Genomic DNA, 56911 nt, shown 5'->3' with positions numbered 1-56911 from the left:
GGCCCACGGCGAAGATCGCGCCGACGGCCGGGCCGAGGGCCGACTGGATCGCGGCGTGCGCTCCCTCGATCGAGTCGGTGCCCTCCTCGCCCGCGAGCGTCGAGGCGGCGAGGAGGAGCATGCCGATGTTCACGACGCCGGCCACCCCCAGGGCGACCACGACGTCGACCCGGGTGCCGCGCAGGAGGCGGCGGATGGCCGCCCCGGTGAATTCCTCGGCAGGGTCGCTGCGGTGCCGGTCCCTCGCCAGCGCCGAATGGACGTAGATGGCATGGGGCATGACTGTGGCGCCGAGCATCGAGGCCGCGAGCAGGACTGAGTCGGGTCCGTCGAACCGCGGCAGAAGGCCGGCTACGACGCCGGAGGGTGCCGGGGGGCTCAGCGCCAGGCCCGTGAGGAAGCCGATGGTGATGACGGCCAGGAGCCCCACGATGGCGAGCTCGAAGCGCTGCTGCGTCCGGAAGTCCTGGATCGCGAGGATCGCCATGGACACAGCGCCGACGATGACGGCGCCCAGCGGCAGCGGCACGTGGAAGAGGAGATGCAGGGCGAGCGCGCCCCCGACGACCTCTGCGAGGTCCGTCGCGAGGGCCACGACTTCTGCCTGTGCCCAGTACAGCCTGCGCGCCGCCGGCCGCAGGCGCCGGCCCAGGATCTCGGGCATGGTACGCCCGGTGACGACTCCCAGCTTGGCGGACTGGTACTGGATGAGCATCGCCATGGCGTTGGCGAAGACCAGCACCCACACGAGCAGGTAGCTGTACCGGGCCCCCGCAGTCAGGTTCGCGGCGACGTTTCCCGGGTCCACGTACGCTACGGACGCGACGAACGCGGGCCCGAGAGTCCCCAGGAGCATGGCCCACCGGGGCGTCGCCCCGGACAGCCGCTCGGTCGCCTTCACCGTCCTGCTCACCTTCAGCCTCTCTGCTGCGGGCTCCAGAGGTGTTAGACATCCCTCGGAAGCTTTTTTCGGTCTGCCTAAACCTTAGGCGGCCCAGACGAGGAGGGCAAGCGGCCGGCCCCTTCCGCCCGCTATGCGGCGGACGGGACGGCGCGCCAGACCTGGGTCAGATAGGGGAGCGCGAGGACCTCGCCGGGGCTGTGCCCGAGGTGCTCGAAGAGGTACCACGCGAGGTTCGACTCGACCTTGGCGCGGTGGCGCGCATCGGCGCGGAGGTAGTAGCTGCGCGACTTGGTCAGGTCCACGATGCCCTCCGGCGTGATGGGGTCCTCCCATCGGATCACAGCAGACTCCCAGCCCGTGAGCTCGGGGCCCGACGGCGGGTGGTAGTCGGGCTTGTGGACATCCCCGGCGTGCATGATGCGGGAGAGCCGATGCACCCACGGCACCGCCGTGTCGAGCTGGTTCCAGACGAGGCCCGCCCGGCCGCCGGGGCGCAGGAGCCGCACGGCCTCCCGCGTGGCAGCCTCGGCGTCGAACCAGTGCCAGGCCTGGGCCGCGACGACGAGGTCCGCGCAGCGGTCGGGGAGCCCGGTCGACTCGGCAGGCGCGACGACGCAGTGCACCCCCGGGTAGCGGCGGCCCAGTTCGGCGAGCATGTCCGCGGAGGGGTCCACCGCGGTGACCTCGAGCCCCTGCCGGGTCAGGAGGCCCGTGAACTTGCCCGTGCCGGCCCCGAGGTCGACGGCGGTCTCCGCGCCCTCGGGGACGAGCCACGCCACCGCCTCCGCCGGGTACCCAGGCCGGACCCTCTCATAGTGCGCCCCGCCGGCCTCGAACGCGCTGGCGAGCTCGCGCCGTCGTGCGTCGTCCAGCTTCGGCCCGCCGCGTGCCATTCCCTGCCTCCCTCGTGGACTGCCGAGCCCACTCTATTCCGGCGTGGGCAGGCGCGCCTCAGGCGGGGTCAGGAGTCCGTGAGACAGGGAGCTGCGCCCGCGGTTCCGGGAGTGTTGGGCGCCCATGCGGGGAAGGGCCGCGAGTCGTGGGCGGGCACCCACCGGCCGGAGTCGACCGCGTAGTCGATCCCGAGCCCGTCCTCGACGAGCCCTCGCACTCCCGCCACAAGGCGCTCGACGTCCTCCAGCCGGGACCCGACCCCGAAGCTCGCGCGCAGCGAGCCCGACGGCAGCCCGAGGCGCTTCAGGAGCGGGTGCGCGCAGAACCGGCCGTCACGCAGCCCCACGCCGTGCTCTGCCGAGAGGCAGGCGGCCACCAGCCCGGCGTCGTGGCCGGCCACCGAGAAGTTCACGACGCCGATCGCCTCCTCGGAGTCCTCGAACAGCCGGTGGACGGTGACGGCGTCGATCTCCGCGAGCCCCTCCAGGAGCGCGGCACGCAGCTGCTGCTCGTGCCGCTGCCACAGGGCCTCGTCAAGGGAGCCGAGGACCTCGGCCGCCCGGGCGAGGGTGGCCGCCCCGAGGACGTTGGGGGAGCCGGCCTCGTGCCGGGCCGGACCGTCCGCCCAGGCCACCGCGTCCAGGCGCACCTCCCGCACGGCGCCGCCGCCCGCAAGGTGGGGAGCGCCGGCGTCGAGCCAGTCGGCGCGGCCCACGAGGACCCCGCTGCCGAACGGCGCGTAGAGCTTGTGGCCCGAGAACGCCAGGTAGTCGATCTCCCCGGACGTCCCTGCGGAGGCCATGTCGATCCGGCGGTGCGGAGCCAGCTGGGCCGCGTCGACGACGATCCGGGCACCGTGCTCGTGCGCGATCGCGGCGAGTTCGGCGATGGGGAGGACCTCGCCCGTGACATTGGAGGCGCCCGTGACCGCGAGGAGGCCCACGCCGCCGTCGGACAGCGAGATCCGGACCCGCTCGAGCGTCTCGGCCACGCTGGGCGCGGCGACGACGCTGCGGTGCGGGCGCGCCTGCCAGGGCAGGAGGTTCGCATGGTGCTCGATGTCCAGGTACAGGACCTCGCTCCCAGCCGGGACGCATCCGGCCAGCAGGTTGAGGGAGTCCGTCGTGTTGCGCGTGAACACCACCGTGTCGTCGGGCCGTGCCCGGACGAACCTGCGGACGATCCCCCGGGCGTTCTCATACAGGCTTGTGCTGATCTGCGACGCATACCCCGCACCCCGATGGACGCTCGCGTAGAACGGCAGGACCTCGGTGAGATGGTCGGCAACGGCAGCGAGCGACGGGGCGGACGCCGCATAGTCGAGATTGGCGTACCGGACCTCGTCCCCGCCCACCAACGGCGCCCGGAGGTCGGCGCCCACGACGGCGAGCAGCGGCTCGAGCGCGTCGGCGTACCGGTGGGGCGCGGCGGCGCTGGTGCCGACGGCTGTGTCGACGGCGGGCAGCAGGGAGGGCAGGACAGGGCTCATCGGCATTCCTCGTGACCGTGAGGGACCCGTGGCGGGTCCGCGCTTGCCGGGTCCGCTCCGGACCGGCCTGGTCGTCACCCGGGGCACCCCGCCGCGGTGGGAGGGTTGCCGGCCAGCAAACCGGGGTTTATCGCTGGCACTCGTGACCTGTCCACGAGACTAGGCCACGGGGTGCGGAGGGCGCATCCATGGCCGTCGAGCGTGTCGCATTGTGACAGCGCGTGTCAGGGCGCCTCCGAGACGGGCTCGCGTAGACGGCCGAGGACCTCCGAGTGGAGGATCCCGTTGGTCGCGAGGGCGTTCCCGCCCCACGGGCCGTCCTCCCCGTCCAGGGACGTGAAGCGCCCGCCCGCCTCCTTCACGATCGGGACCAGGGCCGCCATGTCGTACAGGGCGAGCTCGGGCTCGGTGGCGATGTCGACAGCTCCCTCCGCGACGAGGCAGTACGACCAGAAGTCACCGTACGCTCGCGTCCTCCACACGTCCTCGGTGAGGCCGATGAAGCCGTCGAGGCTCCCGCGCTCCTTCCATCCCGAGAGCGAGGAGTACGAGAGCGAGGCGTCCTCGAGCCGCGCCACATTGGAGACCTTCAGCCGCGTCGCCGAGGCGAGCGAGCGGCCGGTGTAGGCGCCGGCCCCCTTCACGGCCCACCACCGGCGGCCGAGGGCCGGCGCGCTCACCACGCCCATGACGATCTCATCGCCGTCCGCGAGGGCGATGAGGGTGGCCCACACGGGCACGCCGCGGACGAAGTTCTTCGTGCCGTCGATCGGGTCGATGATCCACCGCCGCGCCCCGTGCCCCGTCGTGCCGAACTCCTCGCCGACCACGGCGTCCCGAGGCCTGGAGCGGGCAAGCTGGCCGCGGATGGCCTCCTCCGCCGCCCGGTCCGCGTCCGTCACCGGCGTGAGGTCGGGCTTCGTCTCGACCTTGAGGTCGAGGGCCTTGAACCGCTCCATGGTCTGGGCATCGACCGAGTCCGCCAGCACGTGGGCCAGCCGGAGGTCGTCGTTGTACGTCTCGGGCGCTTGCGTCATGGACCCCACGCTATCGCTTCGCGCCGTGCCGGAGCGGGAGGCTCCGCGTGGAAGACGGGGCCCGCTACGCGCCGAGCTCCTTGGCATCCTGCGCCTCCTCGCGCGAGCCGCTGCCGAGCAGACGGCGCAGCGACGCGAGGCGGGCCGGACCGGCGTCGCCCGCGTTGCCCTCGGCGACCCACGCGTCGAGCCCGCAGCCGACAGCCGCGGCGTCGTGGCGGCAGCCCCGTTCGCACGCCGCGGTGCCGGGCTCGAGGTCGGCGAAGGCGTGCAGGATCCGGTCCGGGTCCACGTGCGCGAGGCCGAACGACCGGATCCCCGGGGTGTCGATGATCCAGCTCCCCGCCGGGGCGTCGGAGAGGCGGAGCGCGAGCGCCGACGACGAGGTGTGCCGCCCGCGCCCGGTCACGGCGTTCACGCCTCCGGTGGCCCGGTCGGCGCCGGTGAGCGCGTTGACCATGGTCGACTTGCCCACACCCGAATGGCCGAGCAGGACCGTCACGTGCCCGTCGAGTTCCGCGCGCAGCTCGGCGACGGCCTCCGCGTCCAGCCGGGCCGAGGAGCCGTCAGCCCCTCGCGCATCGATGCCGGCGCCCGCTGCGGACTCGTCGGCCGGGGCGTCGTCCGCCGGGGCCTCGTCCGTCTCGGCGGTGCGGCTCACGACGACGGTCAGCGGCAGGTGCTCGTAGGTCGCCAGGAGCGGGGCCGGGTCCTTCAGGTCTGCCTTGGTGACGAGCAGGAGCGGCTCGATCCCGGCGTCGTAGGCGGCGACCAGGGCCCGGTCGATGAAGCCGGTGCGGGGCTCGGGATTGGCGGCCGCCACCACGATCACGAGCTGGTCGGCGTTGGCGACCACGACGCGCTCGACCGGGTCCGTGTCGTCCGCGCTGCGGCGCAGGACGGTCTGCCGCTCCTCGACGCGGACGAGCCTGGCGAGGGTGTCCGGACGCCCGCTCACGTCTCCGACGAGCGCGACGAAGTCCCCGGCGACCACCGGGGTGCGCCGCAGCTCGCGCGCGCGGGCCGCGACGACGACCCGTTCCTCGGACGAGTCCTCGGCCACGATCGCCGTGTAGCGCCCGCGGTCCACCGTGACGATCCTGCCACGGACGGCGTCGTCATGGCTCGGCCGCTCCTTGGTGCGCGGCCGGCTGCCGCGCTTGTTGGGGCGGATCCGGACGTCGCTCTCGTCCCACTCGCGCTTGGCCACTCAGGCTCCCTGGCCGAGCATCCTCGCCCACATCTGGGGAAACTCGGGCATCGTCTTGGACGTCGTCGCGATGTCCTCCACCTCGACGCCCCGGACGGCGAGACCCCAGATTGCGCCGGCCGTGGCCATCCTGTGGTCCGCGTAGCTGCGCACGACGCTGCCGTGCAGCGGGGCAGGGCGGATCACCAGCCCGTCCTCGGTCTCCTCGGCGTCGCCGCCGAGCCGCGTGATCTCTGCGACGAGGGCCGCAAGGCGGTCGGTCTCGTGCCCGCGCAGGTGCGCGATGCCGGTGAGGCGCGACGGCGACTCTGCCAGCGCGCACAGCGCCGCCACGGTCGGGGCAAGCTCGCTCGTGTCCGCCAGCTCGGCGCCCGTGATCCGCTCTCCGCCCGTGACGGTGAGCGTCCCGCCGTCGAGCGTCACGGTGGCCCCGAGCTGCGGGAGGATCCGCCGCCAGGCGTCGCCCACCTGCGTCGTGTGCTCGGGCCAGTTGGGGACCCGCACGGTCCCGTGCGTCGCGAGGGCCGCCGCGAGGAAGGGCCCCGCATTGGAGAGGTCCTGCTCGATGCGCACGTCGAAGGCGCGAATGGTCCCGGGCGTGACGTGCCAGTGGTTGGGCACGGAGTCGTCGACCTCCACCCCGACGCCCCGCAGCACCTCGACCGTCATGGAGATGTGGTCGAGGCTCGGCACGGGCTTGCCCACGTGCTCGAGGTGCAGGCCTTGCTCGAACCGGGCGCCCACGAGGAGGAGCGCCGACACGAACTGGCTCGACCCGGATGCGTCGACGACCACATGGCCGCCGGGCACGGATCCCCTGCCGTGCACCGTGAACGGCAGCGACGTCGGCGTGCCAGCGGAGTCCGGATCCGACGAGGAGACGGCGACGCCGAGGGCCGTGAGCGCATCGATGACCGGTCCCATGGGGCGGACCCGGGCGTGGGGGTCGCCGTCGAACGCGACCTCGCCGTGGACGAGCGCGGCGAGCGGCGGGACGAAGCGCATCACTGTCCCGGCGAGGCCGCAGTCGACCTCGGCCCGTCCCAGACTCGGGGCGTCGGCGTCGGCGCCGGTGGGGATCGGGGTGATCTCGAGGTCGGGGCCGTACTCGCCGTCGCCGGGCACCTCGGTCACCGTCGCCCCGAGCGACCGGAGCGCCGCGACCATGAGTGCGGAGTCGCGCGAGTGGAGGGGCGCGCGGAGCCTGCTTGGCCCGTCCGCGAGAGCCGCCAGCACGAGGTATCGGTTCGTGAGGGACTTCGAGCCCGGAACGGTGACTGTCGCGTCTACCGGGCCGACGGCGAACGGGGCGGGCCAGGCAGGAGAGGTCACGCGAGCACGCCCGAGGCGGTCTCCGAGGCCCCCTTGGCGACGTTCCGCACCGTGCGCTCGGCGCGCTTGGCGGCCTTGTGCGCGGCCTTGTCGGCCCGGGCCAGCTGGCGGCGGCCGGCCTTCGCGGTGTCAGCGGCGAGGTGCTGCGCGCGCCACGCGACGGAGGGCCGGCCGTCGGTGTCCACCGCGGCAAGCAGGACCCCGCCTGCGAGCGAGAGGTTCTTCAGCAGCCCGGAGCGGCGCGCCGCGCGGCCCTCGGGAGAGCCGATGTCCGCCGAGCGCCACTCGACGAACGCGGTGAGCGCGCTCGTGAGGGCGAGGACCGACGCCGACAGCCGCGGCGCCTTGCCCAAGGCGAACAGGACGCCCGCGGCGACCTGGCTCCCGCCGATCGCCCGCGCCAGGGTCTTCTCGTCCACGCGCACTGGCAGTGCGTCGGCTGCGCGGCGGAGGACCGGAGACAGCTGTTCCGCCGTGTCGTCCGCGTTCTTCAGCTTGTCCGCGCCAGCGACGATGAATGACGACGCCAGAAGCGGCCGGGCGAGGAATCGGACTGCGGACATGGAGCCTCCTGCAAGAGTCGGTGACGTCGTCAGATGCGTCCCCAGTCTCGCACCTTTGCGGAATATTTTCGCGCGGACGCGGCGTTGTGCCTCACGTCCGTCAGCGAAAGCCGCCGCCCGTCGTCGTCTGGAAGGAGCCACCGTGCTGGTCCTCGACCGCCCCGTGCCTGCCCCGACAGTAGACTGGTCGGCAATGAGCAGTGTCGAGCCCCGCGAGCCGAAGGCCGCCGACGACGGGACAGGCGCCGTGGGCGCCGCGGCCCCGGACGTTGCCGCCGAGTCGGACGATGAGCGCCGCGACCGCTTCGAGCGGGACGCGATGCAGTACGTCGATCAGCTGTACTCCGCTGCCATGCGGATGGCGCGGAACCCCGCGGACGCGGAGGACCTCGTCCAGGAGGCCTATGCGAAGGCCTTCGCAGCGTTCCACCAGTACAAGCCGGGCACGAACCTGAAGGCCTGGCTGTACCGGATCCTGACGAACACGTACATCAACCTCTACAGGAAGCGCCAGCGGGAACCGCAGAAGGCGGCCACCGACACCGTCGAGGACTGGCAGCTCGCCCGCGCCGAGTCGCACACCTCCACCGGACTGCGGTCCGCCGAGGCCGAGGCGCTCGACCACCTCCCAGACTCCGACGTCAAGGAAGCCCTGCAGTCCATCCCCGAGGAGTTCCGCCTTGCGGTGTACTTCGCGGACGTGGAGGGCTTCGCGTACAAGGAGATCTCGGAGATCATGAACACACCCATAGGCACGGTCATGAGCCGGCTCCACCGCGGGCGGAAGATGCTGCGCGACAGGCTCGCCGACTACGCCGCCGAGCGAGGATTCGCGGGCGCCCGCACCGCAGCATCTCAGGAGAAGGAACAATGAGCGATTGCCAAGGGCTGGGGGACTGCGACGAAAGCCGGCTCCAGCGACTGTACGAGTACCTCGACGGCGCCCTTCCCGCGCATGACGTGGCCGAGATCCGCACCCATCTCGAGACGTGCCCGGACTGCCTCGAGGAGCACGACCTCGAGTGCATGATCCGCTCGGCCATGAAGCGCAGCTGCCACGAGCAGGCGCCCGCCGCCCTCAAGACCTCGATCCTGGACAAGATCCACACCCTGCGCGCCCAGTCCTGAATGGCACGGTGAGATCCGCGAAGTACGAGTGGAGCGGGCTGCCGACGCCAGCGGCCGACGGACGCACAGGAGGCCCCGGACAAGTGTCCGGGGCCTCGTGCTGTCCGCGGCTGCGCCTTTAGGTGTTGGGGCGCTTGCCGTGGTTCGCGCCGCCGCGCTTGCGGTCACGGCGCTTGCGTGCACGCTTGCTCATGGCTGGCCTCCTTCTCTCGACGGACTGTGTGGCCCGCGGTGGGCCGGGTGGCCCGCGGTGGGCCGGGTGGCCCAGAAGGCCGTCGTCCAGTCTCCCACATTCGGCACCCCAGCGCCCAACCGGGCTAGGGCCGGAGGGCTGCGCGGATCGCGGCGCGGGTCGATTCGAGGGCGGCGCGCAGGGCCTCGACCGTGATCTCGGTGATCGGGTGGGCGGCCGCGTGGGCGCGCAGCTCGATGCGGAGGTCGTCGCGGAAGGCCTGCACGAGCATCTCGGCCTCGGCGAGGCGTCCCGCGTTCTCCCGCACCTGCTCGGCGCGGCCGGCCGCAGGGGTGCGCCCCGCCGGGCCGTCATCGGTCGGGCGTGCGCCGGCGCCTCCCGAGCCGCCGACGCCCCACGGCGGTCCGCTGCTGCGCTGGGCCGACCTGCGCGCCGTCTCGGCTGTCGCGGCCAGGTCCGCCCTGAGGCCGCGCATGCTCGCCCGCAGCTCCTCCCGCAGCGAGTCGGCGAGGCGCCGCACGGATGCGGAGATGTCCTCTTCGACGTCCGCGAGCTCGCCGCGGCGCTCCTCGAGCTCGGCGCGGCCGGAGTCGGTGATCGAGTACACCGTCCGCCGGCCCTCGGGCGCAGTCGCGACCAGTCCCTCCTCCTCGAGCTTGGAGAGCCGCGGGTAGACGGTCCCGGCGCTGGGCGAGTAGGTGCCGCCGAAGCGCTCGGAGAGTGCCCTGATGATCTCGTAGCCGTGCTTGGGCCCGTCCTCGAGGAGCGCAAGGAGGTACAGGCGCAGGGCACCGTGGGCGAAGACAGGTGGGACCATCTCAGTCCTCCGTTCCGCGGCCCGGCTCCTGGGATGCCGCGGGAGCCTCGGGGGCCGGGTGCGCGGGCGCCGGGGCGTGGACGACGGCAACGTCCCCCGAGACGGTGTTGGCGCGCAGGCGGATGCGCTGCCCTTCGGGACCAAGGCTGGCTGCGATCTTGCCGCCGAGGATCGTGAAGCGCTCGTCGTCCACCACCACGCGGCCCGAGGAGGTGCGCACGCCGAGGTCGAGCCCCACGCCGTGCGGTATGCGGACGGTGAGCGCGCCGCTGACTGTGTTGGCTCCTATGTCCTGCATCGTGCCTGCCGAGTCGAAGGACAGGTCCCCGGAGACGGAGTTGGCGCGCACGTGGTTCAGCTCACCGGAGGCGGTGACCTCGCCCGAGACCGTCTTCGCCGTCAGGAGGCCCTCGTGGCCGCGCGCGATGACCTCGCCCGAGACCGTATTGATGTGCAGCTCGCCCTCGGTGCCGTCGGCGAGGACCGAGCCGGAGACGGTGTTGAGCTTCGTGACCGGGCCGGTTCCCGAGACGAGCCCGTCGCCGGTGACCGTCCCGACCTCGACGGGGACACGGGCGGGCAGCGCGATGCTCACGATCGCGGTGTTCTGGGTTGCGCCGCTGATGGTTCCGAGCATGCTCCTGAACCAGCCCTGCGCGCCGTCCTCGCGGTGCCGGACCTCGAGCCGGCCCTCGGTGAGGGTCACGACGAGGGGTTCGCCGCTGACCTCCGCTACCTCCACGCGCGCGCCCTCGCCGTCGTGCGCAATGACGTCGAGGCGCCCGGCGATGATGCCGGCCCGCAGGGAGGACACCGCCTCGATGTCGATGGTCTGGGGTTCCGTCACTGACCAGCTTTCGGTGGGCATGGCCCCTCCTCTGGGATCACGATATATCGCGTTGACGAGATCACGATATATCGCGTTCCTGGGCAGGGCAAGGCCCGGGACCGGATACCCTGCCGCCGGCGGGTCCCTTGAGGGGCTCCCCGCCAGCGGCATTGCCAGAGGAGAGGCCCTACTGCGGCTGGGGCAGGCGCAGCCAGGGGAACCAGCCGCGGTGCAGCACGAGCCAGGCGATGAGGCCGTAGCCCGCCTGCCCGGGGGCGCCGGCATTGGCGGCAAGGTCGCCGCGCCACTGCTCGTGGTTCAGCAGGGGGGAGAAGGTGTCCACGTAGTAGTGGTTCCGGCGCGTGGTGACGTCGGCGAAGGCAGTGTTGAGCTCCGCGAGGCGGCGGTTCCGCGCCGGGTCCAGGGTCGGCGGAGGGCCCACGACGAACACCTCGGCGCTGTTCTGCTGCGCCGAGTCGAGGATGTTGGCCACGTTGAGCCGGCTGCGGGCGGGGGAGATGCCGAATTCGATGTCGCGGCCGGACAGGCCGATCACGAGCCGGTTCTCGAAGCCCTCGCCGAAGCGGCGGAGCGTCTCGCCCTCCCAGCGGGCGGCGAGGCCTTCGGTTCCTTCGAGGGGGGCGGCGAGGACGTACGACTCGAGGGTCAGCTCCTCCCGCGGTGTCCGGGCGAGGACCCGGCCGAACCACCCGAGGGCGCGGGGGTCCCCATTGCCTGCGAGCAGCTCGTCTCCGATCGCCGCGAGGCGAAGCTTCCTCTCGTGCGCCATCCACTCTCCCTCGTCGTCGCGGCCGCTGCCGCCCCTGCTCTCGGCTTCCGAGTCTAGCGAACGACGGCGGCCGGTCCCCGCGCGTGGGGACCGGCCGCCGTCGTGCCTTGCTTCAGCCTGGCGTCAGCGTGTGAACACCTCGCGGACGAGGACGTCCTGCTCCGCTGCGTGGCGCTTCATCGAGCCCGCGCTCGTCGCGGCCGAGGCAGCGCGGGACACGAGGCGGATGCGGCGCTCGAGCACCGGGGCGAGCGTGATCGCCATGTACGGCCACGGGCCCTGGTTCGCCGGCTCGTCCTGCGCCCACACGACCTCGGCGTTCGGGTACTTGGCGAGCTCGGCCTTGATCTCCTCCTCGGGCAGCGGGTAGAGCTGCTCGACGCGGACGATTGCCGTCCTGGTGTCCTTGGCCTTCGTCCGGGAGGACAGCAGGTCGTAGTAGAGGCGGCCGGAGACCAGGATGACCCGGTCCACAGCGTTCGCATCCAGCTGCTCGTGCTCGCCGATCACGGGACGGAACGTGCCTTCCGTGAAGTCCTCGACGCTCGACGCGGCGCCCTTGAGGCGCAGGAGCTGCTTCGGCGTGAACACCACCAGCGGCTTGCGGGGCCGGCTGAACGCCTGGCGGCGCAGGAGGTGGAAGTGCGACGCCGGCGTGCTCGGCTGGGCGACGATGATGTTGTCCTCGGCGCACAGCTGGAGGAAGCGCTCGATCCGGGCGGACGAGTGGTCCGGGCCCTGGCCCTCGTAGCCGTGGGGGAGGAGCATGACGAGCGAGGACCGCTGGCCCCACTTCTGCTCCGCCGAGGAGATGAACTCGTCGATGATCGTCTGCGCGCCGTTCACGAAGTCGCCGAACTGCGCCTCCCACAGCACGAGGGTGTCCGGACGCTCGACCGAGTAGCCGTACTCGAATCCGAGTGCGGCGTACTCCGAGAGCGACGAGTCGTAGATCGACAGCTTCGCCTGGTCCTCCGAGAGGCTCGCGAGGGGAGTCCACTCGGCGCCGGTCTGGCGATCGTGGAAGACCGCGTGCCGCTGCACGAACGTGCCGCGGCGCGAGTCCTGGCCCGACAGGCGCACGGGCACGCCCTCTGCCGTGAGCGAGCCGAAGGCCGCGATCTCGCCGAAGCCCCAGTCGATCCCGCCGTCGCGGGACATCTGCTCGCGGCGCTCGAGGAGCTGGCGGAGCTTGGCGTGCACCGTGAAGCCCTCGGGAACCTGGACGTGCGCCTGGCCGATCGCGGCGAGCATCTCGCGGCTGATCGCCGTCTGGCGCGGGGCACGGACCTCGGTGTCCTCCTGCTGCTGGGCGAGGGGGCGCTCGAGGTCCGAGACGGCCTTCGCGTCGCCGGTGATGACCGGGATCGGCGAGGTCTGCGCGGCGTGGGTCTCCGCGAAGACGCGCTCGAGGCGCTCCTGGTAGTCGCGCAGGAGCTGCTCCGCCTCTTCCTGCGTGATGTCGCCGCGGCCGATCAGGCTCTCGGTGTAGAGCTTGCGGACCGAGCGCTTCGCCTCGATGAGGTTGTACATGAGCGGCTGGGTCATCGACGGGTCGTCGCCCTCGTTGTGCCCACGGCGGCGGTAGCACACGAGGTCGATCACGACATCCTTGTGGAACCGCTGGCGGAACCGGTACGCCATCTGGGCGACGCGGACCACGGCCTCGGGATCGTCGCCGTTGACGTGGAAGATCGGCGCCTGGACCATCTTCGCGACGTCGGTCGAGTACACCGAGGAGCGCGACGCGGACGGGGAGGTCGTGAAGCCGACCTGGTTGTTCACGATGATGTGGATCGTGCCGCCGGTGCGGTAGCCGCGCAGCTGCGAGAGGTTGAGGGTCTCTGCCACGACGCCCTGGCCGGCGAACGCCGCGTCGCCGTGGACGAGGATCGGCAGGACGGGGAACGCCTCGCCCTTGTCGAGCCGGTCCTGCTTGGCGCGGACGATGCCTTCGAGGACCGGGTCGACGGCCTCGAGGTGGGACGGGTTGGCGGCGAGGTAGACCTTGGTCTGCTTGCCGTTCTCCGCGGTGAACGTTCCCTCGGTGCCGAGGTGGTACTTGACGTCGCCGGAGCCCTGGACGCTCTTCGGATCCTGCGTGCCCTCGAACTCGCGGAACACCTGTGCATAGGTCTTGCCGGCGATGTTGGTCAGCACGTTGAGGCGGCCACGGTGGGCCATGCCGATGCCGACCTCGTCGAGCCCGTCCTCGGCGGCCTCGGACAGGGTCGCGTCCAGGAGCGGGATGAGCGACTCGCCGCCCTCCAGGGAGAAGCGCTTCTGGCCGACGAACTTGGTCTGCAGGAACGTCTCGAACGCCTCGGCCGCGTTCAGGCGGGAGACGATGCGCAGCTGCTCCTCGCGGCTCGGCTTCTTGTACGGGTGCTCGAGCTCGTCCTGGAACCACTTGCGCTCGGCGGGCTCCTGGAGGTGCATGTACTCGATGCCGGTGGTGCGGCAGTAGGCGTCGCGCAGCACGCCGAGGATGTCGCGGAACTTCATCTTCGGGCGGCCGCCGAACCCGCCGGTGGGCCACTCGCGGTCGAGGTCCCACAGGGTCAGGCCGTAGGTGAGCACGTCGAGGTCCGGATGCCGGCGCTGGACGTACTCGAGCGGGTTCGTGTCCGCCATGAGGTGGCCGCGCACGCGGAACGCGTGGATGAGCTGCTGGATGCGCGCCACCTTGTTGATGGCGTCCTCGGGGTTGACCTGGAGGTCCGGGCTCCAGCGCACCGGCTCGTAGGGGATGCGCAGCGACTCGAAGATCTCGTCGTAGAAGCCCTGCTCCCCGAGGAGGAGCTGGTGCACGAGGCGGAGGAACTCGCCCGAGCCCGCGCCCTGGATCACGCGGTGGTCGTAGGTCGAGGTCAGCGTGATGATCTTGCCGACGGCCTGGAGGGCCAGGATCTTCTCGGAGCTGCCCTGGAACTCGGCCGGGTACTCGAGCGCACCGACGCCGATGATGGCGGCCTGGCCCTTCGAGAGGCGCGGCACGGAGTGGACGGTGCCGATGCCGCCGGGGTTGGTCAGGGAGACCGTGGTGCCGGCGTAGTCGTCGGCCGTGAGCTTGCCCGCGCGCGAGCGCTTGACGAGGTCCTCATACGTGTGCCAGAAGTCCGAGAAGTTGAGGGTCTCGGCCTTCTTGATGTTCGGGACCACGAGGAGGCGTGAGCCGTCCGGCCTCGGCAGGTCGATGGCGATGCCGAAGTTGACGTGCGCGTGCTGGATGGCGACGGGCTTGCCGTCGACCTCGTCGTAGGAGACGTTCATGGACGGCATGAGCTTGAGCGCGCGGATCACGGCGAAGCCGATGAGGTGCGTGAAGGAGACCTTGCCGCCGCGGACGCGCGTCAGGTGGTTGTTGATCACGATGCGCTGGTCCATGAGGAGCTTCGCGGGCACCGCGCGCACGGTCGTGGCGGTGGGCACCTCGAGGCTCGTGATCATGTTCGACGCGATGGCCTTGGCCGGACCGCGCAGCGGCGAGACGATGTCGTCCTCGATCGTCTCGTCCTTGGCCGTCTTCGGCAGCTGGGCGGGGATCAGCCCCGTCGTGGAGGGCCGGGCACCGTCGCGCACGACGGCGGCAGCGCCCTTCTTCGGCGCGGCGTCCGACGGCGCCGGGGCAGCAGCCTGAGCGGAGGCGCCAGCCTGGGCGGCGGCCGGTGCCGCAGGCTTGGCGGGAGCGGCAGCAGGGGCGGCGGCCGGTGCCGCCGGCTTGGCGGGCGCAGCCGCGGCGGCGGCGGGCGCAGGCGAAGCGTTGGGAGCCTTGACCGTGGGGATCTGCCGCGTCAGCGTGTCGGCCGCGGGCGCCTTCGCCGTGCCGTTCGACGTGTGGCCGCTGTCCGAGTCGAATGACTCGAACAACGGCCACCACTTGGAGTCCACGGAGTTCTTGTTCTGCTGGTACTGCTCGTAGAGCTCGTCCACAAGCCACTCATTGCCGCCGAATTCCTCGGGCAGGCGGTGGGTTGGCAGTTCTGGCACTGGAGTTACGCCTCTTCCATCGATACTTAGGCCCGCACAAGTCCGCGGGTCCGCGCGCCATGCCCCACGCCGGGACCGTGTTCTCCACGGGGCTGTCCGAGGGGCCGGCCGGATCCGCCGACTGCCGTGGACCCCGTCAGGGCCCACACACTCCTGAATAGTCTAGTGACCTGCGCGCGGAATCGGGCAATCTGAGTCCGCTATCACACCGCGCCGTCGCTGATAGGCTGGAATGACTATGGACGGCACCTCTAGATGCCGGCCCGGCCGCGCACCCCTTCCGGGGCTCCGCGACCGCAGCGCCGGCAGACACCGTGTACTTGTTCACCCGCGGCGCCCATGGGTGCGCCGCCGCACCCTCTGGGGGCCCGATTCCTGAAATGGAATGGCTCCTCCTGGCCGCCGGCCTGCTCCTGATTCTCGGCACGGGCTTCTTCGTGGCCGTCGAATTCTCCCTCGTGGCCCTCGACCAGGCCACCGTCCAGCGCAGCATCGACGCCGGCGAACCCGGCGCAGAGGCGCTCCTGCGCTGCCTCAAGAGCCTCTCGACCCAGCTCTCGAGCTGCCAGCTCGGCATCACCCTCACCACGCTCCTCACCGGCTACGTGATGGAACCGTCGGTGGGCCGTCTCCTCGAGGGCCCGCTCGCGGCCCTCGGCATCCCGGGGGCGACTGCGGTGTCGCTGACCGTGGCGATGGTCATCGCCACATTCCTGTCCATGCTCATCGGCGAGCTCGTGCCGAAGAACCTGGCGATCGCCCGCGCACTCGCCGTCGGCCGCGCCGTGGCCCCGTCGCAGCTCGTGTTCACGGCGGTGTTCAAGCCCGCCATCGTCGTGCTCAACGGATTCTCGAACCGGGTCCTGCACCAGATGGGCATTGAGGCCAAGGAGGAGATCTCCGGCGCGCGGTCGCCCGCCGAGCTTGCCTCCCTCGTCCGCCGGTCAGCCGAGCTCGGCACGCTCGACGAGGGCACGGCACGCTTCGTGGCGCGCACCCTGAGCTTCTCGGAGCGCACCGCGGCCGACGTCATGACCCCGCGCATGCGGGTCACGACCGTGGATGCCGACGGTTCCGTCGACGCCGTGGTGGAGGCCGCGAGGCGCACCGGCCACTCGCGCTTCCCGGTCATCGGGGACTCGCCCGATGACGTCCGCGGACTCGTCCACGTCAAGAAGGCCGTGGCCGTTCCTGCTGAGCGCCGGCACTCGCTGCAGGCGGGAGCCATCATGACGGAGGTGCTCCGGGTCCCCGAGACGATCCACCTGGACGCGCTCATCTCCCAGCTGCGCGACGGGAACCTGCAGCTCGCCGTCGTCCTGGACGAGTACGGCGGGACCGCGGGCATCGTCACGCTCGAAGACCTGGTGGAGGAAATCGTCGGCGAGGTCTCGGACGAGCATGACAGGCTCGCCCCCGGAGTCCTGCAGAGCGCGGCGGGGGACTGGTACTTCTCGGGCCTCATGCGCCCTGACGAGGTGTCGGAGCAGGTGCCCGGGCTGGGCGTGGCCGACAGTCCCGCATACGAGACGGTGGGCGGCTTCGTCATGAGCGCGCTCGGACGCGTTGCCGCAGTGGGGGACACCCTCGAAATCGGCGGCGGCGAACTCAGCGTGGTCCGCATGGACGGCCGCCGCGTGGACCGGCTCAAGTTCGTCCCGCCCAAGGAGCCGCAGATGGCCGAGGGCACGCGCGGCGGCGGGAGGGCTGCCTGATGGGCGACTGGGCCGGGATCGTCTGGCTGGCCGTGCTCCTGCTCGGCAACGCCTTCTTCGTCGGCGCCGAGTTCGCCATCATGAGCGCGCGGCGGAGCCAGATCGAGCCGCTTGCCGAAGGAGGCTCAGGCCGCGCCGTCACCACGCTGCGCGCCATGGAACACGTCTCGCTCATGCTCGCGTGCGCGCAGCTGGGCATCACGGTGTGCTCGCTGCTCATCCTCCAGGTCGCCGAGCCGGCGATCCACCACCTCATCGGCGACCCCCTCCACGCGGTGGGGCTCCCCGAGGAGCTGGCAGGGGGCATCGGCTTCGTGGCGGCGCTGGCGATCGTCACTTTCCTGCACGTGACCTTCGGCGAGATGGTCCCCAAGAACATGTCCGTCTCGGCCGCGGACCGCGCGGCGCTCCTGCTCGCTCCCGCGCTCATGGGTGTCGCGCGGCTCGTGCGCCCCGTGATCCACCTCCTCAACGGCAGCGCGAACGCCGTCCTCCGCCTGCTGCGGGTCGAGCCCAAGGACGAGGTGACCTCGAGCTTCACGCTCGAGGAGGTGCAGTCGATCGTCGAGGAGTCCACGCGCCACGGGCTCGTCGACGATGAGTCGGGCCTGCTCTCGGGAGCCCTCGAGTTCTCCGACCAGACGGCAGAGTCGATCATGGTCCCGGTCGAGGACCTCGTCTCGCTCCCCGCGACGGCCACGCCCGAGGAGTTCGAGAAGGCGGTCGCCAAGACCGGGTTCTCGCGCTTCCCGATGGTCGACGACGACGGCGAGCTCGTGGGGTACCTGCACGTCAAGGACGTGCTTGCCATCGCCCCTGAGCACCGCGGCCGGCCGATCGGGGAGAGCAGGGTCCGCTCGCTGGCCAACCTGGGGCTGGACGCGGAGATCGAGGACGCCCTCTCCGCGATGCAGAAGTCGGGCTTCCACCTCGCGCGCGTCATCGGCCCCGAGGGTGCGACGCGCGGCGTCGTGTTCCTCGAGGACGTCATCGAGCAGCTCGTCGGCGAGATCCGGGACGCGACGCAGAACGGCGTCGTGCGCCGCAGGGAGAACGGCGGCGCGGCGAGGTAGGGGCAGCCGGGCGGGGGTGGACCGCGGCGCTAGATGGGAATTGTTCCCAAGAAGCGGTAGAGTATCCGTGTTGCGACTCGTTCTCAGTTGCTCGGTCTAGGGCCAGCGGGAGCAGTCGCCTCGCGCCCCCTCGACCCCCTCCCGCCGACCCGAACTGAGGACCTGTGAGTTCTTCCCTGCTCCGCACCGCCGCCCTCGGCGCCGCAGCCGCCCTCCTCGTGGCCGGCTGCGCCCCGACCTCGGGCCAGGGCGGCGGCGGGGACGCAATCTCCGTCGTGGCCTCGACGAACGTGTACGGGGACCTCGCCCAGACGATCGGCGGCGACCGCGTGCACGTGACCGCGATCGTCAGCAAGCCGACTCAGGACCCGCACTCCTACGAGGCCACGACCCAGGACCGCCTCGCGGTGTCCAAGGCCAGGCTCGTTATCGAGAACGGCGGCGGCTACGACCCGTTCATGGATTCCCTCCTCGCCGACGCCCGGCCCGAGGCGTCCTCGGTCCTCAAGGCCGTCGAGGCGAGCGGGCTCGGCGGCGGCGCGGGCGGCTCGGGCGAGGCGGCGCCCTCGTCCGCCGCCGCCTCGGCCAGCGCCCACGCCGGCCACGCCCACGCATCCAACGAGCACGTCTGGTACGACCTGCACGCGATGGAGGCTGTGGTCGCAGCGATTGCCGAGCGACTCGGCGCGCTCGAGCCCTCCTCGGCGGCGGACTTCACCGAGCGGGCCGCCGCGGTCGTGAAGCGGCTCGAAGCCGCCGAGGGAACGCTCGCGGCGATCAGGCAGGCCCACCCCGGCAAGGCCGCCGTGCTCACCGAGCCCGTCCCGTCCTATCTCCTCGAGGATGCGGGGCTCAAGGACGCCACGCCGCCGGGCTTCCTCGAGGCCGTCGAAGAGGAGCAGGACGTCCCGCCCGCAGTGCTCAAGTCCACGCTGGACCTCCTCGCCGCCAGGGGCGTCGCGGTCCTGGCCTATAACCCCCAGACGGAGAGCCCCCAGACCAAGCAGGTCCGGGCGGCGGCCGAGGCCGCGGGAGTTCCCGTCGTCGAGTTCACCGAGACGCTCCCCCAGGGAACCGACTACGCGGGCTGGATGCAGGGCAACGCCGACGCGCTCGCGAAGGCACTCGGATGAGCGGCCCCGACGCGCGCGTCCCCGCTGTCCGGCTGCGCGGCGCCTCCCTCGCGTTCGGCGACCGGACCCTCTGGTCCGGGCTCGACCTCGATATCCAGCCGGGTGAGTTCTTTGCCGTCCTCGGGCCCAACGGCAGCGGGAAGACGAGCTTCCTCAAAGCGCTCCTCGGCGTCCTCCCGCTCAGCTCGGGAACCGTCGAGGTCGCGGGACACCCCGCCGGGCAGCGGGGAGAGGGGATCGGCTACATCCCCCAGCAGCGCGCCTTCGCCCCGGACACGCCCCTGCGCGCGCGGGACCTCGTCGGCCTCGGCATCGACGGGCACCGATGGGGCTTCCGCCTGCGCCACCGGGCTGTCGACGCCCAGGTGGACGACCTGCTCGGGCGCGTGGGTGCCCGCGAGTACGCCAAGGTGCCGGTCGGCCAGCTCTCCGGCGGCGAGCAGCAGCGGCTCCGCGTCGCGCAGGCGATCGCCGACAGCCCCCGCGTGCTCCTGTGCGACGAGCCCCTCCTCTCGCTCGACCTCAACCACCAGCAGGCCGTCAGCCAGCTCATCGACGACCAGCGCCGAGCCAACGACGCCGCGGTCGTGTTCGTCACCCACGAGATCAACCCGATCCTGGACTACGTGGATCGCGTCCTGTACCTCGCGGACGGTCGCTTCCGGATCGGCTCCCCGTCAGAGGTCATGACCACCGAGGTCCTCTCCGCGCTCTACGGCGGCCGCGTCGAGGTCTCCCGGGTCAACGGCCGCATCGTGGTCGTGGGCCTGCCCGACGCCACCACCCACTACCACCTCCCCGGCGACCACCACGAGACGGAGCCCGCATGAGCCTGTCCGACATCCTCGGGAGCATCTTCTCCTTCGAGAACTACGGGGAGATCCTCGCGCTCGTCCAGAACTCGGTGTGGGCGGGTGCCGTGCTCGGCCTGCTCGGAGGCCTCGTCGGGACGTTCGTCATGAAGCGGGACCTCGCCTTCGCCGTCCACGGCATCTCCGAGCTCTCGTTCGCCGGCGCCGCGTTCGCGCTGCTCCTCGGCGCGGACGTCGTGCTGGGCTCCCTCGCCGGCTCCGTCGTCGCCGCGCTTGTCATCGCCCTCATGGGCGGCCGCGCGCGGGAGAAGAACTCCGTGATCGGCGTCCTCATGCCGTTCGGGCTGGGGCTCGGCATCCTCTGCCTGGCGCTCTACGAGGGCCGCGCGGCCAACAAGTTCGGGCTCCTCACCGGACAGATCATCGCCGTCGACACCGTGCAGCTGCAGCTGCTCGCCGTGACCGCGCTCGCCGTCGTGCTCGCCCTCGCCGCCATCTGGCGGCCGCTCACCTTCGCGAGCGTCGACCCCGAGATGGCCCACGCCCGCGGCGTTCCCGTGCGCGGGCTCTCCATCGCGTTCCTGGTGATCCTCGGTGTGAGCGTCGCACTGTCGATCCACGTGGTCGGCGCGCTGCTCGTGCTCGCGCTCCTCATCACCCCGGCGGCGGCCGCCCTGAAGGTGACGTCCTCGCCCCGTCTCGTGCTCGCGCTCAGCGTCGTGTTCGCGGTGGCCGCCACGGTCGGCGGGATCCTGCTCGCACTCGGCGGCAGGCTCCCCATCAGCCCGTACATCACCACGCTGTCGTTCCTCATCTACGCGGTGAGCGCCAGCATCGGCTGGTACCGCCGGCGGCGGGCCCTCAACGGCCGGCTGCAGCCCGCTCCGGGGGAGCCTCAGCGCACGACGCCGGTCGCGGCCCCGCGCTAGCTGCCCGCCTCGCCCGCGGCCCGGGTTTCGGTGGATCCGCCGGGCTGCCCGTCGGCACGCTCTGCTGCGGCCAGCGCGGTGCACTGGGGGCAGAGGCCGAAGATCTCCACGGTATGCTCCACGGCGGTGTAGCCGTGTTCGCGGGCCACGCGGCTCGCCCAGGTCTCGACGGCGGGGGCCTCGATGTCCACAGCCTTCCCGCACCGCCGGCACACCAGGTGGTGGTGATGGCCCGTGGCCTCGCACCGGCGGTAGACCGCTTCGCCCTCGTCGCTGCGCAGGACGTCCACCAGGCCCTCCTCGGCCATGGACTGCAGGATCCGGTACGTCGTGGCGAGCGAGACGGACGCCCCCTCGTCGTGGAGCATGCGGTGCAGCTCCTGAGTGCTCACGAAGTCCTCGAGCCGGTCGAGCGCCGCCGAGACGGCGACCCGCTGCTTCGTGACCCGCTGCTCGCGTGCCGCGGGCCGTCCCGCGCTCTCCGATGCCCGGGCCGTCGTGCGGGTTCTCTCCACCACCGTTCCTCCCTCGAACGCCGGCAGTCCTCCGGCGCGGTCGATCCTCCAGCCTAGCAAGAGGCGGTTCTAGACTGGCGCCATGCGCATGACGAAGCTCACCCACGCGTGCATCAGGCTCGAGAAGCCGGACGGGCCGGCCGGCGGGAACCGGGTCCTCGTGATCGATCCCGGCACCTTCTCGGAGGTGGAGGAGGCCTTGGATGGGGCCCAGGCCTTCCTCGTCACCCATGAGCACCCCGACCACCTCGACCTCGACAGGACCGGCGCCGCGCTCGCGGCGGACACCGGCCTCGAGGCCTGGGCCCCCGCGGGGGTGGCGGGGCAGCTGAAGGAGGCCGCGCCGTCGGCCGCGGACCGCATCCACGTGGCGGAGCCGGAGACGGAGTTCGACGCCGCAGGCTTCCACGTGAAGACCTTCGGCAGCCAGCACGCGCTCATCCACGCGAGCGTGCCCGTTGTGGCGAACATCGGCTACCTCGTGGACGGCGAGGTGTTCCACCCCGGAGACTCCTTCACCGTCCCTCACGGAGTCAGCGTCAGCACGCTGCTCGTGCCGATCCATGCGCCCTGGAGCAAGGTCGGCGAGGTCCTGGACTTCATGATCGCCGTCGGGGCGCCTCGTGCCTATCCGATCCACAATGCCCTCCTGAACGAGCGCGGGACCGGAATCGCCGAGGGCCACGCCAAGCGGATCGGGGCGAAGTACGGCACCGAGTACGTGCACCTCGAACCGGGCGAGTCCGTGGACCTGTAGCTCCCCGGACAGCCGCAGGACAGGGTCTACTGTGGACGTCAGCGCCGGCGTCACCGCCGCGCACCAGACGCGGCGCCCACAAGGCGCCGGTCCCGAGAAGGAGTGGCACTGATCATGACCCAGGTCCTCATCACCGCGGCAGAACTCGCCGGCCGGCTCGACTCCGGCGCCCGCACCGCCGTCCTGGACGTCCGATGGTCCCTCGGCGCCCCCCACGGCCTGACGGCCTACGAGGCCGGCCACATCCCCGGCGCCGTGTTCGCGGACCTCGAGACAGAGCTCGCCGTGCCGGTCCAGCCGGGAAGCGCCGAGGAGGCCGCCGGCGGCCGGCACCCCCTGCCGGCGCCGGACAGCTTCCAGGAGACCGCCAGACGCTGGGGGATCGACGACGGCGACCCGGTGGTCGTGTACGACGACTCCGCCGGCCAGTCCGCCGCCCGCGCCTGGTGGATGCTCCGGGATGCGGGCGTCGAGGACGTGCGCATCCTCGACGGAGGACTGGCCGCGTGGACGCGCGGCGGGCTCGCCCTCGAGCGCGGCCGGGAGGTCCCCGCGCTCGGCAGTGTCCACCTCTCCGGGCCACACCTGCCGCGGGTCGACGCCGATGCCGCCGCCGCGCTCCCGGGCCAAGGGGGCCTGCTGCTGGACGCAAGGGCGCCCGAGCGGTACCGGGGCGAGGTCGAGCCCGTGGACCCGCGCCCCGGCCACATTCCCGGCGCCGTCAGCGCCCCCACGTCCGGCAACCTCGCCCCGGACGGCACGTTCCTGCCCGCCGACGCCCTGCGGGAGCGCTACGCCGCGCTCGGTGCAGTGGCCGGGCGGGACGTCGCGGTCTACTGCGGCTCCGGGGTCACCGCCGCGCACGACGTCGCGGCCCTCGCCATCGCGGGCATCGACGCCGCGCTCTACCCAGGCTCCTACTCGCAGTGGTCGAGGGACCCCTCACGGGCCGTGGCCACTGGAGACGAGGAGAGCACCGGAGACGGGGAGACCGCCGCATCGGCTAGCGTCGGAACCATGAGCCGAGGAGCACGGGCATGACCCAGGGACGCCCCATCCTGCCCGGGGCGGACAAGCTTCGCCGCCCCCTCGGCACTCACGCGAGCGCGGAGAGGGCCTCCGACCAGGGCAATGAGAGGAAAGCCATGAGCACGCTGTTCACGCGCATCATCGAGGGCGAGCTGCCCGGACGCTTCGTGTGGAAGGACGACGACGTCGTCGCGTTCCTGAGCATCGGGCCGCTCGCGGAGGGCCACACGCTGGTCGTGCCGCGCGAGGAGGTGGACCGCTGGACCGATGCCTCGCCGGAGCTCTGGGGCAGGCTCACCGCGGTGGCCCAGACCATCGGGGCGGCGCAGGTCGAGGCGTTCGGCGCGGCGCGCGCGGGCCTGATCATCGCCGGGTTCGAGATCAACCACCTGCACCTGCACGTCTGGCCCTCCAACTCGGAGGCCGAGTACGACTTCAAGCGCGCCCAGCACAACCCCGACCCGGCCGTCCTCGACGCGGCCGCCGAGAAGATCCGGGCGGCCCTGCGCGCCGCCGGGCACGGGGACCACGTCCCGGCCGCCTGAGACCCGTCTCCTAGGCCTTCCGCGGCGTCATCGCCACCATGCCCGCGAAGGTGAACCCGCCGCCGAACCCGAACAGGAGGGCAGGGACGTCCGCGGGGATCCGTCCCGCGTGCCACCACTTGCTCAGCCCGAGAGGGACGCTCGCCGCCGAGGTGTTGCCAGACTCCGTCACATCCGTGATGACGATCCGGTCGGTCAGGCCCAGCGCCTCGGCAAGAGGCTCGACGATGCGCAGGTTCGCCTGGTGCGCGGCGAGGACCTGGATGTCGTCCAGAGAGAGTCCGGCGGCGGCGACGGCCTCCCGTGCATGCTCCGGCGCCTTGGTGATCGCCCAACGCAGCACCTCGCGGCCGTTCTGCCAGAACCGGCCCGAGGGCGGCGAGATCGTCACGGCACCGGCCATGTCGCCGCGCGAGCCCCACACGACAGGGCCGATCCGCGGCGTCTGCGAGGGGCGCACGACGGCGGCGCCGGCACCGTCCGCGGTGAGCACCGCCGTCGTGCGGTCCGTCCAGTCGGTGACGGCGGAGAGCGTCTCCGCCCCCACGACGATCGCGTGGCTCGCGCTGCCGGCACGGATGGACTGGTCGGCGATGCCGAGGGCGTACTCGAAGCCCGAGCACGCGGTGTTGATGTCGATGATCCCCGGCCCCCGCCCGTTGCGCCCCAGTCCGAGGGCCTCGGCCACACGGCCGGCGGTGTTGGGGGAGCGCTCGGCGGCCGTGGTGGTGGCGACCACCACGAGGTCGATGTCCTCGGCGGCCACGGCGGAGTCTTCGAGGGCCATCCGCGCGGCGGGGATCGCAAGGTCCTTGACGGTCTCGCCCTCGGCGGCGATGCGCCGCGTGACGATGCCGGTGCGCTGGCGGATCCACTCGTCGGACGTGTCCATCATGCCCTCGAGCTCATGGTTGTCCATGACGCGGCGGGGCTGGGCATGGCCGAGCCCCGCGATCTCGGTCCCGGCCGGACCGTGGGCGACCGTGAGCTTCATGCGGTTCCTCTCTCTCGTGGAAGTCTGCAGTGGCGGGCGCGGCGGCCGGCGGGCTACGCCGGGGCGAGCGCCTCGTTCAGCGTCTGGCGGACGCGCTTCTCGGACACCTTCCCCGCGGTGCCGAGTTCGACGGCGAACAGGCTCACCCGCAGCTCCTCGATCATCCAGCGGACCTTCTCGAGCTTGGCCTCGTTGCGTCCCGTGGGGGCGAGGGCCGCGGCGGCGTCGTCGTAGTCGTCCTCGAGGGCCTGGACCGTGGCCATCGCGACGGCGTCGCGCTGGACGTTGGCGGGGAGCTTCTCGAGGCGGCGCTCGATCGCGCGCAGGTAGCGGGGCAGGTGCATCAGCTGCGCGTACCCGGTGCGGGCGACGAAGCCGGGGTAGACGAGCTGCTCGAGCTGGGCCTTGACATCGTTCAGTGCGCTGATCAGGGCCAGGCTCGTGGAGCCTTTGAGCTGCTTGCTGATCCGCATCGAGGAGGCGAGGACCTGCTCGACGATGGCGGTCACCTTGAAGACCGTGTCGATCAGCTCGGCACGGACCTCGTCGTAGAGGGCGTCGAAGGCGGCGCGGTCCCACGGCAGTGCGGCGGGGACGAGCCGGTCGATCGCCGCGATCGCGCAGTCGGAGATCAGCCCCGCGACCGATCCGTGCGGGTTCTGGCTGAACGTGAGCTTCTCGCGGTTGTTCAGGTGCTCGAGCACGTAGCGGTCCGGCGACGGGATGCGCAGGGCCAGGAGGCGGATCACCCCGGCCCGGTGGGCACGCAGCTGGTCCTCCTCGCTTTGGAATACGCGCAGGCCCGCAGTGCCCCTCGGCGAGGCCTTGGTGCTGCCCTCGTCGGTCAGGGCCGGGTAGCCCGTGACGGTGTGGCCGGCGACGACGGTGCTCGCCGTCCGCGGGATGGTCCCCACGCTCCACTCTGTCAGTCCGCTGCGCTCGGCCAGTCCGCCGCGCTCTGCCAGTCCGCCGCGGGCCGTGACTCCGCCGCCTTCGGCGGGGCGCGCCGTCGTGCGTCCGTTGGGCGAGGTCTTCTCGGCACGGGGTGACTTCGGGTCCACACGGGGTGACCTCGCGTCCACACGAGGTGACTTCGGGTCCACACGGGGTGACTTCGGCGGGGCGGTGCTGCCCGGGGTCGCACCGAGGGACTCCGCGATGGCGCGGCGCGTGGCGGGGGCGAGCTGCTCCTGCAGGGCCACGAGGTCCTTGCCTGAGCCGAGGACCTTCCCCCGCGGGTCGACGACGCTGAAGGAGAACTTCAGATGCGGCGGCACGGCGTCCCAGTTCCACGAGCCCGGGGGCACGATCTGGCCCTTGAGCCGGCGCAGCACGAGCTCGAGGGATTCCTCGATCCGGTCGTGCGCGGGGTCGAAGTCCGCCTCGAGGGCGGCAACGGCCCGGCGCGCGACGTCGGGGGCGGGCACGAAGTTCTTCCGGACCTGCTTGGGCAGGGACTTGATGAGCGCCGTCACGAGGTCGACCCGCTGGCCCGGGATCTGCCACCGGAACGGCTCGGGATCGAGCTGGTTGAGGAACAGCACCGGGACCTCCGCGGTCACCCCGTCGTTCGGGTCCGGCGTGCCGCCGGGTGCCACGGGGTGGAACTCGTAGGAGAGCGGAAGGTCGAAGCCTCCCTGGCGCCAGACGGTGGGGTACGCGGCGTCGTCCCCGGCGGCGGCCTCCTCGCGCAGCAGGAGATCGCGGTCGAAGTCGAGGAGGTCCGGGTCCTCGTGCCTGGCCTTCTTCCACCAGGCGTCGAAATGCCGCTCGGAGACGATTCCCTCGGGGAGCCGGCGGTCGTAGAAGTCGAAGAGCGCCTCGTCGTCCACGCGCAGGTCGTGCCGCCGCATCCGGGTCTCGAGCTCCTCGACCTCGTCGAGGAGGGCGCGGTTCCGCTTGAAGAAGTGGTGGCGCGTGTGCCAGTCGCCCTCCACGAGCGCGTGCCGGATGAACAGCTCCCGGGCGAGCGCCGGGTCGATCCGCGCGTAGTTGACGCGCCGCTGCGCCACGAGGGTCACGCCGTAGAGCGTGACCTTCTCGTACGCCATGACGGAGCCGGCCCGCTTGGACCAGTGCGGCTCGGAGTAGGAGCGCTTGACCAGGTGCGGCGCCACGAGCTCGCCCCACGCGGGGTCCATCTTCGCGGCGGTGCGGGCCCAGAGGCGGCTGGTCTCCACGAGCTCGGCCGCCATGACGTAGGTCGGGTTCTTCTTGAACAGCGCCGAACCGGGGAAGACAGCGAAGCGCGTCCCGCGGGCGCCGACGTACTCTCGCTTGCGCTCGTCGAGGAGCCCGATGTGGCTCAGCAGGCCCGCGAGGAGGGACTGGTGCACGGCGTCGTGCTTCACTGCTGCTTCCAGCCGGGTGTCCGTCGCGCGGCCCTGGCCGGGGGAGATGCCCAGAGGGCGGGCCAGCTGGCGCAGCTGCGCGTACAGCTCCTGCCACTCGCGCACCCGCAGGAAGTTGATGAATTCGGCCTTGCACAGGCGCCGGAACGCCGAGGAGGACAGCTCGCGCTGCTGCTCCTGCAGGTAGTTCCAGAGGTTGAGGTAGCCCGTGAAGTCGGAGTTCTCGTCCTTGAAGCGCGCATGCTTCTCGTCCGCGGCCTGCCGCTTGCCCGTCTCCTGCGAGGGCCGCTCGCGGGGGTCCTGGATGGTCAGGGCGGCTGCGAGCACCATGACCTCGCGCGCGCAGTCGCGCCTGGCCGCCTCGACGATCATGCGCCCCAGCCGGGGGTCGACCGGGAGCTGGGCGAGCTGGTGCCCGACGGCGGTGAGGCCGCCCTTCGCGCCCCTCGTGCCACGAGTGGCCTCGGCGCTCTTCGTCTCCTTCGCACTTCCCGGCTCGGCGAGGGCGCCGAGTTCGCGCAGCAGGGTCACGCCGTCGTTGATCGCGCGGGACTCGGGCGGCTCGACGAACGGGAACGCCTCGACGTCCTTCGGGCCGCGCGCGATCCCCATCGCAGTCATCTGCAGGATGACGGCGGCGAGGTTCGTGCGAAGGATCTCGGGGTCGGTGAACTCCGGGCGCGAGAGGTAGTCCTCCTCGGAGTAGAGGCGGATGCAGATGCCGTCCGAGACGCGCCCGCAGCGGCCGGCCCGCTGGTTCGCGGAGGCCTGGGAGACACGTTCGATCGGCAGCCGCTGGACCTTCGTGCGGTGCGAGTAGCGCGAGATGCGCGCCGTGCCCGTGTCGATGACGTACTTGATCCCCGGGACGGTGAGCGACGTCTCGGCCACGTTGGTGGCCAGGACGATCCGCCGCCGGCCGCCCGGGGTGAACACCCGGTGCTGCTCGGCGAGCGAGAGCCGTGCGAACAGCGGCAGGATCTCCGCGTTCGCCATGCGCGGGTTCTTCTGGGTCGAGCCCGCGAGGGCGTCCGCCGCATCGCGGATCTCGCGCTCGCCGGAGAAGAAGATGAGGATGTCGCCGGGGGCCTCGCGGGAGAGCTCGTCGACGGCGTCGCACACGGCGTCGACGGGGTCGCGGTCCTCCTCGAGCGCGTCGTCCGAGCGCGCGACGGCGTCGTCCTCCTCCCCGCCGTCGCCCGCCTCTCCGGGGGCGGACGTGAGCGGCCGGTACCGGACCTCGACCGGATAGGTGCGCCCCGACACCTCGATGATGGGCGCGGGAACCTGCTCTTCCCCCGCCTCCGGCGACGGAGCCGCGAAGTGGCGCGCGAACCGCTCGGGATCGATCGTTGCCGAGGTGATGATGACCTTGAGGTCCGGGCGCTGGGGGAGGATCCGCCTGAGGTAGCCGAGGATGAAGTCGATGTTGAGGCTGCGCTCGTGGGCCTCGTCGATGATGATCGCCGAGTACTTCTTCAGCAGGCGGTCCCGCTGGATCTCGGCGAGCAGGATGCCGTCGGTCATGAGCTTGACCCTGGTCTGCGGTCCGACCTCTCCGGTGAACCGCACCTGGAAGCCGACCTCCTGGCCCAGCTCGACGTCGAGCTCCTCGGCAATGCGCTCGGCCACCGTGCGGGCGGCGAGGCGGCGGGGCTGCGTGTGGCCGATGAGGCCCTTCTCGCCCAGGCCGAGCTCAAGGCACATCTTGGGGATCTGCGTCGTCTTGCCAGAGCCCGTCTCCCCGGCGATCACCGTGACCTGGTGCGCGGCGATGGCCTCCATGATGTCGTCGCGCCGCTCGGAGACAGGGAGGGCTTCGGGATAGGTGATCGTGAGCGCCATGGCTGGTCCATTCTAGTGGCGGAGCCGGCCCGGGTACGTCGAAGGCCCCGCCGAACTGCTTCGGCGGGGCCTTCTGCGGTGCCCTCGATAGGATTCGAACCTACGGCCTTCTGCTCCGGAGGCAGACGCTCTATCCCCTGAGCTACGAGGGCATGCCATTTCTTCCGAACGCTCCCCTGCGGGAACTCACCGAGCTTATCAGGTGCTCCGGGGCCGCGCGCAAACCGGGGAGGGCGCGGCGCCCGCTGCACTCGGAGCCAGGGGGCGAACCAGGGCTACTCCTTGTAGTTCTCCACGACGTCGGCCGGCCGAACCGTGGCCTCGTCGGGGTCCTCGCCGAACTCGCGCTTCGCACGGCGCTGCCTCAGGAGGTCCCAGCACTGGTCGAGCTGTGCCTCCACCTCCCCGAGGCGCCCGGTGCCCTTCTCCGCGCTGCCGGCGCCGGGCGTGCCGCGGAGGGCGTGCTCCTCGTCGATGAGCTCGCGGATGCGGTCCTGGATGTCCTTGTCCATACCAGCACGATAGCGTCAGGGGGTGGCACAAGAACATGGTGCGGCCCGGGGGCCCAGAGCCTGGCGCGGCCGCCTCCTCGTCCTCGCCGGCCTGCTGGTGGTGGCGTTCACGCTGAGGACGGCGGTGACGAGCGTCCCGCCGCTGACCACCGCGATCGGGCAGGACATCGCGCTCCCGTCGTGGCTCATCGGCGTGCTCGGGATGCTGCCGACCGCCCTGTTCGGGCTGGCGGGGCTGCTGACCCCGCTCCTGATGCGTGCATGGAGCGTCGAGGCCATCGCAGTCGCCGCGATGGCGGCCTCCGGGCTCGGCCAGGCGGTGCGGGCCGTCGCGCCCGAGACCGGCACGTTCCTGGCGGGCTCCGCCCTCGCGCTCGCCGGGATGGGTGCCGGGAACGTGGTGCTGCCGCCCATGGTCAAGAAGTACTTCCCCGACCGGATCGGCCTCGTCACGGCGCTGTACGTGACGATCATCAGCCTCGGCACCACCATCCCGCCCCTCGTCGCTGTGCCCGTCGCGGACGCCGCAGGCTGGCGCGCGTCCGTCGGCTGGTGGGCGGCGGTCAACGCTGTCGCCATCCTCCCGTGGCTCAGCGTCTGGCCCGGGCGCCGCGGAGGCGTCCCCGCGGCGAGCCCCGAGACGGGCGAGGGCGGTTCCGCGCCCCGGCCACGCGTCGTCGTGCGCCCCTGGCGCGCGCCCGCCGCGTGGGCGCTCGCGCTCCTGTTCGGCTGCTCCTCGCTGAACACGTACACGATGTTCGGCTGGCTCCCCTCAATCCTGACCGGTGCAGGGCTCGGTGCCGCCGACGCCGGATTCCAGCTCGCGCTCTTCTCGGGCATTGGACTGCCGCTGAGCCTGGTGGTGCCCGTCCTCGCGGCCCGCCTGCGGAACCCGTTCCCCATCGTCGCGTTCGGCGTGGTCTGCTTCGCGGCAGGCTACGCGGGCCTCTGGCTCGCCCCCGGCTCGGCGACATGGGTGTGGACGACCCTTGCGGGGCTCGGCCCGGCGACGTTCCCGCTCGCGCTCGTCCTCGTGAACCTGCGCACACGCACGCACCAGTCCTCCGGCGCCGTGTCCGGGTTCGGGCAGGGGATCGGCTACATCGTCGCGTGCGCGGGCCCGCTCCCGGCGGGGCTCCTCCACGACGCGACGGGCGGCTGGGGCGCCACGTTCGCGTTCCTCGGCGCGACCCTCGTGGTGCTGGCAGCCTCGGGGTGGGTCATCAGCCGTCCCCACTTCATCGACGACCACCCCCGCGTGGTCGAGCCCGTAGCAGAACCCGCATCCTCACGGCGCGGTTTCGGCTCGCGCGCGCCGCGCCGGTAGGCTATGGGGGTGACTCCCGAAGAACTTTCTGCCGCTATATCCGCCTGCCTCGCCGACGCCGTCCGCGCCGGCGAGATCTCTGTGGATGTGCCGACGGACGTTCGGGTGGAGCGTCCCAAGAACCGCGAGCACGGCGACTGGGCCACCAACATCGCCCTCCAGCTCGGCAAGCGCGCAGGCATGCCGCCGAGGGCGCTCGCCGAGCTGCTCGCCGTCCGCCTCGAGGCGCTCGCCGGCGTCGCGAGCGTCGACATCGCGGGTCCCGGCTTCCTCAACATCACGCTCGACGCCGCCGCGGCAGGCGCGCTCGCGAAGGCCATCGTCGAGGCCGGCCCCGGCTACGGCACCAACGGCACCCTCGCGGGCCACGTCATCAACATGGAGTTCGTCTCGGCGAACCCCACGGGCCCGCTGCACATCGGCCACACCCGCTGGGCCGCGCTCGGGGACTCGATTGCGCGGGTGCTCAAGGCCTCCGGGGCCGACGTGACGCGCGAGTACTACATCAACGACGCCGGCAACCAGATGAACGTGTTCGCGAACTCCGTGCTCTCGCGCCTGCACGGCCGCGACGTGCCCGAGGGCGGCTACCCCGGCCAGTACATCGCGGACCTGGGCCACGAGGTCCTGACCGCGCATCCCGACGTGCGCGAGCTCACCGACGAGGCCGCGCTGCCGATCGTCCGGGAGGCGGCCTACGCCGCGCAGATGAAGGACATCAAGGCCACGCTCGCGGCCTTCGGCGTCACCTTCGACGTCTACTTCTCCGAGCGGGAGGGCCTGCACGAGTCCGGGGCCATCGAGTCCGCCGTGAAGCGCCTGCGCGAGCAGGGCCACGTCTTCGACGCCGACGGCGCGGTCTGGCTGCGCACCACGGACTTCGGCGACGACAAGGACCGCGTCCTCATCCGCGCCAACGGCGAGCCCACGTACTTCGCCGCCGACGCCGCGTACTACCTCACGAAGAAGGACCGCGGCTTCGGCGAGAAGGTCTACCTCCTCGGCGCCGACCACCACGGCTACGTCAACCGCCTCAAGGCCATCGCAGCCTGCGCCGGCGACGACCCAGAGACGAACATCGAGATCCTCATCGGCCAGCTCGTCTCGGTCAACGGCGCGAAGCTGTCCAAGCGCGCGGGCAACATCATCGAGCTCAAGGACCTCATCGAGTGGCTCGGCAAGGACGCGGTGCGCTACTCGCTCGCAAGGTTCCCCGCGGATTCGCCGCTCACCCTCGACCCCGAGCTGCTCAAGAAGAACTCCAACGAGAACCCCGTGTTCTACGTCCAGTACGCCCACGCCCGCTCGCGCGGCGCGGCGCGCAACGCGGAGGCCGCCGGCGTCCACCGCACCGTGGACGGCGCCGACGCGTTCGATGCCGCGCTCCTGGACCACCCGACCGAGAACGAGCTGCTCGCGCACCTCGCCGCGTACCCCTCGATCGTGGGCAAGGCCGCGGAGTTCCGCGAGCCGCACCGCGTGGCGCGCCACCTCGAGACCATCGCGAGCGCCTACCACTCCTGGTACGACAACTGCCGCATCGCGCCCCAGGGCGACGACGAGGTCACCGACCTCAACCGCACGCGCCTGTGGCTCAACGACGCCACGAGCCAGGTCCTGGCCAACGGGCTGTCCCTGCTCGGCGTCTCGGCGCCGGAGAGGATGTGAGGCGTGGCTGAGAGCACCGCGCAGGCCGCCGGCTCGCCGCTCGCCCCCGAGTGGCTCGCCGTCCCCTCAGATCTCAACGAGCTCGTCCCCGCACTCTGGGCACACGACGTCGCCCGCGGCCCGGGCGGCGACCTCACCGTGGCGGGCCTCCCGGTCGGCGAGGTCAAGTCCCGGTTCGGCTCCCCGGTCTTCGTGCTGAGCGAGGCCGACTTCCGGGGGCGCGCACGCGCGTTCAAGGACTCGTTCGACGCGGCCTTCGCCGATGTGTGCGGGGGAGTGGACGTCTACTACGCGGGCAAGTCGTTCCTCTGCACCGCGGTGGCCGCGTGGGCCCACCAGGAAGGCCTGCGGGTGGACACGGCCTCGGGCGGCGAGCTCGCCGTGGCCCTGCGCGCAGGCGTCCCGGGGGAGCTCATCGGCCTCCACGGCAACAACAAGTCCGACGCCGAGATCGAACGCGCCCTCGCGAACGGCGTGGGCCGCATCATCGTGGACAGCCTCGACGAGCTTGAGCGGGTTGCCCGCATCGCCGCGGCGCGCGGCACGGACACTCCCGGCTCAGGGCCGGACGGCTCGGAGGCCCCCCGCGCCAAGGTCATGCTCCGCCTGACACCCGGTGTGCACGCCCACACCCACGAGTTCATCGCCACGGCGCACGAGGACCAGAAGTTCGGGCTCTCCATGGCCGCCGGCACGGCGAGCGAGGCGTTCCGGGGCCCCGGCGGGGACGGTGGCGCCGACGGTGCCGCGAGCATGGCCGAGGAGGCCGTCGCTGCCGCCGCGGGCCACGACAGCATCGAGCTGCTCGGCGTCCACTGCCACATCGGCTCGCAGATCTTCGAGCCCGAGGGCTTCGAGCTCGCCGCCGTGAAGCTCTTGGCCTTCGTCGCGTCGATGCGCTCCGCGTACGGCGTCGAGCTGCCGGAGCTGGACCTCGGCGGCGGGTACGGCATCGCCTACCTGCCGGGGGACGCGCCCCGACCGCCGGCCGAGATCGCGGAGGCCCTGGCCGGAGTCGTGCGCGAGACCTGCGAGAAGCTCGGCATCGCCGCGCCCCGCATCTCGATCGAGCCCGGCCGCGCGATCGTCGGCTCGACGACGTTCACGCTGTACGAGGTCGGGACGATCAAGGACGTCGTCGTGGACCTGCCGGTCGGCGGGATGGGCGGCACCGCGGTCCGCCGGTACGTCTCGGTCGACGGCGGCATGAGCGACAACGCTCGCCCGGTCCTGTACGACGCCGACTACTCGGTCGTGCTCGCGAACCGCACCTCGGAGGCGCCCGCGCAGCTGACGCGTGTGGTCGGCAAGCACTGCGAGAGCGGCGACATCGTGGTGCGCGACGCGTACCTCCCCGCGGACGTCCGCGCCGGCGACCTGCTCGCGGTCCCCGGAACCGGCGCCTACTGCTGGGCCCTGTCCAGCAACTACAACTACCTCGCCCGCCCGGGTGTCCTCGCCGTGCGCGGGGGAGAGGCGCGCTGGATTGTGCGCCCGGAGACCGAGGACGACCTGCTCTCCCGCGACATGGGAGCCTGAGACGAATGGGAGAGACGATGACTGAGACGAGTGGGCCCGACGCCCCTGGCGCCGAGAAGGTGCTCAAGGTCGCCCTCCTCGGCGGAGGGACCGTGGGCTCCCAGGTGGCCCGCATCCTCCTCGAGGATGCCGATGCCCTGGCCGCCCGCGCTGGGGCACGCCTGGTGCTCACCGGCATCGCCGTGCGCAACGTGGACGCCCCCCGCGACGTCGAGCTTCCCCGCGAGCTGTACACGACCGACGCGGACAGGCTCGTGGCGGGCGCGGACCTCGTGATCGAGCTCATGGGCGGGATCGAGCCGGCCCGCACGCATATCCTCGCCGCGCTCAAGAACGGCGCGTCCGTCGTCACCGGCAACAAGGCACTCCTCGCCCAGGACGGCGCGGCGCTGTTCGACGCCGCGAGCGCGAACAACGCCGACCTCAACTTCGAGGCCGCCGTCGCCGGCGCCATCCCGATCATCCGGCCCATCCGCGAGAGCCTCTCCGGCGACCGCATCACGCGCGTGCTCGGCATCGTGAACGGGACGACGAACTTCATCCTCGACGCGATGGACACGACCGGCGCCCAGTTCGCCGACGTCCTCGCCGAGGCCCAGCGCCTGGGCTACGCCGAGGCGGACCCGACGGCCGACGTCGAGGGCCTCGACGCCGCGGCCAAGGCGGCGATCCTCGCCTCCCTCGCCTTCCACACGCGCGTCTCCCTCGAGGACGTGCGCTGCGAGGGCATCACGAAGGTCACCGCCGACGACATCGCAGCCGCGCAGGATGCAGGCATGACCATCAAGCTGCTCGCCATCGCCGAGCTCATCACCGCGGGGGACGGCGCCGACGGGACGGCGGCCGAGGGCGTGAGCGTCCGGGTCCATCCCACGCTGCTCCCGCGCAAGCATCCCCTCGCGGCCGTGCACGGGGCCTTCAACGCGGTGTTCGTCGAGGCGGACAACGCTGGTTCGCTCATGTTCTACGGCGCGGGGGCCGGCGGCGCCCCGACGGCCTCGGCCATCATGGGCGACGTCGTCTCGACCGCACGCCGCATCGCGGCCGGCGCTCCCGGAGCCCCCGGCGCCGCCACGCGTGCCCTGCCCATCCTCGGGCTCGACGCCGTCACGACGAGCTACAGCATCGGGCTCGAGGTCGCGGACCAACCGGGTGTGCTCTCCCGCGTGGCCGCCGTCTTCGCCGAGCACGGCGTCTCGATCGAGACCATGCGCCAGACCGTCGACGGCGCACCCGGCCTCGCCGCCGCCGACCGCTGGAGCGCCGGAGGACGGGCCGAGCTGCGCTTCGTCACCCACCCTGCCTCCGAGGCAGCCCTCGCCGCGACCGTCGCGGACATCAAGAACCTCGACGTCGTCGAATCCGTGACGAGCGTCCTCCGAGTCGAAGGAGTCTAGTGGCCCACCAGTGGCGCGGAGTCATCCGCGAATACGCCGACCGCCTGCCCGTCAGCGAGTCCACCCGCGTGATCACCCTCGGCGAGGGCGGCACGCCCCTCGTCCACGCCCAGAAGCTCTCCGAGCTCACCGGCTCCGAGGTGTTCCTCAAGGTCGAGGGGATGAACCCGACCGGCTCCTTCAAGGACCGCGGCATGACCATGGCCATGACCGCCGCCGTCGAGGCCGGGGCGAAGGCTGTGGTCTGCGCGTCCACGGGCAACACCTCGGCGTCCGCCGCCGCCTACGCGACCGCGGCAGGCCTGACCTGCGCCGTCCTCGTCCCGGAGGGCAAGATCGCGCTCGGCAAGCTGTCCCAGGCCATCGCGCACGGCGCGACGCTCCTGCAGGTCGACGGCAACTTCGACGACTGCCTCGAGATCGCACGCAAGCTCGCCGACTCGTACCCGGTGTTCCTCGTGAACTCGGTCAACCCGGCCCGCATCGAGGGGCAGAAGACTGCCTCGTTCGAGATCGTCGACGCCCTCGGCGACGCCCCGGACATCCACGTCCTCCCGGTGGGCAACGCCGGCAACATCTCGGCGTACTGGAAGGGCTACAAGGAGTACGCCGCGGAGACCGAGTACCCGGCGCATGGCGGCGACGCCCAACCGCGCACCCTGGATGCCGTGGCGACGAAGCTGCCCGTGATGTGGGGCTTCCAGGCCGCCGGCGCGGCCCCGTTCGTCGCCGGCCACCCCATCACCCATCCCGAGACCATCGCCACCGCGATCCGCATCGGCAACCCGGCGTCGTGGGAGACGGCGGTTGCCGCCCGCGACGAGTCCGGGGGCCTGATCGGCTCCGTCACCGACGAGGAGATCCTCGCCGCGCATCGCTGGCTGTCCTCCAAGGAGGGAGTGTTCGTCGAGCCCGGCTCGGCGGCCAGCGTCGCGGGCCTGCTCAAGAAGCACACCGCGGGGGAGGTGCCCTCCGGGAAGACCATCGTGTGCACGGTGACCGGCCACGGGCTCAAGGACCCCCAGTGGGCCCTCCGCACCGCCGACGGCGCCGAGGTCGAGCCCGTCAAGGTGAGCAACGACGTCGTGACCGTCGCGTCCGAGCTGGGGCTCGAGTAGAAGCGATGACGGCTCCGACGACGGCCGCCGAGTCCCTGCGCACGGTGGCGGCCGGGCAGCGCGTCACCGTGAGGGTGCCGGCGACGAGCGCGAACCTCGGTCCCGGCTACGACAGCCTGGGACTCGCCCTGGCGCTGTACGACACCGTGACCGTCGAGACGACCGACGACGGGAGCCTCGCCTTCGAGCTGAGCGGCGAGGGCGCCGACACGCTGCCGCGGGACGAGACGCATCTCGTCGTGCGCACGCTGGACGCCGCCCTCGCCCGGCTCGGCTACACGCGCTCGGGCCTGCTCCTGCGTGCGGAGAACGTGAGCCCGCACGGACGCGGACTGGGCTCGTCGGCGTCGGCGACCGTCGCGGCGGTGCTCGCGGCGGCGGCGCTGGTCGAGCCGGCGGACCAGCCCGACCGGGCCTGGGTCCTCCAGCTGTGCAGCGAGATCGAGGGGCACCCCGACAACGTGGCCCCCGCGATCTTCGGCTCCCTCGCACTGTCCTGGCAGGAGGGTGAGGCGTTCCGCACGGCGGTCGCCGAGGTCGTCGACACGGTGGTGCCGATCGTCGCGATCCCGGACTTCGAGCTCTCGACCGAGCTCGCCCGCTCGCTCCTGCCCTCGTCGATCCCGCACCACGCCGCGGCGGCGAACTCCGGACGCGCGGCCCTGCTCGTGCACGCCCTGACGAAGGACCCGTCCCTGCTCCTGCCGGCGACCGAGGACTACCTGCACCAGAGCTACCGCTCGACCGCTATGGAACCGAGCGCGAGGCTCATCCAGCGGCTCCGTGCCGAGGGGCACGCGGCGGTCGTCTCGGGCGCCGGCCCCACCGTCCTGGCCCTCGCCGACGGTGCCGCCGAGGCCGACGAGGTGCAGGATGCCGTGGAGCGCTTCGCGCACAGCATGGGCGCCGGAACGCTCGATCCCGAGCAGGGTGACGAATCTGTGACCTCGTGGCGTGTCCTTCGTCTGGCTGTCGACCGCGAAGGTGCTAGAGTGGACCTGCACCCACGGTGAATCTGCCTCAGTTCGGCGTACCCGGATAGACACCGTCCGGCGACACAGGGACACACGGTCAGGGACATCGTTCCCGGCCCGGTGGCACTGTGATCGCCGCCTTCTGGTCCAGTTTCTCGGCACGGGGTGCCGCTCCTCCAGCTCGCAGCCGGTCAGGCTGATTGCGACTGTCCCCACAGACTGTTCGGCAAGCAGCGATCCAGCCCTGCTGCCAGCTCGGACGAGCAGCTAGACGACGGGCCTGCCCGGCCTCCACGGCCCCGCAGGTCACCCAGCCTGGCCGCCGCTGTCGCCGACGGCCGCGACCACGATGCGTTGGCCCCTGGCCACGCAATCGATCCGGAAGGAACATCCGTGACACAGACCACTGAGCTGAACCCAGCAGTGGACCCCGCTTCGGCATCCGAGTCCAAGGGGATCGCCGGTCTCAAGCTCGCACAGCTCCAGGCGCTTGCCTCCCAGCTGGGCATCACCGGTGGCTCCCGCATGCGCAAGGGCGACCTCGTCGCCGCCATCTCGGCACACCAGAAGGGCGAGCCCGTGGGCCGCCCCGCCAGCCGTGCGCAGGCCAAGGACGAGGCTCCGGCCGCCGCGACCGCGGCTGCCGAGCCGGCGGCTGCCGCCGAGGCCCCCGCGGCCGAGCCCGCCCCCCGCGCCCGGCGCAGCCGCCGTCGTGCGGGGAGCGACGGCGTCGTGACCCCCGCGGCCGAAGGCCAGTCCGTACTGCTCGAGACGCCCGCCCCTGCCGCGGCCCCCGCCTCCGAGGCCCCGGCCGCTCAGGCGGCTCCCGTCGAGGCTGCCGCCCCGAGCGAGGCGCCGGCTGAGCCGACGCGCCCGGCCCGCAGCCGCGGCCGCAGCCGCCGCGCTGAGGCCGCTCAGGGCTCCGGCACCGAGACTGCTGCCCCCGAGCAGCGCGCCCAGACGCCTGCCGAGGCTCCCGCCGAGGCGCCGGCGGAGGCGCCCCAGAAGGCCGCCGAGGCCGAGCACGCTGCCCAGCAGCCCGCCGAGGCCCCGCAGCAGGAGGCCGGTGAGGGCCGCCAGCGCCGTGGCCGTGAGGGCCGCGAGCGGTCGGACCGCCAGGAGCGCCAGAGCCGGCGCGACGAGGGCCAGGAGCGTCAGGACCGGCGCGACGAGGGCGACGGCGACGAGGGCGGCTCGCGCCGTTCGCGCCGCTCGCGCCGTGGCCGCGACCGCGACGGCGGCGAGCAGGGAGGCCGCAACGAGCGGTTCCGCGACCGGAACGAGCGCCGGCGCGGCCGCAGCGCGGGCCCGGACGTCGATGACACTGAGGTGACCGAGGACGACGTCCTGGTCCCCGTCGCGGGCATCCTCGATGTCCTCGAGAACTACGCCTTCATCCGCACCTCCGGCTACCTGCCCGGTCCCAACGACGTCTACGTGCCGCTCGCCCAGGTCAAGAAGCACGGCCTGCGCAAGGGCGACGCGGTGGTCGGCGCCATCCGCGCACCGCGCGACGGCGAGGAGAACCGCCAGCAGCAGGGCGGCCGCCAGAAGTTCAACGCCCTCGTGCGGGTCACGAGCGTCAACGGCAAGAGCCCCGAGGAGATGAAGGGCCGGGTCGAGTTCACCAAGCTCGTCCCGCTGTACCCCTCGGAGCGCCTGCGCCTCGAGACCGACCCGAAGAAGATCGGCCCGCGCGTCATCGACCTCGTGGCACCGATCGGCAAGGGCCAGCGCGGCCTCATCGTCTCCCCGCCGAAGGCCGGCAAGACGCTCATCCTGCAGTCCATCGCGAACGCGATCACGGTGAACAACCCCGAGGTCCACCTCATGATGGTGCTCGTCGACGAGCGTCCCGAAGAGGTCACCGACATGCAGCGCTCGGTGAAGGGCGAGGTCATCGCCTCGACCTTCGACCGCCCGGCCGACGACCACACGACGGTGGCCGAGCTCGCGATCGAGCGCGCCAAGCGCCTCGTCGAGATGGGCATGGACGTCGTGGTGCTGCTGGACTCGATGACCCGGCTCGGCCGCGCGTACAACCTCGCCGCGCCGGCCTCGGGCCGCATCCTCTCCGGCGGTGTCGACTCGGCCGCGCTGTACCCGCCCAAGCGCTTCTTCGGCGCCGCGCGGAACATCGAGAACGGCGGCTCGCTGACCATCCTCGCCACGGCGCTCGTCGAGACGGGCTCCAAGATGGACGAGGTGATCTTCGAGGAGTTCAAGGGCACCGGCAACATGGAGCTGCGGCTGTCCCGCGCCCTCGCCGACAAGCGCATCTTCCCGGCCGTGGACGTCAACGCGTCCGGCACGCGCCGCGAGGAGAACCTGCTCTCGCCGGAAGAGGTCAAGATCATGTGGCGCCTGCGCCGCGTGCTCTCCGGCCTCGACACCCAGCAGGCGCTCGAGCTGCTCACCACGAAGATCCGCGAGACGGGCTCGAACGTCGAGTTCCTCCTCCAGGTGCAGAAGACGACGCTCGCCTCGAAGGGCGAGAACGACAAGCACTAGCTGACCCGAACGGCGGCCGGCCCGGTACCCCCGGTGCCGGCCGCCGTCGTCGTGGCACCGGGATGCGCCCGGGTGCGAGAATCAGGCAGCTGACTGACCCAGAAAGGCCCCCGACATGTTCGAGTCCGTGCAAGGACTGCTGGACGAGCACGCAGACCTGCAGAAGGAGCTGAGCGACCCCGCGGTCTACCAGGACCAGGCACGCGCCAGGAAGCTCGGCCGGCGCTCGGCGCAGCTCAACGGCATCGTCGAGGCCTACCACCGCTGGAAGCAGCTCGACGACGACCTCGAGGCCGCCCGCGAGATGGCGGCGGAGGACCCGGACTTCGCGAGCGAGGTCGCCTCCATCGAGGAGCAGCTGCCGGCCGCCCAGGAGAGGCTGCGGCGCCTGCTCATCCCGCGCGACCCCAACGACGCCCGCAACGTGATCCTCGAGGTCAAGGGCGGTGAGGGGGGCGACGAGGCGGCGCTCTTCGCAGCGGACCTGACCCGCATGTACACGCGTTATGCGGAGTCCAAGGGCTGGAAGACCGAGGTGCTCTCCTCGACCGAGTCGGACCTCGGCGGCTACAAGGACATCCAGATCGCCATCAAGGGCTCCTCCAACGACCCCGCCGAGGGCGTCTTCGCGCACCTCAAGTTCGAGGGCGGCGTGCACCGCGTCCAGCGGGTGCCCGTGACCGAGTCGCAGGGCCGCATCCACACCTCCGCCGCGGGCGTCCTCGTCTTCCCCGAGGTCGACGAGCCGGAGGAGATCGAGATCAGCCAGAACGACCTGAAGATCGACGTCTACCGGTCCTCCGGCCCCGGCGGCCAGAGCGTCAATACGACCGACTCGGCCGTGCGCATCACCCACCTGCCCACCGGGATCGTGGTGGCGATGCAGAATGAGAAGTCGCAGCTGCAGAACCGCGAGGCCGCGATGCGTGTGCTCCGCTCGCGCCTCCTGGCCCACCAGCAGGAGCAGATCGACGCCGAGAACGCGGAGGCCCGCAAGTCCCAGGTCCGCACCATGGACCGGTCGGAGCGCATCCGCACCTACAACTTCCCGGAGAACCGCATCGCGGACCACCGCACGGGGTACAAGGCATACAACCTCGACGCCGTCATGAACGGCGACCTGGGACCCGTGATCCAGTCCTGCATCGACATGGACGAGCAGGCGCGGCTCGACGCGATCGGCGAATGACCGCCGGCGCCGGGAGCGGCGTGGAGGAGCCCCGGGACCTCGGGGCCGCGCTGCGGCGCGCCGCGGCGCTCCTGGCGGAGGCGGGCGTCCCGAGCCCGCGCGCGGACGCCGAGCAGCTTGCCGCGCACCTGCTGGCAGGCGAGCTCGCCGGCGGTGGACTCGGGCGCCTGCGCGCCCTCGCGATCACGGGCACGCCGCTCCCGGTGGGCTTCTGGGACGCCTTCTGGGAACTCGTCGCCGAGCGTGCCCGCCGGGTCCCGCTGCAGCACCTCACCGGCGTCGCGCACTTCCGCCACCTCACGCTCGCGGTCGGCCCCGGAGTCTTCGTCCCGCGCCCGGAGACCGAGGGCGTGGTGCAGCTCGCGCTCGACTGGATCGCGGAGCATTTCCCAGCGCACGACCCCGCTGCCCCACCCGACGCCGCCGCCCCGCCTCGGGCGCGGCGGGGACCGGTCGTCGTCGACCTCGGAACCGGCTCGGGGGCGATCGCCGCGTCGATCGCGCACGAGGTGCCCACTGCCGTCGTTCACGCGGTCGAGCTCTCAGAGCTCGCCCACGCCTGGGCGGCCCGAAACCTCGCCCCGGAGGCGACCGGCGGCCGCGTGCGGCTGGCACTGGGGGACCTGCGCACGGCGTTCCCGGACCTGGACGGGACGGCCGACGTGGTGGTGTCCAACCCGCCCTACATCCCGCCGGGCATGGTGCCGCGCGAGCCGGAGGCTGCCGAGCACGACCCGGAGATGGCGCTCTATGGCGGGGCCGAGGGCGGCCTCGAGCTTCCGCTCGCCGCGGCCGCGACCGCGGCGAGGCTCCTGAAGCCCGGCGGCTTCTTCGTCATGGAGCACGCGGAGGTCCAGGCCGAGCGGCTCGCCGCGGTCCTCGGAGCGGACCCGGCGTGGATCGACGTGCGCTCGCACACGGACCTCAACGGCCTCCCGCGGTCCACGAGCGCCGCCCGTGCTGGATGAGGCCGGGCGCGTGGAAGAATGTTCGCCGTGACGACGACGAGCTACAACTGCACCGACCCTGAACAGCGCGCCGAAGGGCTTGCCCACGCCCAGCGCGCGATCGCAGCGAAGCAGTGCGTCGTGATGCCCACCGACACGGTCTACGGCATCGCGGCGGACGCGTTCTCGGCCCAGGCGGTCGCGACGCTCCTCGCTGCGAAGGGCCGCGGCCGTTCGATGCCGCCGCCCGTGCTCATCCCGCGGCTGCAGACGATGGACGGCCTCGCGACCGAGGTTCCCGCGCCCGCACGCGCCCTCGCGGAGAAGTTCTGGCCCGGGCCGCTCACGCTCATCCTCCACGCGCAGCCGTCCCTCACGTGGGACCTCGGCGAGACGAAGGGGACGGTCGCCCTCCGCATCCCGGACGACGAGCTGGCCCAGGCCCTCCTGACCATCACCGGCCCGCTCGCCGTCTCGAGCGCGAACCGCACCGGGCACGCCGCGGCCCAGACCGCGGCCGAGGCCCGCGAGCAGCTCGCCGAGAGTGTCGAGGTGTACCTCGAGGACGGCTCCAGGCCGGTGGTCGGGTCGGATGCCGGAGGCACGGACGCGGCAGGACAGGGCGGCGTCCCCTCCACGATCGTGGACTGCACGGGGGAGCGGCTGAGGGTCGTGCGCCAGGGAGCGCTCCCGCTCGCGGCCCTGCGCGAGGTGGCCCCGGACGTCCTGGGCCTGGGCGAGGAGCCGGAGCCGGTTGCCGAGGAGCCCCGCGAGCGACAGGCCCCGACGGCGGGGCCCGCGGAAGCCGCCGGCTAGCGTTCCCCGGAGCCGGGGGCGGCCTGCCGCAGGACCTGCTCGGCCCGGGGCGTCGGCAGCACGCCGTTGGCCTCGGCCCAGCCGGATTCCTGCGCCTGGCCGAACCACATGACCTCGGCCCTGCGCACGGGGCCGTGGAGGGACTCTCCGGCGACCTTCGACACGGCGAACCCGGTGCGGACCGCGGCGCGGCACAGCCACGCCGGCACCCGGGCAGGCTCGCGGCCGCCGGCCGCGGCGAGCGCCCCGCGCACGGACAGGCCCTCCCACGGCTGCAGGAGCACCGTCTGCTCCGGGCGGCGGAGCCCCACGTCCACGACGAACTGGGACAGGGCCGGCAGCGAGCTCACGGGCGACGGCGCGTCCCCGGCCCCGGCGACCGAAGCGAGCGGCGAGGAGGCGACGCGGGCGAACGACGCCGTCGTGCGCCGGCCGGCCCCCTGGACGCTCGTGGCGCGCACGATGCTCAGCATCCCCTCGGGGAGCCGGGGCTGCAGGGCCCGGAGCGCGGCCTCGCCCAGCGCCTTCGAGCGCGAGTACGGCGAGAAGGGGCTCACGTCCCACGATTCGTCGAGGACGGGACGGTATCCCTGCACGGCGGCGCTCGAAAGGTGCACGAGCCGCGCGGCCCCGGCCTCGGCGCACGCGAGCGCGAGGACCGACGGCCACAGGGCATTCGCCCCGTAGAGCGCGTCGTCGTCGGAGGAATCAGGGGCGGCGAGGCCCGCGGCGTTCACGACGACCGCACCGGCAGGGATGCGCGCGGCGAGGTCCGGCAGGCTGGCCGAGGCCTCGGCGTCGCCCACGACTCGGGCCGTGTCCCGCGCCGCGGTCGTGAGCCGCAATGCCCGCGCCCGGACAGGTTCGATGCCGCGGCCGCGGAGCTCTGCGACGATGCCGCCGCCGACGAAGCCGTTCGAGCCGAAGACCCACCAGTGCGGACGCTGGATTTCGCGCGCGACAGTATCCCGCCCCGAGGGCGTGCCGTGGTGAGCCATAGGTCCATCGTAGGGGCGCGCGGGGCGAGCCCCCGTCAAGCAGGTATCGTGAACGTGCCCGCCCCGCCGTGAGAAGGTCCCCCCACAGCATGAGCTCAACGCCCCGCGTCGTCGCCGTCGTCGTCAGCTTCAACCGCCGCGAACTGCTCGCGAAGACCCTCGCGGGGATCGCCGGAGGCATCCGGCGCCCCGACGCAGTCGTCGTCGTCGACAACGCCTCCTCCGACGGCTCGGCAGACTTCGTGCGCAGCCTCCAGACACCGCTGGCCATCGACCTCGTCTGCCTGGAGTCCAACGTCGGCGGCGCCGGGGGGTTCACGGTCGGGATCGAGCGGGCCGTGCTCGACCACGCCGCGGACCTGGTCTGGGTCATGGACGACGACACGGAGCCGCACGCAGAGACGCTCGCGGCGGCGGTCGACGCGTGGGAGACCTATGCACGCGCGCCCGAGCACCGGCCGACCGTCATGGCCAGCCGCGTCGAGTGGACCGACGGGCGGGAGCACCCGATGAACACCATGGACGAGTGGTTCGCGGCGACCCCGGCCCAGCGGCGCCGCGCCGCGGCGGTCGGCGGCAAGGCCATCCGCAGCGCGTCGTTCGTCTCCTGCTTCCTCTCGGGTGACGCCATCCGCGCGCTCGGCCTGCCGATTGCCGACTACTTCCTGTGGGGCGACGACTTCGAGTACACGACCCGGCTCGCCCGGTTCCACGACGCGGTCCAGGTCACCGCCTCCGTCGTGACCCACCACACCAAGAAGTTCGGCACGACCGACGTCGACCCGGGCCCGCGCTTCTACTACGAGGTCCGCAACCGGTTCTGGCTGTACGGGCGGGGCCGGTCCCTCGCGCTGTGGGAGCGACTCGCCTTCACGTTCGCGACAGCGAGGATCTGGGCGCGCACATTCGCGAAGTCCACCGACCGCCGCACGCTCGCCGGCTGCCTGGTCCGGGGCGCCCGCGACGCCGTGCGGGCCCCCCGCCCCAACGCCGATGTCCTCGCGGGCGTCTACCCGCTGCGCCCGGTGCCTGACCTGCCGCCGGCGGAGGAGTTCGCGACGGGGGAGCCCTTCAGCCTCCTCATGCCCGTGTACGACGGCGACACCCCCGAGCGCTTCCGGCGCGCCCTCGCCTCCAGCACCGCCGAGCAGGAGCGCCCGCCCGCCGAAGCGGTGATCGTCAGGGACGGTCCCGTGCGCCCCGAGCTGCAGGCCGCCATCGACGAGGCCGCCGCGATCGCCGGCCCGGCCACCTCCGTGCGCGTCGTGGCCCTCCCCGAGAACGTCGGGATCACGGCCGCGCTCGGGCGGGGCCTCACCGAGTGCCGCCACGGGATCGTGGCCCGGGCCGATGCCGACGACGTCTCCGTCCCGCACCGCTTCGCCGCCCAGGTGCCCGTCATCGAGGGCGGCGTGGACCTCGTGGGCAGCGCGATGGAGGAGATCGGCGACGACGAGGCGGTCGTCCTCGCCACCCGCTCGGTCCCGACCTCGTCGCCCGAGATCCGCTCCGCCGCGCCGTTCCGGAACCCGATCTGCCACCCGACCGCCGTCTTCCGCCGCGCGGCGGCCGAGGCCGTCGGCGGGTACCAGGTCGTGCCGGCGGCCGAGGACTACTGGCTGTGGGCGCGCATGATGGCCGCGGGGGCCACGGTGCGGAACCTTGCCGAGCCGCTCGTGCGGTACCGGGTCTCCGGCGGCGCCTACGAGCGGCGCGGGGGCCTCGGCGCGTTCGCGCGCGACTTCGTGGTCCAGGGCCAGCTGCACGCCGCCGGCTTCATCACGGGCGGCCAGTGGTTCCGCAACATCGCCCTGCGCGCGGCCTACCGCCTGCTGCCCACCCAGGTGCGGGCTGGCCGCTACCGGAGCATGGTCGCGCCCAGGCGGTGACATCGGGTCCGCCGAGACGCCGTCACGCGCACGGTCCACCCTGCCGACCGGAGTATCTTGGACACGCATGGGGGACGGATTCCCGCCACCCCCTCCCCAGAAGAGAGTCACTGAAATACCGATGAGCTTGTCCGCAATCCCGCCGGAGGCCCCCAGACCGGTGCTGTGGCGCTGGATCCAGTTCGCCCTCGACGCCGGAGCATGGACGCTGGCCATCCTCATGGCGGTCGTGCTGCGCTACGAGCTGACCGAGCAGACCCTCGCCCCCAATGGGGTCGTGGTCTTCAGCCTCCTGGCGATCGGCAGCCAGGCCCTCGTGGGATTCAGCATGGCCCTCTACCAGGGCCGCCACAGCTTCGGCTCCTTCGAGGAGGCCAGGCTCCTCATCGCGGTGACCATCATCGTCGCGACGATCCTCGTGCTGCTCAGCACGTTCCTCGGCTTCACGCTCCAGATCCCGAGGAGCACGGGCGTCATCGCGTTCCCCTTCGCTGCCCTCTTCATGGCGGCGACCCGCTACGTCAAGCGCATGTTCGTCGAGAGCAAGCAGAAGCCCGGCGCGAATGCGCAGCAGGCGCTCATCTACGGCGCCGGCTTCCTCGGGACCAACCTCGTCACGCGGATGATGCAGGACCCGGCGTCGCCGTACTTCCCCGCCGGCTTCGTCGACGACGATCCCGCCAAGAAGCACCTCCGCGTCTCCTCGGTCCAGGTCATCGGCACCGGAGAGGACCTCCCCGAGCTCATCAGGCGCACGCGGGCGACGGTGCTCATCCTCGCCTTCGCCGCCGCGGACTCGGCGTTCATCCGCGGAGTCTCAGACCGAGTCGCCGGGCTCGGCGTGAAGGTCCTCGTCCTGCCCCCGCTGAAGGACATGCTCGGCGGCGGGGACCACAGCGTTACCGACTTCCGCGAAGTGGACGTCGAGGACCTCATCGGCCGCCGCCCCGTGGACATCAAGGTGGAGGAGATCGCCGGGTACATCACCGGCAAGCGCGTCCTCGTGACCGGCGCGGGAGGTTCGATCGGCTCCGAGCTGTGCCGCCAGATCCACCCGTTCGCCCCCGCCGAGCTGATCATGGTGGACCACGATGAGACCGCCCTCCAGGCCACCCAGATCTCGATGACCGGGCGCGGGCTGCTTGACGGCCGGGACACCGTGCTCGCGAGCATCCGGGACGCCGGGTCCCTGGCTGAGGTCTTCCGCGAACGCCGGCCGGAGGTCGTGTTCCACGCCGCGGCGCTCAAGCACGCCCCCCTCCTGCAGCAGTACCCGGCCGAGGCCTGGAAGACGAACGTGCTGGGCACCCTCAACGTCCTGCGCGCGGCGGAGGCTGTGGGCGTCGAGGCATTCGTGAACATCTCCACCGACAAGGCCGCCGCGCCCACGACCGTCCTCGGCCACTCCAAGCGCGTTGCCGAGCGGCTCACCGCGTGGATGGCCGGACGCACGGGCCGCCGGTACGTCTCGGTGCGCTTCGGCAACGTGATGGGCAGCCGCGGATCGATGCTGCCGCTGTTCTCCGAGCAGATCCGCAACGGCGGTCCCGTCACCGTGACGCACCCCGAGGTCACCCGCTTCTTCATGACGATCCCGGAGGCGTGCCAGCTCGTCATCCAGGCCGGGGCGATCGGCAGCGGGGGAGAAGTCCTCATCCTGGACATGGGCGAGCCTGTGCGGATCCTCGACGTCGCCCAGCGCATGATCGCCATGTCCGGCAAGGACATCGAGATCGTCTACACGGGCCTGCGCCCCGCCGAGAAGCTGCACGAGGACCTCGTCGATCCGGACGTCGTCGACGCGCGGCCCCTGCACCCGAAGATCTCCCACGCCGCCTCGGCCGGCATCGCCCCTGACCAGCTCGACTACGACCGCTGGCTCGCCACGTGCGAGCGGAGCGAGGAGGCCATGCTCGAGGCGCAGGTCCAGGAGGAGACCGAACTCTCGCACGAGCCGGTGGCGGGTCCGGAACGGATCACGAGCCCTGAGCGGATCAGCGGGGCCGCCCGGATCACCGGGACGGAGCCTACCCGCCGGGCAGGCACCCCATGAGCGTGCCGGCTGCGCTCGTGCCGGCCCTGGTGTCCGCACTGGTGGCCCTCGCCGTGAGTGCCGCGCTTCCCGTGCTCGCCCGCCCGGTCCTTTTCCGGCTCGGCGTCATCGACCTGCCCGGGGAGCGCTCGTCCCACACCCGGCCGACCGTCCGGGGACTCGGCCTCACGATCGGCGCCGGCTTCCTCGCAGGCTGGGCGTCGGCCCTGGCCACCGGTGCGGCGTCCGACGGCGTCGGCCTCGCGCTGTGCATCGTCGCCGGGGCCACCGCGGCCGCCGTCGTCGGATGGACCGAGGACCTGCGCGGACTCTCCATCGGCAGCCGCGCCGCGCTCCAGCTCGCCGTCGGCCTCGGCGGCACGCTCGCCATCCTGCTCGTGACCGGCAAGGGCCTGTGGTGGCTTCCGTTCGGCGCGCTCGCTGTAGCGGCCTACATCAACGTGGCGAACTTCATGGACGGGGTCAACGGCATCTCGGGCCTCCACGGGGTCGCGGTCGGCCTGCTCTACGCCGCGGCCGGCGTCGTGACGGGGCACGCCTGGCTCGTCGCCGCCGGGGTGCTGATTGCCGCCTCGTTCGCCGGCTTCCTCCCGTGGAACATCCTGCGGGGCGCCATGTTCATGGGCGATGTCGGCAGCTACCTCCTCGGCGCAGGAATCGCCCTGACAGGGGTCGCGGCCTTCCTCGCCGAAGTGCGCCTCGAGTACGTCTTCTCTCCGGTGCTCATCTACCTCGCGGACACCTTCACGACCTTGCTGCGCCGCGCCACTGCAGGGAAGCGGTGGTACGCCTCCCACCGAGAGCACGTCTACCAGCGGCTCACCGACAACGGGCTCAGCCACGTCCAGGTCGCGCTGCTCGTCACCGCCGCGTCGGTCGCGACCGGGCTCGCGGGCTTCTACGCCGTGACCGCCCCGCCGGCGGGCAGCCTCGTCGCCCAGGTGGTCGCCGCCGCCGTCGTCATCGCCTACCTGACGTCCCCGCTCTGGCTGCGTGTCCGCCTCGCGCGGTGACCGCCGCACGCGGCGCACGACGGCGGCCTGCCCCACCTCGCATGGTGACCGCCGGGGACCGGCCGACTTCTATGGCGTGTAGAATAGGACTGCACCCCAACCCCGCCGGCCTCCTGACATGCAGGCCGCCGACGAATGGCACCAGAACATGACACGAGCGACGCGCACCGAGGGAGATTTCGGTTCCCCGGCCGCCGCCGCATCACCGTGGCTCGGCCTCGCGGCCAAGTGCACGGCTGCGTCTGCCGGTGCTGCCCTCGTCCTCGCGGCCGCGGCGCTCATCGCCTCCGGCGCGGGCGCTGCAGGCAGTGTCCTCTTCGCGGCGGCGGTCGTCATCGCCTTCTTCGCCCTGAGCCTGCTCGCCGGCCACATCGCCGGGCGGCGCAACCCTTCGGGGGCGATCGGCGTCTTCGCCGTCGTGTACGTGCTCAAGATCGTCGGCTTCGCCGCGCTCCTGATCTGGCTCGGCACGCCGGCCTGGATCGATGGACCCTGGTTCGGTGCCTCGGGCATCGTGACGGTGGTCGTCTGGCAGGCCGTCGAGGTGTTCGTCTTCAGCCGCCTCCGGCTGCAGATCTTCGACGACGCACCCGTCCGGGATTCCGGGACGGAGGACACCCGTGGCTGACCGCGAGGACCCCACCGGAGGCGCCTCCGGCGCCCCCGAAGGTGACGGCGGCTACAACTCCGGCATGGCCGTCTTCAGCTACGTCATTGGCGGGATCGTTGTCTGGAGTTTGATAGGGTGGGGGCTGGACAATCTCCTGAAAACACGCTGGCTCGTGCTCGCTGGCGCCCTGGTGGGGATTGCCGGCGGCATCTACCTGACCATGAAGCACGGCCTCCTCGCACCGCGGCGGAAGGGACCGGCAGACGGCGGTGCGCCGGAGGACGACAGCTGATGGAGCACCCGAAAATTTCACATGTGGGGGTCGAAGCCACTCGCCCCAGCATCTGCCCGACGATGGACACTGCAGAGAGGAATTGCGTTGACCCCGCTCACGCTTCCGGCCGATGACGGCGCCTTCACCCCGCCAACCCTCGAGGACATGCACCTCCCGGCCATCTTCCCGTGGGGCGAGGCCGAGGGCTTCTCGAAGCAGATGCTCCTGGTGCTCCTGTCGGTCGTCTTCATTGCGTGGTTCTTCCTCGCAGCCGCGCGCAAGGGCCAGCTCGTCCCGGGCAAGCTCCAGTTCGCCGGCGAGTACCTGTACGGCTTCGTGCGCAACTCGATCGGCAAGGACATCATCGGCGGCAAGGACTTCATGAAGTTCGTGCCCCTGCTCTTCGCGCTGTTCTTCTTCATCCTCCTGAACAACATCTACGGCGCGATCCCGTTCTTCCAGCTCCCGACGATGTCCCACGTCGGCAGCCCGTACTTCCTCGCCGCCCTCGTCTACGTCATCTGGATCGGCGTGGGCCTGCGCAAGTTCGGCCCGAAGTTCATCAAGCTCACGATCGTCCCCTCCGGCGTGCCGTGGTTCATCCTCCCCATCGTCGTGCCGATCGAGATCATCTCGAACTTCATCGTCCGCCCGATGACCCACAGCCTCCGTCTCTTCGCGACCATGCTCGCCGGCCACCTCGTCGTGGCGCTGGCAGGATCGGGCATCGCGTTCCTCATTTCGCAGGAGAGCGTGCTGCTGAAGGGGACCTCGCTCCTCGTGCTCGTCGGCGCGATCGCCATGTACATGCTCGAAGCTCTGATCATGGTCCTGCAGGCCTACGTCTTCACGCTGCTGACCGCGATCTACATCCAGGGCGCGCTGCACGCCGACGCCCACTGAGAATTCCCCCGCGAAGGGGGATGAACCGATCACTCAAACAAGCCCGCTGGGCAACCTGAAAGGAACACAATGACCGGCAACCTCAACCTCGTCGGCTATGGTCTCTCCGCCATCGGCGGTGCCATCGGCGTGGGTCTCGTCTTTGCTGCGTACATCAACGGCGTCGCCCGCCAGCCGGAGGCGCAGCGCGTCCTCCAGCCCATCGCGTTCCTGGGCCTCGCGCTGACCGAGGCGCTCGCGATCCTCGGTCTCGTGTTCGCCTTCGTGCTCTGATTTCGCACGAGGCACACACAGCCAGTACCGAGTAGATAGGAGGGGTGGAACACATGAATCAGATCATTGTCCGCGCCGCCACCGAAGGCCAGAGCAGCCCGCTCATGCCGAACTGGTGGGAGGTGCTCGTCACCGCCGTCGGTTTCGCCGTCCTTCTCTTCATCGTGGTCAAGTTCGTTGTCCCGGCGTTCGAGAAGACCTTTGCGGAGCGCGCCGAGGCCATCGAGGGTGGCATCGCCAAGGCCGAGAAGGCCCAGGCAGAGGCTTCTGCCGCCCTCGAGGAGTACAAGCAGCAGCTCACCGATGCCCGCACGGAGGCGAACCGCATCCGTGAGGAGGCCCGTGCCGAGGGTGCCCAGATCCTTGCCGAGCTCAAGGAGAAGGCCGCGGCCGAGGCCAACCGCATCACCGAGCAGGCCCACGTGCAGATCGAGGCCGAGCGCCAGCAGGCTGTCGCCTCGCTGCGGGCCGAGGTCGGCACGCTGGCCACGACCCTGGCCGGCCGGATCGTCGGAGAGTCCCTCGACGACGATGCCCGCGCCGCCCGCGTGGTGGACCGCTTCCTCGACGAGCTGGAGTCCCAGAACGCAGGTGCAGCGAAGTAATGGCAGGAGTATCGAGCGAATCGCTGTCCGCCGCACTCGCGGACCTGGAGACCACGCTGCCGACGGCGTCGCTGTCGCTGGCGCGTGAGCTCTTCGGCATCGTGGGTGTCCTTGACGGCTCTGCCGGGCTCCGCCGGGCGCTGACCGATCCGTCCCGCGAGGGCTCGGAGAAGTCGGACCTCGTGCACAGCCTGCTGGACGGCAAGGCGTCCGCTGACGCCGTCGAGATCACGGCCAAGCTGGCCGCCTCGCGCTGGGCCGACGCCCGCGATGTCAGCGATGCACTCGAGACCCTCGCCTCGACCGTGGCTATCGCCGTGGCCGAGCAGGGCGCGGGGACCGCGAGCGGACTCAGCGGCCTGGAGAAGCTGCAGAATGACCTCTTCGCGTTCAACCACGCCGTCGAGGAGAGCCACGAGCTCCAGAATGCACTGACCGAGCAGCAGGCCTCCCCCGAGGCAAAGCGTTCCCTCGCCCTCCGGCTCGTGCCGCAGGCGTCGGAGGAGGCCAAGCTCCTCATCGGCCAGGCGGCTGCCGCCCCGCGCGGGCTCAAGCCGGCGAAGCTGATCGAGAGGTTCGCAGCCCTTGCGGCCGGCCGCCAGAAGCGCTGGATCGCCGACGTCGCCGTCGCGCGCCCGCTCACCGGGTCGCAGGCTGAGCGGCTCCAGGCTGGGCTCAACCGCCTCTACGGGCGGGAGCTGAAGATGAACACGACTGTGGACCCGCTGCTTGTCGGCGGACTCCGCGTGACGGTCGGCGACGAGGTGCTCGATGCCTCGACGGTGTCGCGGCTCGGCGAGCTGCGCCGTCAGCTGGCCAGCCAGGCACGCTGAGGCATCAGCACACTTCGTACCAGACAATCCGGTCATCGCAGGACCTCTTACGATGACCATGAGAATCAAGAGAGCAGGGACTGCAGATGGCCGAACTGACCATCAACGCCGACGACGTCCGCAGCGCGCTTAACGATTTCGCGGCTTCCTACGAGCCCGGGACGGCTGAGCGCGTCGAGGTCGGCCGCGTCACCACCGCTGGCGACGGCATCGCCCGTGTCGAGGGCCTTCCCTCGGTCATGGCGAACGAGCTCCTCCGCTTCGAGGATGGAACGCTCGGCCTCGCCCAGAACCTCGACGTCCGCGAGATCGGCGTCATCATCCTCGGCGACTACGGCGGGATCGAGGAGGGCCAAGAGGTGCACCGCACCGGCCAGATCCTCTCCGTGCCGGTCGGCGACGCCTTCCTCGGCCGCGTGGTCGACCCCCTCGGCGCCCCGATCGACGACCTCGGCCCGATTGCCGCCGAGGGCACCCGCGCGCTCGAGCTCCAGGCCCCGGGCGTGACCCAGCGCAAGTCGGTCCACGAGCCGATGCAGACGGGCCTCAAGGCGATCGATGCCATGATCCCGATCGGCCGCGGCCAGCGTCAGCTCATCATCGGCGACCGCCAGACGGGCAAGACCGCGATCGCGGTCGACACGATCATCAACCAGAAGGCGAACTGGGCCTCGGGCGACGCGACGAAGCAGGTGCGCTGCATCTACGTCGCCATCGGCCAGAAGGCCTCGACGATCGCGGCCGTGCGCCAGACCCTCGAGGACCACGGTGCCCTCGAGTACACGACGATCGTGGCCTCGCCGGCCTCTGACCCGGCTGGCTTCAAGTACCTCGCCCCGTACGCCGGCTCGGCCATCGGCCAGCACTGGATGTACGGCGGCAAGCACGTCCTCATCATCTTCGACGACCTCTCGAAGCAGGCCGAGGCATACCGCGCCGTGTCCCTCCTCCTCCGCCGCCCGCCGGGCCGCGAGGCGTACCCGGGCGACGTGTTCTACCTGCACTCCCGCCTGCTCGAGCGCTGCGCGAAGCTCTCGGACGAGCTCGGTGCGGGCTCGATGACCGGCCTGCCGATCATCGAGACCAAGGCGAACGACGTCTCGGCGTACATCCCGACCAACGTCATCTCCATCACCGACGGCCAGATCTTCCTCCAGTCGGACCTGTTCAACGCGAACCAGCGCCCGGCGGTCGACGTCGGCATCTCGGTCTCCCGCGTCGGCGGTGCCGCCCAGGTGAAGTCCATGAAGTCGGTCTCCGGCACGCTGAAGCTCGACCTGGCCCAGTACCGCGACATGCAGGCGTTCGCGATGTTCGCGTCCGACCTCGACGCCGCGTCCCGCCAGCAGCTCACGCGAGGCGCACGCCTCATGGAGCTGCTCAAGCAGGGCCAGTACTCGCCGTACCCCGTCGAGGAGCAGGTCGTCTCCATCTGGGCCGGCACGCGCGGCTACCTTGACGATGTCCCCGTCGAGGACGTCCGCCGCTTCGAGGCAGACTTCATCGACTACCTCAAGCGCAAGACCTCGATCCTCACGACGCTGGCCCAGACCAACAAGCTCGAGGACGACACCGTCGAGGCCCTCAAGACCGCGGTGACGGAGTTCAAGAAGGGCTTCTTCGGCGAGGGCGACAACCAGCTGGTGGGCGCCGGCCACGAAGAGCACGATGCTCTTGCGGAGGGCGACGTCAACCAGGAAAAGATCGTCAAGCAGAAGCGCTGATTCCCTGCTGTTGACCGGACGGGCCGCGGCTAGCGGCCGCGGCCCGTCCGGCCAGCAAGGGTGAGGAAAGGACAAGAATGGGAGCCCAGATCCGGGTCTACCGCCAGAAGATCGCATCGACGACGTCGATGCGCAAGATGTTCAAGGCGATGGAGCTGATTGCCACCTCCCGCATCGGCAAGGCGCGCGCCCGTGTGGCCGCTTCCCTGCCGTACGCGAATGCCATTACTCGCGCCGTTTCTGCTGTCTCCTCTTCGTCCGAGATCGACCACCCGCTGACCACCGAGCCCGCTCAGGTGCGGCGCGCGGCGGTGCTGGTTCTGACGGCAGACCGCGGCCAGGCCGGTGCCTACTCTGCGAGCATCCTCAAGCGGGCCGAGTCGCTTGCCGAGCTGCTGCGCGAGGAGGGCAAGGAGGTGGCCACCTACCTGGTCGGCCGCAAGGGCCAGGCCTACTTCGACTTCCGCAACCGCGACTACGTGCGCGTGTGGAGCGGTGGCACCGACAATCCCGATTTCGCGACCGCGCAGGAGATCAGCAAGGTCCTCCTGGAGGCCTTCGCTGCGCGCTACGAGGACGGCGGGGTCGACGAGATCCATGTCGTCTACACCCAGTTCAAGTCAATGGTGGTGCAGGAGCCGACCGTTGTCCGCCTCCTTCCCCTCGAGGTCGTCGAGGAGAGCGCGGCAGACGCGAAGGACCTCCTTCCGCTGTACGAGTTCGAGCCGGAGCCCGAGCAGGTGCTCGACGCGCTCCTGCCGCGCTACATCGAGTCGCGGATCTTCGCGGCCATGCTGCAGTCGGCGGCGAGCGAGCTCGCCTCGCGCCAGCGGGCCATGAAGAACGCCGGCGACAACGCGACCGAGCTGATCAAGAAGTACACGCGTCTGCGCAACACCGCCCGCCAGGCGGAGATCACGCAGGAGCTGACCGAGATCATCGCGGGCGCGGACGCCCTCAACGCCTGAGCCGCCGGCTGCGCAGGCACCACCCCATAGACTGATTCCACGCCATCTACGCAAAGAAGTGAGAGAGATGACTGCCACTGCCTCTGAAGCGGTTGCCACCGCTGGCGCGACGGGCCGCATTGCCCGCGTGATCGGGCCGGTTGTCGACGTCGAGTTCCCGTCCGACGCGATCCCGGAGATCTACAACGCGCTGACCACGACGATCACGCTCGGCGACCACACGCGCGAGATCACCTTCGAGACCGCCCAGCACCTCGGCGACAACCTCGTCCGCGCCATCTCCCTGCAGGCGACCGACGGCCTCGTGCGCGGCACCAAGGTCACCGACACGGGCTCGCCGATCTCCGTCCCGGTCGGCGACGGCGTCAAGGGCCACATCTTCAACGTCCTCGGCAAGCCGCTCGATGTCGACGAGTCCGAGATCCAGGCCTCGGACCACTGGCCGATCCACCGCAAGGCCCCGTCCTTCGCCCAGCTCGAGGGCTCGACCGAGATGCTCGAGACCGGCATCAAGGTCATCGACCTCCTCACGCCGTACATCAAGGGCGGCAAGATCGGCCTGTTCGGCGGCGCCGGCGTCGGCAAGACCGTCCTCATCCAGGAGATGATCACCCGCGTGGCGCGCAACTTCGGCGGCACCTCGGTGTTCGCCGGCGTGGGGGAGCGCACCCGCGAGGGCAACGACCTCTGGGTCGAGATGGACGAGGCAGGGGTCCTCAAGGACACCGCGCTCGTGTTCGGCCAGATGGACGAGCCGCCGGGAACGCGCCTGCGCGTCGCGCTCACGGCTCTGACGATGGCGGAGTACTTCCGCGACGTCCAGAACCAGGACGTGCTGCTCTTCATCGACAACATCTTCCGCTTCACGCAGGCGGGTTCCGAGGTGTCGACGCTGCTGGGCCGCATGCCCTCGGCCGTCGGCTACCAGCCGAACCTCGCCGACGAGATGGGCCTCCTCCAGGAGCGCATCACCTCGACGCGCGGCCACTCGATCACGTCGATGCAGGCCATCTACGTCCCCGCGGACGACTACACCGACCCGGCGCCGGCGACGACGTTCGCGCACCTGGACGCGACGACCGAGCTCTCCCGTGAGATCGCCTCGCGCGGCCTCTACCCGGCCGTGGACCCGCTGACCTCGACGTCGCGCATCCTGGACCCGCAGTACATCGGGCACGACCACTACAACACCGCGGTCCGCGTGAAGCAGATCCTGCAGAAGAACAAGGAGCTGCAGGACATCATCGCGATCCTCGGCGTCGACGAGCTCTCCGAAGAGGACAAGATCGTCGTGGCCCGTGCGCGCCGCATCCAGCAGTTCCTCTCGCAGAACACCTACACCGCGAAGCAGTTCACGGGTGTCGAGGGCTCGACCGTCTCCATTAAGGACACGATCGAGGGCTTCAAGGCGATCTGCGACGGCGAGCTGGACCACGTGGCCGAGCAGGCGTTCTTCAACGTCGGCGGCCTCGACGACGTCGAGCGCAACTGGGCCAAGATCCAGGAGCAGACCAAGTAGCATGGCTGAGCTCGAGGTCGAGATCGTCGCGGCGGACCACTTCGTGTGGTCCGGCCCGGCGAAGATGGTCAAGGCCCGCACGGCGGACGGCGAGGTCGGGATCCTTCCCGGCCACACGCCGCTGCTGGCAATCATGCACGCGGGCGAGATTGCGATTGAGCCGGTCAACGGCTCGCGGATCACGGCCACCGTGGACGGCGGGTTCTTCTCCGTCGACTCGGACAGGGTCGTGATCGTCGCCGACAACGCGAAGATCGGCGAACCAGCCGCGGGGACTCGTTAGCCAGACCTCGATGGACGATTCTGCCCTTCCGTTCATCGTCCTGGCAGCGCTCTTCCTGCTCCTCGCAGCGCTGCTCTGTGTCCTTGGGGTGCGC

General features: G+C 71.4%; 51 protein-coding genes, 1 tRNA gene and 1 riboswitch (2 of these 53 only partly in view). Of the genes, 34 read left to right on the top strand and 18 right to left on the bottom strand.

Annotated features, from left to right (window positions below):
* The 7 genes from CGQ25_RS09885 to CGQ25_RS09855 all read right to left on the bottom strand — a co-directional run.
* Nucleotides 1-856: the 5' portion of an Nramp family divalent metal transporter gene (locus tag CGQ25_RS09885; RefSeq protein WP_369802329.1), read on the bottom strand. It extends 365 nt beyond the left edge of the window; only the first 856 of its 1221 coding nucleotides appear in the window; its start codon is at nt 854-856; its stop codon lies off the left edge, out of view.
* 176 nt (nt 857-1032) lie between these two features.
* A complete protein-coding gene (locus CGQ25_RS09880; protein ID WP_208709269.1) occupies nt 1033-1797 on the bottom strand; it encodes a class I SAM-dependent methyltransferase in 765 nt (254 codons plus the stop codon).
* 68 nt (nt 1798-1865) lie between these two features.
* On the bottom strand, nt 1866-3287 hold the full coding sequence (locus CGQ25_RS09875; RefSeq protein ID WP_208709267.1) for an aminotransferase class V-fold PLP-dependent enzyme: 1422 nt from the start codon (nt 3285-3287) through the stop codon (nt 1866-1868).
* Between the two features lie 34 nt (nt 3288-3321).
* A riboswitch (SAM riboswitch) is annotated at nt 3322-3435 on the bottom strand.
* Between the two features lie 76 nt (nt 3436-3511).
* Nucleotides 3512-4324, bottom strand: coding sequence for a histidinol-phosphatase (hisN, locus tag CGQ25_RS09870; protein WP_208709265.1), 813 nt, complete (start codon nt 4322-4324; stop codon nt 3512-3514).
* 64 nt (nt 4325-4388) lie between these two features.
* Nucleotides 4389-5534 carry a ribosome small subunit-dependent GTPase A gene (locus CGQ25_RS09865; RefSeq protein ID WP_208709263.1) on the bottom strand — a complete coding sequence of 382 codons (1146 nt, stop codon included), beginning with the start codon at nt 5532-5534 and terminating at the stop codon, nt 4389-4391.
* On the bottom strand, nt 5535-6866 hold the full coding sequence (gene aroA, locus CGQ25_RS09860; protein WP_208709261.1) for a 3-phosphoshikimate 1-carboxyvinyltransferase: 1332 nt from the start codon (nt 6864-6866) through the stop codon (nt 5535-5537).
* Nucleotides 6863-7429: a DoxX family protein gene (locus tag CGQ25_RS09855; protein ID WP_208709259.1), complete on the bottom strand. Its 567-nt coding sequence runs from the start codon at nt 7427-7429 to the stop codon at nt 6863-6865. Before CGQ25_RS09855 ends, aroA begins: the two co-directional genes overlap by 4 nt.
* 193 nt (nt 7430-7622) lie before the next feature.
* Here CGQ25_RS09855 and CGQ25_RS09850 point away from each other — a divergent pair, with 193 nt between their 5' ends.
* Nucleotides 7623-8303 (top strand): sigma-70 family RNA polymerase sigma factor, encoded by a 681-nt coding sequence (locus CGQ25_RS09850; protein WP_255405232.1) that lies wholly within the window; start codon nt 7623-7625, stop codon nt 8301-8303.
* A complete protein-coding gene (rsrA, locus tag CGQ25_RS09845) occupies nt 8300-8557 on the top strand; it encodes a mycothiol system anti-sigma-R factor (RefSeq protein ID WP_208709257.1) in 258 nt (85 codons plus the stop codon). The genes CGQ25_RS09850 and rsrA overlap by 4 nt, the downstream gene beginning before the upstream one ends.
* Before the next feature lie 118 nt (nt 8558-8675).
* Here the strand turns inward: rsrA and CGQ25_RS18700 are convergent, their stop codons facing one another.
* The 5 genes from CGQ25_RS18700 to CGQ25_RS09825 all read right to left on the bottom strand — a co-directional run bounded on the left by CGQ25_RS18700 (nt 8676) and on the right by CGQ25_RS09825 (nt 15176).
* Nucleotides 8676-8750, bottom strand: a complete 75-nt coding sequence (locus CGQ25_RS18700) for a 50S ribosomal protein bL37 (RefSeq protein ID WP_369299106.1) — start codon at nt 8748-8750, stop codon at nt 8676-8678.
* A 124-nt stretch (nt 8751-8874) separates the two neighbouring features.
* Nucleotides 8875-9567, bottom strand: coding sequence for a PadR family transcriptional regulator (locus CGQ25_RS09840; protein WP_208709255.1), 693 nt, complete (start codon nt 9565-9567; stop codon nt 8875-8877).
* 1 nt (nt 9568) lies between these two features.
* Nucleotides 9569-10435 (bottom strand): hypothetical protein, encoded by an 867-nt coding sequence (locus tag CGQ25_RS09835; protein ID WP_208709253.1) that lies wholly within the window; start codon nt 10433-10435, stop codon nt 9569-9571.
* Nucleotides 10436-10583: 148 nt separating this feature from the next.
* A complete protein-coding gene (locus CGQ25_RS09830) occupies nt 10584-11186 on the bottom strand; it encodes a GDSL-type esterase/lipase family protein (RefSeq protein WP_208709251.1) in 603 nt (200 codons plus the stop codon).
* Between the two features lie 123 nt (nt 11187-11309).
* Complete coding sequence (locus tag CGQ25_RS09825) at nt 11310-15176, bottom strand: multifunctional oxoglutarate decarboxylase/oxoglutarate dehydrogenase thiamine pyrophosphate-binding subunit/dihydrolipoyllysine-residue succinyltransferase subunit (RefSeq protein WP_208709249.1); 3867 nt, start codon at nt 15174-15176, stop codon at nt 11310-11312.
* A 380-nt stretch (nt 15177-15556) separates the two neighbouring features.
* Between CGQ25_RS09825 and CGQ25_RS09820 the strand changes: the two genes are divergently transcribed.
* From CGQ25_RS09820 to CGQ25_RS09800, 5 genes are all read left to right on the top strand, one after another.
* Nucleotides 15557-16891 carry a hemolysin family protein gene (locus CGQ25_RS09820; RefSeq protein WP_208709247.1) on the top strand — a complete coding sequence of 445 codons (1335 nt, stop codon included), beginning with the start codon at nt 15557-15559 and terminating at the stop codon, nt 16889-16891.
* Nucleotides 16891-17964, top strand: coding sequence for a hemolysin family protein (locus tag CGQ25_RS09815; RefSeq protein ID WP_208709245.1), 1074 nt, complete (start codon nt 16891-16893; stop codon nt 17962-17964). Before CGQ25_RS09820 ends, CGQ25_RS09815 begins: the two co-directional genes overlap by 1 nt.
* Nucleotides 17965-18128: 164 nt before the next feature.
* Nucleotides 18129-19097, top strand: coding sequence for a metal ABC transporter solute-binding protein, Zn/Mn family (locus CGQ25_RS09810; RefSeq protein ID WP_208709243.1), 969 nt, complete (start codon nt 18129-18131; stop codon nt 19095-19097).
* The gene (locus tag CGQ25_RS09805; protein WP_208709241.1) at nt 19094-19927 is read left to right on the top strand and encodes a metal ABC transporter ATP-binding protein; all 834 of its coding nucleotides are present in this window, start codon (nt 19094-19096) and stop codon (nt 19925-19927) included. Before CGQ25_RS09810 ends, CGQ25_RS09805 begins: the two co-directional genes overlap by 4 nt.
* Nucleotides 19924-20838: a metal ABC transporter permease gene (locus CGQ25_RS09800; protein ID WP_208709240.1), complete on the top strand. Its 915-nt coding sequence runs from the start codon at nt 19924-19926 to the stop codon at nt 20836-20838. The genes CGQ25_RS09805 and CGQ25_RS09800 overlap by 4 nt, the downstream gene beginning before the upstream one ends.
* Here CGQ25_RS09800 and CGQ25_RS09795 read toward each other — a convergent pair.
* On the bottom strand, nt 20835-21353 hold the full coding sequence (locus CGQ25_RS09795; protein ID WP_208709238.1) for a Fur family transcriptional regulator: 519 nt from the start codon (nt 21351-21353) through the stop codon (nt 20835-20837). The genes CGQ25_RS09800 and CGQ25_RS09795 overlap by 4 nt on opposite strands.
* Before the next feature lie 82 nt (nt 21354-21435).
* Here CGQ25_RS09795 and CGQ25_RS09790 point away from each other — a divergent pair, with 82 nt between their 5' ends.
* The 3 genes from CGQ25_RS09790 (at nt 21436) to CGQ25_RS09780 (ending at nt 23684) form a co-directional block, all read left to right on the top strand.
* Entirely contained in the window at nt 21436-22110 is a 675-nt protein-coding gene (locus CGQ25_RS09790; protein ID WP_208709236.1) for an MBL fold metallo-hydrolase, read from the top strand.
* A 114-nt stretch (nt 22111-22224) separates the two neighbouring features.
* A complete protein-coding gene (locus tag CGQ25_RS09785; protein WP_208709234.1) occupies nt 22225-23151 on the top strand; it encodes a sulfurtransferase in 927 nt (308 codons plus the stop codon).
* A 104-nt stretch (nt 23152-23255) separates the two neighbouring features.
* A complete protein-coding gene (locus CGQ25_RS09780; RefSeq protein WP_208713018.1) occupies nt 23256-23684 on the top strand; it encodes an HIT family protein in 429 nt (142 codons plus the stop codon).
* Between the two features lie 10 nt (nt 23685-23694).
* Here CGQ25_RS09780 and CGQ25_RS09775 read toward each other — a convergent pair whose 3' ends face one another.
* The 4 genes from CGQ25_RS09775 to CGQ25_RS09760 all read right to left on the bottom strand — a co-directional run bounded on the left by CGQ25_RS09775 (nt 23695) and on the right by CGQ25_RS09760 (nt 29386).
* Nucleotides 23695-24678: a beta-ketoacyl-ACP synthase 3 gene (locus tag CGQ25_RS09775; RefSeq protein WP_208709232.1), complete on the bottom strand. Its 984-nt coding sequence runs from the start codon at nt 24676-24678 to the stop codon at nt 23695-23697.
* Between the two features lie 53 nt (nt 24679-24731).
* Nucleotides 24732-28874: an ATP-dependent RNA helicase HrpA gene (gene hrpA, locus CGQ25_RS09770; RefSeq protein WP_208709230.1), complete on the bottom strand. Its 4143-nt coding sequence runs from the start codon at nt 28872-28874 to the stop codon at nt 24732-24734.
* A 79-nt stretch (nt 28875-28953) separates the two neighbouring features.
* Nucleotides 28954-29026, bottom strand: a tRNA-Arg gene (locus CGQ25_RS09765).
* A gap of 123 nt (nt 29027-29149) precedes the next feature.
* Nucleotides 29150-29386, bottom strand: a complete 237-nt coding sequence (locus CGQ25_RS09760) for a DUF2630 family protein (protein WP_208709228.1) — start codon at nt 29384-29386, stop codon at nt 29150-29152.
* Between the two features lie 22 nt (nt 29387-29408).
* Here CGQ25_RS09760 and CGQ25_RS09755 point away from each other — a divergent pair, with 22 nt between their 5' ends.
* The 10 genes from CGQ25_RS09755 to CGQ25_RS09710 all read left to right on the top strand — a co-directional run bounded on the left by CGQ25_RS09755 (nt 29409) and on the right by CGQ25_RS09710 (nt 42872).
* Nucleotides 29409-30713 (top strand): CynX/NimT family MFS transporter, encoded by a 1305-nt coding sequence (locus CGQ25_RS09755; RefSeq protein ID WP_208709227.1) that lies wholly within the window; start codon nt 29409-29411, stop codon nt 30711-30713.
* A gap of 9 nt (nt 30714-30722) precedes the next feature.
* Nucleotides 30723-32381 (top strand): arginine--tRNA ligase, encoded by a 1659-nt coding sequence (gene argS, locus CGQ25_RS09750; RefSeq protein WP_208709225.1) that lies wholly within the window; start codon nt 30723-30725, stop codon nt 32379-32381.
* 3 nt (nt 32382-32384) lie between these two features.
* On the top strand, nt 32385-33920 hold the full coding sequence (locus CGQ25_RS09745; RefSeq protein ID WP_208709223.1) for a diaminopimelate decarboxylase: 1536 nt from the start codon (nt 32385-32387) through the stop codon (nt 33918-33920).
* A gap of 17 nt (nt 33921-33937) precedes the next feature.
* Nucleotides 33938-35317 carry a homoserine dehydrogenase gene (locus tag CGQ25_RS09740; RefSeq protein WP_208709221.1) on the top strand — a complete coding sequence of 460 codons (1380 nt, stop codon included), beginning with the start codon at nt 33938-33940 and terminating at the stop codon, nt 35315-35317.
* The gene (thrC, locus tag CGQ25_RS09735; protein WP_208709219.1) at nt 35317-36435 is read left to right on the top strand and encodes a threonine synthase; all 1119 of its coding nucleotides are present in this window, start codon (nt 35317-35319) and stop codon (nt 36433-36435) included. Before CGQ25_RS09740 ends, thrC begins: the two co-directional genes overlap by 1 nt.
* A gap of 5 nt (nt 36436-36440) precedes the next feature.
* Nucleotides 36441-37448: a homoserine kinase gene (thrB, locus tag CGQ25_RS09730; RefSeq protein ID WP_208709217.1), complete on the top strand. Its 1008-nt coding sequence runs from the start codon at nt 36441-36443 to the stop codon at nt 37446-37448.
* Between the two features lie 354 nt (nt 37449-37802).
* Nucleotides 37803-39920: a transcription termination factor Rho gene (rho, locus tag CGQ25_RS09725; protein WP_208709215.1), complete on the top strand. Its 2118-nt coding sequence runs from the start codon at nt 37803-37805 to the stop codon at nt 39918-39920.
* Nucleotides 39921-40035: 115 nt separating this feature from the next.
* Nucleotides 40036-41109 (top strand): peptide chain release factor 1, encoded by a 1074-nt coding sequence (prfA, locus tag CGQ25_RS09720; protein WP_208709213.1) that lies wholly within the window; start codon nt 40036-40038, stop codon nt 41107-41109.
* Nucleotides 41106-42077, top strand: coding sequence for a HemK/PrmC family methyltransferase (locus tag CGQ25_RS09715; protein WP_208709212.1), 972 nt, complete (start codon nt 41106-41108; stop codon nt 42075-42077). Before prfA ends, CGQ25_RS09715 begins: the two co-directional genes overlap by 4 nt.
* A gap of 18 nt (nt 42078-42095) precedes the next feature.
* Nucleotides 42096-42872: an L-threonylcarbamoyladenylate synthase gene (locus tag CGQ25_RS09710; protein WP_208709210.1), complete on the top strand. Its 777-nt coding sequence runs from the start codon at nt 42096-42098 to the stop codon at nt 42870-42872.
* Here CGQ25_RS09710 and CGQ25_RS09705 read toward each other — a convergent pair.
* The gene (locus CGQ25_RS09705; RefSeq protein ID WP_208709208.1) at nt 42869-43870 is read right to left on the bottom strand and encodes an NAD(P)-dependent oxidoreductase; all 1002 of its coding nucleotides are present in this window, start codon (nt 43868-43870) and stop codon (nt 42869-42871) included. The genes CGQ25_RS09710 and CGQ25_RS09705 overlap by 4 nt on opposite strands.
* Nucleotides 43871-43959: 89 nt before the next feature.
* On the opposite strand from CGQ25_RS09705, the gene CGQ25_RS18455 reads away from it, so the two are divergent.
* From CGQ25_RS18455 to CGQ25_RS09635, 14 genes are all read left to right on the top strand, one after another.
* Nucleotides 43960-45759, top strand: coding sequence for a glycosyltransferase (locus CGQ25_RS18455; RefSeq protein ID WP_208709206.1), 1800 nt, complete (start codon nt 43960-43962; stop codon nt 45757-45759).
* 121 nt (nt 45760-45880) lie between these two features.
* Complete coding sequence (locus CGQ25_RS09695) at nt 45881-47812, top strand: nucleoside-diphosphate sugar epimerase/dehydratase (protein WP_208709204.1); 1932 nt, start codon at nt 45881-45883, stop codon at nt 47810-47812.
* Entirely contained in the window at nt 47809-48825 is a 1017-nt protein-coding gene (locus CGQ25_RS09690; protein ID WP_208709202.1) for a glycosyltransferase family 4 protein, read from the top strand. Before CGQ25_RS09695 ends, CGQ25_RS09690 begins: the two co-directional genes overlap by 4 nt.
* Nucleotides 48826-48973: 148 nt before the next feature.
* Entirely contained in the window at nt 48974-49453 is a 480-nt protein-coding gene (locus CGQ25_RS09685) for a hypothetical protein (protein WP_208709200.1), read from the top strand.
* Nucleotides 49446-49727, top strand: a complete 282-nt coding sequence (locus CGQ25_RS09680; RefSeq protein ID WP_255405228.1) for an AtpZ/AtpI family protein — start codon at nt 49446-49448, stop codon at nt 49725-49727. Before CGQ25_RS09685 ends, CGQ25_RS09680 begins: the two co-directional genes overlap by 8 nt.
* 87 nt (nt 49728-49814) lie before the next feature.
* Complete coding sequence (gene atpB, locus CGQ25_RS09675; protein WP_208709198.1) at nt 49815-50612, top strand: F0F1 ATP synthase subunit A; 798 nt, start codon at nt 49815-49817, stop codon at nt 50610-50612.
* Nucleotides 50613-50681: 69 nt separating this feature from the next.
* Nucleotides 50682-50885 (top strand): ATP synthase F0 subunit C, encoded by a 204-nt coding sequence (gene atpE, locus CGQ25_RS09670; protein WP_066498570.1) that lies wholly within the window; start codon nt 50682-50684, stop codon nt 50883-50885.
* A 53-nt stretch (nt 50886-50938) separates the two neighbouring features.
* On the top strand, nt 50939-51490 hold the full coding sequence (locus tag CGQ25_RS09665) for a F0F1 ATP synthase subunit B (protein WP_208709196.1): 552 nt from the start codon (nt 50939-50941) through the stop codon (nt 51488-51490).
* The gene (locus tag CGQ25_RS09660; protein WP_208709194.1) at nt 51490-52323 is read left to right on the top strand and encodes a F0F1 ATP synthase subunit delta; all 834 of its coding nucleotides are present in this window, start codon (nt 51490-51492) and stop codon (nt 52321-52323) included. The genes CGQ25_RS09665 and CGQ25_RS09660 overlap by 1 nt, the downstream gene beginning before the upstream one ends.
* 86 nt (nt 52324-52409) lie before the next feature.
* Entirely contained in the window at nt 52410-54047 is a 1638-nt protein-coding gene (atpA, locus tag CGQ25_RS09655; protein WP_208709192.1) for a F0F1 ATP synthase subunit alpha, read from the top strand.
* Nucleotides 54048-54124: 77 nt separating this feature from the next.
* A complete protein-coding gene (locus tag CGQ25_RS09650) occupies nt 54125-55015 on the top strand; it encodes a F0F1 ATP synthase subunit gamma (RefSeq protein ID WP_208709190.1) in 891 nt (296 codons plus the stop codon).
* Nucleotides 55016-55082: 67 nt separating this feature from the next.
* Nucleotides 55083-56534, top strand: coding sequence for a F0F1 ATP synthase subunit beta (atpD, locus tag CGQ25_RS09645; RefSeq protein WP_208709187.1), 1452 nt, complete (start codon nt 55083-55085; stop codon nt 56532-56534).
* Nucleotide 56535: 1 nt separating this feature from the next.
* Nucleotides 56536-56817, top strand: coding sequence for a F0F1 ATP synthase subunit epsilon (locus tag CGQ25_RS09640; RefSeq protein ID WP_208709185.1), 282 nt, complete (start codon nt 56536-56538; stop codon nt 56815-56817).
* 10 nt (nt 56818-56827) lie between these two features.
* Nucleotides 56828-56911, top strand: partial view of a DUF2550 domain-containing protein gene (locus CGQ25_RS09635; RefSeq protein WP_208709183.1) — the 5' portion only. The gene runs 348 nt beyond the window's last position; the window shows 84 of its 432 coding nt (coding positions 1-84); it begins with the start codon at nt 56828-56830; its stop codon lies off the right edge, out of view.

This window comes from Sinomonas sp. R1AF57, from assembly GCF_002224485.1.
GTDB classification, from domain to species: domain Bacteria; phylum Actinomycetota; class Actinomycetes; order Actinomycetales; family Micrococcaceae; genus Sinomonas; species Sinomonas flava.
Note: the sequence above shows the minus strand (reverse complement) of the source record. Positions and strands in the feature narration are given on the sequence as shown.

Bases quoted from the DNA above. Each gene is read 5' to 3' on its own strand.
- CGQ25_RS09880 (WP_208709269.1), bottom strand. From the start codon at position 1,797: ATGGCACGCGGCGGGCCGAAGCTGGACGACGCACGACGGCGCGAGCTC.
- CGQ25_RS09875 (WP_208709267.1), bottom strand. From the start codon at position 3,287: ATGAGCCCTGTCCTGCCCTCCCTGCTGCCCGCCGTCGACACAGCCGTC.
- hisN (WP_208709265.1), bottom strand. From the start codon at position 4,324: ATGACGCAAGCGCCCGAGACGTACAACGACGACCTCCGGCTGGCCCAC.
- CGQ25_RS09855 (WP_208709259.1), bottom strand. From the start codon at position 7,429: ATGTCCGCAGTCCGATTCCTCGCCCGGCCGCTTCTGGCGTCGTCATTC.
- CGQ25_RS09850 (WP_255405232.1), top strand. From the start codon at position 7,623: ATGAGCAGTGTCGAGCCCCGCGAGCCGAAGGCCGCCGACGACGGGACA.
- rsrA (WP_208709257.1), top strand. From the start codon at position 8,300: ATGAGCGATTGCCAAGGGCTGGGGGACTGCGACGAAAGCCGGCTCCAG.
- CGQ25_RS09840 (WP_208709255.1), bottom strand. From the start codon at position 9,567: ATGGTCCCACCTGTCTTCGCCCACGGTGCCCTGCGCCTGTACCTCCTT.
- CGQ25_RS09835 (WP_208709253.1), bottom strand. From the start codon at position 10,435: ATGCCCACCGAAAGCTGGTCAGTGACGGAACCCCAGACCATCGACATC.
- CGQ25_RS09830 (WP_208709251.1), bottom strand. From the start codon at position 11,186: ATGGCGCACGAGAGGAAGCTTCGCCTCGCGGCGATCGGAGACGAGCTG.
- CGQ25_RS09820 (WP_208709247.1), top strand. From the start codon at position 15,557: ATGGAATGGCTCCTCCTGGCCGCCGGCCTGCTCCTGATTCTCGGCACG.
- CGQ25_RS09815 (WP_208709245.1), top strand. From the start codon at position 16,891: ATGGGCGACTGGGCCGGGATCGTCTGGCTGGCCGTGCTCCTGCTCGGC.
- CGQ25_RS09805 (WP_208709241.1), top strand. From the start codon at position 19,094: ATGAGCGGCCCCGACGCGCGCGTCCCCGCTGTCCGGCTGCGCGGCGCC.
- CGQ25_RS09800 (WP_208709240.1), top strand. From the start codon at position 19,924: ATGAGCCTGTCCGACATCCTCGGGAGCATCTTCTCCTTCGAGAACTAC.
- CGQ25_RS09790 (WP_208709236.1), top strand. From the start codon at position 21,436: ATGCGCATGACGAAGCTCACCCACGCGTGCATCAGGCTCGAGAAGCCG.
- CGQ25_RS09785 (WP_208709234.1), top strand. From the start codon at position 22,225: ATGACCCAGGTCCTCATCACCGCGGCAGAACTCGCCGGCCGGCTCGAC.
- CGQ25_RS09780 (WP_208713018.1), top strand. From the start codon at position 23,256: ATGAGCACGCTGTTCACGCGCATCATCGAGGGCGAGCTGCCCGGACGC.
- CGQ25_RS09775 (WP_208709232.1), bottom strand. From the start codon at position 24,678: ATGAAGCTCACGGTCGCCCACGGTCCGGCCGGGACCGAGATCGCGGGG.
- hrpA (WP_208709230.1), bottom strand. From the start codon at position 28,874: ATGGCGCTCACGATCACCTATCCCGAAGCCCTCCCTGTCTCCGAGCGG.
- CGQ25_RS09760 (WP_208709228.1), bottom strand. From the start codon at position 29,386: ATGGACAAGGACATCCAGGACCGCATCCGCGAGCTCATCGACGAGGAG.
- CGQ25_RS09740 (WP_208709221.1), top strand. From the start codon at position 33,938: ATGACTGAGACGAGTGGGCCCGACGCCCCTGGCGCCGAGAAGGTGCTC.
- thrB (WP_208709217.1), top strand. From the start codon at position 36,441: ATGACGGCTCCGACGACGGCCGCCGAGTCCCTGCGCACGGTGGCGGCC.
- prfA (WP_208709213.1), top strand. From the start codon at position 40,036: ATGTTCGAGTCCGTGCAAGGACTGCTGGACGAGCACGCAGACCTGCAG.
- CGQ25_RS09715 (WP_208709212.1), top strand. From the start codon at position 41,106: ATGACCGCCGGCGCCGGGAGCGGCGTGGAGGAGCCCCGGGACCTCGGG.
- CGQ25_RS09710 (WP_208709210.1), top strand. From the start codon at position 42,096: ATGTTCGCCGTGACGACGACGAGCTACAACTGCACCGACCCTGAACAG.
- CGQ25_RS09705 (WP_208709208.1), bottom strand. From the start codon at position 43,870: ATGGCTCACCACGGCACGCCCTCGGGGCGGGATACTGTCGCGCGCGAA.
- CGQ25_RS18455 (WP_208709206.1), top strand. From the start codon at position 43,960: ATGAGCTCAACGCCCCGCGTCGTCGCCGTCGTCGTCAGCTTCAACCGC.
- CGQ25_RS09695 (WP_208709204.1), top strand. From the start codon at position 45,881: ATGAGCTTGTCCGCAATCCCGCCGGAGGCCCCCAGACCGGTGCTGTGG.
- CGQ25_RS09690 (WP_208709202.1), top strand. From the start codon at position 47,809: ATGAGCGTGCCGGCTGCGCTCGTGCCGGCCCTGGTGTCCGCACTGGTG.
- CGQ25_RS09685 (WP_208709200.1), top strand. From the start codon at position 48,974: ATGACACGAGCGACGCGCACCGAGGGAGATTTCGGTTCCCCGGCCGCC.
- atpE (WP_066498570.1), top strand. From the start codon at position 50,682: ATGACCGGCAACCTCAACCTCGTCGGCTATGGTCTCTCCGCCATCGGC.
- CGQ25_RS09665 (WP_208709196.1), top strand. From the start codon at position 50,939: ATGAATCAGATCATTGTCCGCGCCGCCACCGAAGGCCAGAGCAGCCCG.
- CGQ25_RS09660 (WP_208709194.1), top strand. From the start codon at position 51,490: ATGGCAGGAGTATCGAGCGAATCGCTGTCCGCCGCACTCGCGGACCTG.
- atpA (WP_208709192.1), top strand. From the start codon at position 52,410: ATGGCCGAACTGACCATCAACGCCGACGACGTCCGCAGCGCGCTTAAC.
- CGQ25_RS09650 (WP_208709190.1), top strand. From the start codon at position 54,125: ATGGGAGCCCAGATCCGGGTCTACCGCCAGAAGATCGCATCGACGACG.
- atpD (WP_208709187.1), top strand. From the start codon at position 55,083: ATGACTGCCACTGCCTCTGAAGCGGTTGCCACCGCTGGCGCGACGGGC.
- CGQ25_RS09640 (WP_208709185.1), top strand. From the start codon at position 56,536: ATGGCTGAGCTCGAGGTCGAGATCGTCGCGGCGGACCACTTCGTGTGG.